The organism is Flavobacterium sp. Sr18, from assembly GCF_011064265.1.
GTDB lineage: Bacteria > Bacteroidota > Bacteroidia > Flavobacteriales > Flavobacteriaceae > Flavobacterium > Flavobacterium petrolei.
In genome coordinates this window covers 3,748,642-3,799,679 of sequence record NZ_CP049329.1, presented here as the reverse complement: position 1 = coordinate 3,799,679, position 51,038 = coordinate 3,748,642, and the positions used below count along the sequence as shown (strand labels likewise).

38 protein-coding genes are annotated in these 51,038 nt (G+C 35.5%); 24 read left to right on the top strand and 14 right to left on the bottom strand.

Annotation, left to right across the window (positions count from 1 at the left end):
• Nucleotides 1–101: 101 nt before the first annotated feature.
• From G7A72_RS16490 to G7A72_RS16455, 8 genes are all read right to left on the bottom strand, one after another.
• On the bottom strand, nt 102–2,009 hold the full coding sequence (locus G7A72_RS16490; RefSeq protein ID WP_165153568.1) for an Eco57I restriction-modification methylase domain-containing protein: 1,908 nt from the start codon (nt 2,007–2,009) through the stop codon (nt 102–104).
• A 2-nt stretch (nt 2,010–2,011) separates the two neighbouring features.
• Nucleotides 2,012–2,719 carry a hypothetical protein gene (locus G7A72_RS16485; protein ID WP_165153566.1) on the bottom strand — a complete coding sequence of 236 codons (708 nt, stop codon included), beginning with the start codon at nt 2,717–2,719 and terminating at the stop codon, nt 2,012–2,014.
• Nucleotides 2,712–3,779 carry a hypothetical protein gene (locus G7A72_RS16480; RefSeq protein ID WP_165153564.1) on the bottom strand — a complete coding sequence of 356 codons (1,068 nt, stop codon included), beginning with the start codon at nt 3,777–3,779 and terminating at the stop codon, nt 2,712–2,714. Before G7A72_RS16480 ends, G7A72_RS16485 begins: the two co-directional genes overlap by 8 nt.
• Entirely contained in the window at nt 3,769–6,081 is a 2,313-nt protein-coding gene (locus G7A72_RS16475) for a sensor histidine kinase (RefSeq protein ID WP_165153562.1), read from the bottom strand. Before G7A72_RS16475 ends, G7A72_RS16480 begins: the two co-directional genes overlap by 11 nt.
• Before the next feature lie 12 nt (nt 6,082–6,093).
• A complete protein-coding gene (locus G7A72_RS16470) occupies nt 6,094–6,885 on the bottom strand; it encodes a nucleotidyl transferase AbiEii/AbiGii toxin family protein (RefSeq protein WP_165153560.1) in 792 nt (263 codons plus the stop codon).
• Nucleotides 6,882–7,691, bottom strand: a complete 810-nt coding sequence (locus G7A72_RS16465; protein ID WP_165153558.1) for a type IV toxin-antitoxin system AbiEi family antitoxin — start codon at nt 7,689–7,691, stop codon at nt 6,882–6,884. The genes G7A72_RS16470 and G7A72_RS16465 overlap by 4 nt, the downstream gene beginning before the upstream one ends.
• Nucleotides 7,692–8,280: 589 nt before the next feature.
• Nucleotides 8,281–8,763 (bottom strand): transcriptional regulator, encoded by a 483-nt coding sequence (locus G7A72_RS16460; protein ID WP_165153556.1) that lies wholly within the window; start codon nt 8,761–8,763, stop codon nt 8,281–8,283.
• Between the two features lie 64 nt (nt 8,764–8,827).
• The gene (locus G7A72_RS16455; RefSeq protein ID WP_165153554.1) at nt 8,828–9,091 is read right to left on the bottom strand and encodes a hypothetical protein; all 264 of its coding nucleotides are present in this window, start codon (nt 9,089–9,091) and stop codon (nt 8,828–8,830) included.
• Between the two features lie 790 nt (nt 9,092–9,881).
• Here G7A72_RS16455 and G7A72_RS16450 point away from each other — a divergent pair.
• From G7A72_RS16450 to G7A72_RS16440, 3 genes are read left to right on the top strand one after another with little or no spacing between them, the layout of a single operon-like run.
• On the top strand, nt 9,882–12,914 hold the full coding sequence (locus G7A72_RS16450) for a SusC/RagA family TonB-linked outer membrane protein (protein WP_165153552.1): 3,033 nt from the start codon (nt 9,882–9,884) through the stop codon (nt 12,912–12,914).
• A gap of 16 nt (nt 12,915–12,930) precedes the next feature.
• Nucleotides 12,931–14,313 carry a RagB/SusD family nutrient uptake outer membrane protein gene (locus G7A72_RS16445; RefSeq protein ID WP_165153550.1) on the top strand — a complete coding sequence of 461 codons (1,383 nt, stop codon included), beginning with the start codon at nt 12,931–12,933 and terminating at the stop codon, nt 14,311–14,313.
• On the top strand, nt 14,300–16,930 hold the full coding sequence (locus G7A72_RS16440) for a S9 family peptidase (RefSeq protein WP_165153548.1): 2,631 nt from the start codon (nt 14,300–14,302) through the stop codon (nt 16,928–16,930). Before G7A72_RS16445 ends, G7A72_RS16440 begins: the two co-directional genes overlap by 14 nt.
• A gap of 75 nt (nt 16,931–17,005) precedes the next feature.
• Here G7A72_RS16440 and G7A72_RS16435 read toward each other — a convergent pair whose 3' ends face one another.
• The 4 genes from G7A72_RS16435 to G7A72_RS16420 form a co-directional block, all read right to left on the bottom strand.
• Nucleotides 17,006–17,275: a DUF6520 family protein gene (locus G7A72_RS16435; RefSeq protein WP_165153546.1), complete on the bottom strand. Its 270-nt coding sequence runs from the start codon at nt 17,273–17,275 to the stop codon at nt 17,006–17,008.
• Between the two features lie 108 nt (nt 17,276–17,383).
• Nucleotides 17,384–18,895: a MauE/DoxX family redox-associated membrane protein gene (locus G7A72_RS16430; RefSeq protein ID WP_165153544.1), complete on the bottom strand. Its 1,512-nt coding sequence runs from the start codon at nt 18,893–18,895 to the stop codon at nt 17,384–17,386.
• A 147-nt stretch (nt 18,896–19,042) separates the two neighbouring features.
• Nucleotides 19,043–19,963: a helix-turn-helix domain-containing protein gene (locus G7A72_RS16425; RefSeq protein WP_165153542.1), complete on the bottom strand. Its 921-nt coding sequence runs from the start codon at nt 19,961–19,963 to the stop codon at nt 19,043–19,045.
• A gap of 28 nt (nt 19,964–19,991) precedes the next feature.
• Nucleotides 19,992–20,366 (bottom strand): hypothetical protein, encoded by a 375-nt coding sequence (locus G7A72_RS16420; protein ID WP_165153540.1) that lies wholly within the window; start codon nt 20,364–20,366, stop codon nt 19,992–19,994.
• A gap of 255 nt (nt 20,367–20,621) precedes the next feature.
• Between G7A72_RS16420 and G7A72_RS16415 the strand changes: the two genes are divergently transcribed.
• The 17 genes from G7A72_RS16415 (at nt 20,622) to G7A72_RS16335 (ending at nt 41,028) form a co-directional block, all read left to right on the top strand.
• Entirely contained in the window at nt 20,622–23,318 is a 2,697-nt protein-coding gene (locus G7A72_RS16415) for an aminotransferase class I/II-fold pyridoxal phosphate-dependent enzyme (RefSeq protein ID WP_165153538.1), read from the top strand.
• An 849-nt stretch (nt 23,319–24,167) separates the two neighbouring features.
• Nucleotides 24,168–24,554: a plasmid mobilization relaxosome protein MobC gene (locus G7A72_RS16410; protein WP_371807554.1), complete on the top strand. Its 387-nt coding sequence runs from the start codon at nt 24,168–24,170 to the stop codon at nt 24,552–24,554.
• Nucleotides 24,542–25,858, top strand: a complete 1,317-nt coding sequence (locus tag G7A72_RS16405; protein WP_165153534.1) for a relaxase/mobilization nuclease domain-containing protein — start codon at nt 24,542–24,544, stop codon at nt 25,856–25,858. Before G7A72_RS16410 ends, G7A72_RS16405 begins: the two co-directional genes overlap by 13 nt.
• A gap of 17 nt (nt 25,859–25,875) precedes the next feature.
• Nucleotides 25,876–27,858, top strand: coding sequence for a conjugal transfer protein MobC (mobC, locus tag G7A72_RS16400; RefSeq protein ID WP_165153532.1), 1,983 nt, complete (start codon nt 25,876–25,878; stop codon nt 27,856–27,858).
• Between the two features lie 219 nt (nt 27,859–28,077).
• Nucleotides 28,078–28,257 carry a hypothetical protein gene (locus G7A72_RS16395; RefSeq protein ID WP_165153530.1) on the top strand — a complete coding sequence of 60 codons (180 nt, stop codon included), beginning with the start codon at nt 28,078–28,080 and terminating at the stop codon, nt 28,255–28,257.
• A 371-nt stretch (nt 28,258–28,628) separates the two neighbouring features.
• Nucleotides 28,629–30,191, top strand: coding sequence for a type I restriction-modification system subunit M (locus tag G7A72_RS16390; protein WP_165153528.1), 1,563 nt, complete (start codon nt 28,629–28,631; stop codon nt 30,189–30,191).
• Nucleotides 30,192–30,271: 80 nt separating this feature from the next.
• A complete protein-coding gene (locus tag G7A72_RS16385) occupies nt 30,272–31,438 on the top strand; it encodes a restriction endonuclease subunit S (RefSeq protein ID WP_165153526.1) in 1,167 nt (388 codons plus the stop codon).
• A gap of 83 nt (nt 31,439–31,521) precedes the next feature.
• The gene (locus tag G7A72_RS16380) at nt 31,522–31,968 is read left to right on the top strand and encodes a hypothetical protein (protein WP_165153524.1); all 447 of its coding nucleotides are present in this window, start codon (nt 31,522–31,524) and stop codon (nt 31,966–31,968) included.
• Nucleotides 31,969–31,979: 11 nt separating this feature from the next.
• The gene (locus G7A72_RS16375) at nt 31,980–32,357 is read left to right on the top strand and encodes a GxxExxY protein (protein WP_165153522.1); all 378 of its coding nucleotides are present in this window, start codon (nt 31,980–31,982) and stop codon (nt 32,355–32,357) included.
• A gap of 371 nt (nt 32,358–32,728) precedes the next feature.
• Nucleotides 32,729–33,676 (top strand): Abi family protein, encoded by a 948-nt coding sequence (locus tag G7A72_RS16370; RefSeq protein ID WP_165153520.1) that lies wholly within the window; start codon nt 32,729–32,731, stop codon nt 33,674–33,676.
• 21 nt (nt 33,677–33,697) lie between these two features.
• Nucleotides 33,698–36,574, top strand: coding sequence for a type I restriction endonuclease subunit R (locus G7A72_RS16365; RefSeq protein ID WP_165153518.1), 2,877 nt, complete (start codon nt 33,698–33,700; stop codon nt 36,572–36,574).
• A gap of 226 nt (nt 36,575–36,800) precedes the next feature.
• Nucleotides 36,801–37,103, top strand: coding sequence for a hypothetical protein (locus G7A72_RS16360; protein WP_165153516.1), 303 nt, complete (start codon nt 36,801–36,803; stop codon nt 37,101–37,103).
• A complete protein-coding gene (locus G7A72_RS16355) occupies nt 37,090–37,779 on the top strand; it encodes a hypothetical protein (protein ID WP_165153514.1) in 690 nt (229 codons plus the stop codon). Before G7A72_RS16360 ends, G7A72_RS16355 begins: the two co-directional genes overlap by 14 nt.
• 170 nt (nt 37,780–37,949) lie before the next feature.
• Nucleotides 37,950–38,381, top strand: a complete 432-nt coding sequence (locus G7A72_RS16350) for a hypothetical protein (protein ID WP_165153512.1) — start codon at nt 37,950–37,952, stop codon at nt 38,379–38,381.
• A 240-nt stretch (nt 38,382–38,621) separates the two neighbouring features.
• Complete coding sequence (locus G7A72_RS16345; protein WP_165153510.1) at nt 38,622–39,812, top strand: trypsin-like peptidase domain-containing protein; 1,191 nt, start codon at nt 38,622–38,624, stop codon at nt 39,810–39,812.
• 98 nt (nt 39,813–39,910) lie between these two features.
• On the top strand, nt 39,911–40,189 hold the full coding sequence (locus G7A72_RS16340) for a transposase (RefSeq protein ID WP_165151468.1): 279 nt from the start codon (nt 39,911–39,913) through the stop codon (nt 40,187–40,189).
• A gap of 23 nt (nt 40,190–40,212) precedes the next feature.
• Nucleotides 40,213–41,028, top strand: a complete 816-nt coding sequence (locus tag G7A72_RS16335; protein ID WP_241258541.1) for an IS3 family transposase — start codon at nt 40,213–40,215, stop codon at nt 41,026–41,028.
• A 153-nt stretch (nt 41,029–41,181) separates the two neighbouring features.
• On the opposite strand, the gene G7A72_RS16330 is transcribed toward G7A72_RS16335, so the two are convergent.
• Nucleotides 41,182–41,886 (bottom strand): hypothetical protein, encoded by a 705-nt coding sequence (locus tag G7A72_RS16330; RefSeq protein WP_165153508.1) that lies wholly within the window; start codon nt 41,884–41,886, stop codon nt 41,182–41,184.
• Between the two features lie 365 nt (nt 41,887–42,251).
• On the opposite strand from G7A72_RS16330, the gene G7A72_RS16325 reads away from it, so the two are divergent.
• Nucleotides 42,252–43,343, top strand: coding sequence for a Fic family protein (locus tag G7A72_RS16325; RefSeq protein WP_165153506.1), 1,092 nt, complete (start codon nt 42,252–42,254; stop codon nt 43,341–43,343).
• A 646-nt stretch (nt 43,344–43,989) separates the two neighbouring features.
• Here the strand turns inward: G7A72_RS16325 and G7A72_RS16320 are convergent.
• Nucleotides 43,990–44,760 carry a LexA family transcriptional regulator gene (locus tag G7A72_RS16320; RefSeq protein ID WP_165153504.1) on the bottom strand — a complete coding sequence of 257 codons (771 nt, stop codon included), beginning with the start codon at nt 44,758–44,760 and terminating at the stop codon, nt 43,990–43,992.
• A gap of 88 nt (nt 44,761–44,848) precedes the next feature.
• Between G7A72_RS16320 and dinB the strand changes: the two genes are divergently transcribed.
• The 3 genes from dinB (at nt 44,849) to G7A72_RS16305 (ending at nt 50,566) form a co-directional block, all read left to right on the top strand.
• Nucleotides 44,849–46,030, top strand: a complete 1,182-nt coding sequence (gene dinB / locus G7A72_RS16315) for a DNA polymerase IV (protein WP_165153502.1) — start codon at nt 44,849–44,851, stop codon at nt 46,028–46,030.
• A gap of 3 nt (nt 46,031–46,033) precedes the next feature.
• The gene (locus G7A72_RS16310) at nt 46,034–49,111 is read left to right on the top strand and encodes a DNA polymerase III subunit alpha (RefSeq protein WP_165153500.1); all 3,078 of its coding nucleotides are present in this window, start codon (nt 46,034–46,036) and stop codon (nt 49,109–49,111) included.
• Nucleotides 49,112–49,186: 75 nt separating this feature from the next.
• Nucleotides 49,187–50,566, top strand: coding sequence for an exonuclease domain-containing protein (locus G7A72_RS16305; protein WP_165153498.1), 1,380 nt, complete (start codon nt 49,187–49,189; stop codon nt 50,564–50,566).
• The last annotated feature ends 472 nt before the right edge of the window (nt 50,567–51,038 follow it).

Below are 51,038 nucleotides of genomic sequence, written 5' to 3'. Positions count from 1 at the left end.
GTAGCGGGGGTGTTTTTTTTGATCACGATATTAAACAAATTACTCATAGTCAAAGACATTTGCCTTTACTTTATATTAGATAAAAGACATTTAGGAACCTCTTATACTATCAATTTGGGGTCAATATTATATTTAGAATAAAGAAAATTATCAATTTCATTTGTATCAACTAAGTTTAGTAGGGTCAACTTTTCATCATCTGTCAAAGTACAGATTCCAAAATTCTTAATATAATTTTTAGCGACTGAAAAATAATTTCCAGCGTATGGTTTACTTGTATTTTCAATATAAAACCAAAATATCTTAGACATTAAAATCTTTTGAAGAATGTGTAATTCTTCTACTGATTCGGAAAAAATTGCATATCCATTGTAAAAAAGCAAATCTTGATCATTAGTATATACAAAGCATGGAGTATTTGTTATGTATGGCAACAATAACTTATATCCTGATATAAGTAATGCTTGATTTCTGCCAAAGGAATACCACTTATCATAGTCTCTATTCCCTTTATCTCTTTTAGATAAGATTTCTTTTTGACTTAATAAATATTCATAAGTTGAAGGAAACTTTGATATTAATTCGTCTTCATGAATAACTTTTAAACTTTTTTTATTAGTATCAAATAAATCATTTTCTTCCTTAATTATATTATATGGAAAAATTAATTTTTCGGTACGATTTTCAATTTCTGACTCGAGCTTCAGAGTGTTAGGTTTTATTGCATTTCTGCAAATATTTTTTTCAATACTATACTCTTGTCCATCTTTAATAAAAAAATAAAAATCTTCAGTTTCTCTTATTGGATTAAAAACATAGATGTTGTTCTTAAGGGTAGCAAAACCGTTCCGGATTTCAAATTTAGAGCCTAATGAATCACCAGTGCTTTCTATTTTAGATATTATCTTTTTTGTTTTTTTATTAATCAAATACCATCCATCAAAATCATTTAAATCATTGTATAAGATATTTATATAATCAGATTTTTTTATAGAATTAATATTTGTGCTTTTTGATTTAACATAGTTAATACAATTTGTTTCTTGTTTACTAATAATACATATGCAAGTGTATGTTGACCTTTTTTTAAATAATTGCTCTCCACCAAAATCGATTATTGTTAAGTCAAATTTATTTGTAGAAAAATAATTTCTAACCGACCTACCATTTAAACTTTTGTAGAAAGTATTTACGGTAATATAACCTAAAATACCTGTAGTATTTAAATTTTCAATCCCAATTTCAAAAAAGGGAATATATAAGTCTGATTTTCCAGAAGCGGAAACACTCCAGTTTTTAAGTAATAATTTTGTTTCATCATCTATTTTTGAAGCACCTACATAAGGCGGATTACCTACAATTATATCAAATCCTCCATTTTGTTGAATTTGTGGAATCAAATTCCAATCAAAATTTAATGAATTACCTTGATATAGATTAAATTCAAAAGTAGGTCTGTCTTCTCCATTTTTTATTGCATGAAGAATTAATAATATTTTTGTGCGCTCGATACTATAATTTTGGATATCTACTCCAAAGATATTATCTCTAAAAATTTCAAAATAGCTTTTATCAGTTTGCAATTTAATTATGTCGACAATGGTTTTAAAAAAGCCACCACAACCACAAGCGATATCACCAAATGTGGCATTAAATAAATGCCGATCTAAATTTAAATATTTATCTATTGATTGTTTAACTATAAAATCTCTAATATAACCAGGAGTAAAAACGGCACCATTAACTTCTTTATCAGCGGGTGAAATGACAAACTCAAATAACTCAAGCAAATCTTCAATATCAAATTCAACATTCTTTAAAAGGCTAACAAACTCGTTAAGTTTATTGGTTTCATTTTCGTCATGGATTGTTATTGTATATTGATTAATAAATTCGTTTTCAATATTTATTAAACTATTGACTTCTAAAAAAGAAGATACCAAAAGCCTATTAACGTCTAGAGTTTGATAAGAGTATTCTCTAAGATATTTTAATATGTTTTGATTCATTTTCAGTTTATGTACAAAGGGAATAATTTGTTGAATGTGAAATCTTGATGAGTATTACCTGTATCAAAAGCTTTAAAATATGGAGCCCACAGTCTATCTTGAGCTCTTTTTATAATTCTTTTATAATCTTCATCCTGCATTAATGAATTAACAAATGCAAATCTTTTGTTGTCAAAATAATTAGACAATATAAAATGAAAACCTAAAAAAATATCCATTGGAGGATGAGGTATTCTAGGACAAGACAAAACTGACATCTCTTCATCAATTAACTCAAATTTTTTACCTCCAAATTGAAAATGATAAGTTGGATGTGTATACTTAACATTTTGAGTATTTAAATGCCTATCATGATGCCAACTGCTGTAGTAAGCTTTTTTTGTTGCGTTTTCATTCTTGAATAAAGAAATACTTAAATCAAAAATATATCTATAAAGTGGATCTTGCACTACGTCTAAAGTATCTTTACACATCAACATGTGATTCAAATGAATCTCACAATAATGCAGATCATTAGGGACTGTTCCAGCAATCAATCCCTTTATATGAAAAATAATATTCTCAAGATTATATTCTATACACTGTTTACTATCGATAATCAAAAGCAAATCATCGAGATCAGAAAAATTACCAGTAACATTGTTGTTTTTAATCAATTCAATAAAAATTGACAAATCATTTCGAAAGTTTCTTAAATTCCAACTATTCATTGCCATTTAATTTAGAAGCTAGTTCACGCATAGCTTTTTTGTCAATATTACTCATAAGTTTTTGATACACGTCTTTATTTAATAAAGCTGAATCTATAGATAAATATTCTTTTTCTTGCCAAGGTAAATATTCTTTTAGCAATTCAACACCGTCAAATGGATCTATAGGTCGTTTTGAATATTTACAAATTGTCCAAAAATTAGTGCTTTCAGAATGCGTTGTTTTTTCAACAACAATTAAATTTTTAAATCCTGTTTTTTCTGCAATTAAATTAACTCTTTCTTCTGCATTCAATCTTCTGATTGGAATTGTATCTGAAATATTTTCCTTCCACCAAGAGTTTACTTTTTCCATCCACCAACGTTTTTTAATATCAGAAAAAATTCCCTTGTAACTTGCATTTCCCAAACTCTCCATTAATTTGGACCAATCTTCAGACGTTTTTGATACTCCTAATCTGGAAGACAAAACATCTTCCCCAACAGTAAGCCCAATTGCACATATTAAATTATCATAGATTAAAGAACTTATTTTTAATTGATCATTACCTGGTTTGTCAAATGCCGAAATAAATCTTGAATGTAAAGAAATATCGCCCTCTTCTAAACCCAAAATTGTAATTAAATTTTTCTCTGTTTTAATTTTTTGATAAGCACCTATAAAAGAATCTAATTTAGATTTAAAACTCTTCATTCCTCTTGTAAAATCTTCCTTTGTCAAAACAAAATCAAATAAATCTTGACTAGTAAAATCTTTATCAAATTCATTTACTTTTATTATTTCATTAGACATTAAAATTAATGGAATTCCTTTGTTATCATCTTTGTGTTTAGTCCTAAGAGTTTGAGCAATAGTAGGTGCATCAAAACAGGCATGATTTGCTCCTTTTGTTAATCTGTAATCAAGTATTACAGCATCAGTGTCTTCTTCTATTTCAATAAATAAATCATTTAAATTTGAAGTTGGATCATACAACTTAACTGAATAACCTAAATCTTCTAAATCTTTTTTACGACTATCTGTTTCCAAATCATCAATGTAAAATATTTTATATGCCATAATCATCTAATTCTTTATTTGTTGCTTTTGGTATTTCTATTCTTAAACAAGTGCTAAAGCCCTGTTTCGGAGATACAACTTGTATATTCCCTCTATAACTTGAAACAATATCTTTTACAATTTTTAGCCCTAGACCAGTTCCTGTAATTTCATTGCTTGCATCAATTTCTTCTAAACTATTGGGAGAAGTAGTTGTGAAAAATTCTTCAAATATTCTTTCTTCATTTTCTTGAGAAATTCCATCACCAGTATCTGAGAACTCCAAATAAATATACTTTTCGTCTGCACCACACTCAATTTTTATTTCTCCACTTTTTTTAGTTCTTTTAATTGCTTTTTTTGCATTAGTATAAAAGTTAAATAAAATAGAAGACCATTCTGAAGGATGCATTGGTAATGTATATAAATAGAAGCCATTTCTTTCTGGAATATTGAATACAATGTCACTTTTATTGGCATCATTATGAATGGAAGTCCAAAATTTCTCAGATGTATTTTGAATTTCAATAGGTTTTAATTCTCTTACAACGTTTTGAGAAATCACATTATCAAAATAAGAAGTGTAACTCTGGAATGTTGCAATGTTTTTTTCTAAAATTAAGACTCTTTCTAATAACGCAGTATCTGAGCGCAATTTTTCTAAAAGAAAATTAACGTCTGATTCCATATTGATTAAATAATCTCTAACTTCATGAATAAATTGACCAATAGTAATACCAACACTACTCAAGACACGTAGCATAGATTTTTCTCTAAGCATTTTACTTGTCTCTTCTTTTTGTAATTCAGCTACAGCTTTAATGTCTTTTTGTAATTTTTGAAGTGTTTGTTTTCGTCTACGTTTTATTTGAATATTTCCTTCTTCTTTTTCGAGTTCTTGATCTAGTACTTCAAGAGTGTGAGCAATATCTTTAATGCGAACTTCTATTTTTTCGTATAATTTTCCTTCTTTTCGTTGACCAGATACAATTTTTATATTTCTTACTTCAGCTACTTTTAATACGCAGGTCATTAAAGTTCTATATATAAAATTTTGCAATTGAATTAAAGCCTCATTTTCCATTAAGCCTTCACGACTGGATGTTTCATTGAATTTCTTATCCGTGTCACTTAATTCAACAAATCCGAAGAAATTAGTATTACTATGAACAGGTAGAAATGAACGCTGATTTGCTGATGCATCTAATTTTAACCAATCATTCTTTGGTTCACCATATGGTAATACTCTAAAACCATTTCTGTATAATCGCATTCCTCCTGAAGTTTTTGATAATGTCTTAATACTTGTTTCATGCATTTTTGGAATTAGTCCTTTATTATAAATATAGTAATATGCTTTAAATCTAACCTTCCTGAGTTCAGAAAAGGGTTGTGACATGTCATCTGGATCGCTACCTATTTCTCCATATTCTTCAATTTTTAATTGTTTACTAATTACTGAATATATTCCTAGTCCCTTATTATCTATCCAGCCTTCAATTTCAGCTAATGCATGATTATATATCATACTAGATTCATCAGCAATTATAATTGATTTATCGTTATCAGTTTTTTTAAAAACTGTTTTAAAACCAGGATCAATGAGGTTCAGATTTTTATTAATATTTTCTTCCTGCTCCGACAATGGAAAAGGTTGTATAATAGCACTAACATATCTGTAAATACGTTTTATAGCTGATTGTGACCATCTATCTTTTAAACCTTCAATTTTTAGTGTTGTTCCTTCTTCTTTTCTTTTAGGAACGGTAATGATTTTATTAGTAATATTTACTAAATCTATATCTCCAGCATATTGATTCCAATTAATAGTTAAAACCAGTGCAAAATCATCTTTTAAAGTTTGGGTCGTAATTGTTAATTTTTCGCCTAAACGTTGAACAGCAAATCTTCCTATACCTTTTTGACCTGCTCTTTTTCTGTTAAATCTTTCAGAAAGAGGATTTCTCAATTTGTCTGTAGAGGATATTCTCATAAATCCATTAACCAATTGGTCTCTAGTCATACCTAATCCATCATCTTCAATGAATAAAGTTCCTCCAATCGAGTCAGAATTTTCAAATTTTAAAATTACTTTTTTTGCATCCGCATCATAAGCATTTTTTACTAGCTCGGATACTGCTGTTTCTTGTCTAGCAACTAATTCAGTACCTAATCTATCAATTACTCCTGCATCAACGCTAAATCTAACATTATCAATGTCGAAACTTGCTAATTTAGAAGAGAGCTCCAATATTTTGCTATAATCGTTTGGATTTTCAACTAAAATTTTTGATAATTCATCACGTATTTGTTTTTCGTCCATATTCTATTATCTCTAAATTTTATTGATAATACTTTCGTTAATTATCTTATAAGCTTTATCATTATCATATTCTATTTCGGGTCTTAAAATTGTGAAGATATCATTTCGGAATTCATCATCACCCATTTTTTCTACCATATTGGCTATAAACATTTTGCTGGTAGGCGAAGTACCGTCTGAGAAATTGATATATTCTTTGTAGCATTGAATTAATTTTGCAACATTGATATCTAGCTTTGTTAATGCAAAATCTAAATCGAATAAATCTCGTCCCTTTCTTCGTTGGTATAATGCTCTTAATTTAGTACCAAGTAGTTCTTCAATATGATAGGTATTTATCATACATTCCCCAGAAAACCATCCATTTTGCACTTTGAAAGGTATTTGTTGCAGTCCTAATACCGTGAAATGTTCTCTACAATTAATTTCAATTTTGAGACGCATTCTAATAATTGGCTGTATTTCTGTTTCAAATCGGTATTCTACTGTGTTGTTGTGAATACTGGTTGTAATACTTCTTTTTGTCCCCAAAAAGGCTAAACATTCTCGCAATCTAACAAGAATTGGTTTTATTGGACCGGTTTTTATTTGTACCAAATCAATATCTTCAGAATATCTTGCTTGCGGTTTTAGGAATAACTTGTGTAAAGCTGTTCCGCCGCGAAATGCTAGATTTTCATTTAGGAATGGATCAGAAAATATTTCAATCAATGCTCTTTCTATTACTAAATCTTGTTCGATTTGTCCGTTTTCTGGCCAAGGTGCAAACTCTCTCCATTCTTCTATGTAACGTCTTGGTATCATAAATCGCTTTCAATATTAATGTTGTTAATTATACGCCACTTTGTATTTGTATTACCATTTTTATTTTTCCCTGGCATTAATGGAATATTTATTCCTTTTTTATCGGCTATTGTAGAATATAATGCTTGACTTAGTTTTTCATTTCCTAATTCATATTCTAATAAATATCCTAATCGCTGTACTGCTGCTGTTTGAGAATAGTTTTTTGCGGTTCTTGATAAAATTGAAGGCTTTATGACTTCTATTAGTTCTTTAAGGATTGTTATTACTCTATTCATTCCTAGTTTGTCAACATAGTATAATAAATCTAATGCTGTAAGTTCTGGTGATGATACGTTGATGTATCCAGCATCTGTTTTTACTTGTTTCACATCTTCTTTATTCCATTCGTTTTTTACTAGAAAATTTATTTTTAGTTTCTTGTTTTTAATGTCTCTTAAAGCAGGTTTTTCTGTAATTACAAATGTTTCCATCGATTGTTGATGTGATGCTCCATGTATAGCTGCTGCGGATATTAGCCCTAAGTAATATTTTTTGTTAAGAGACATCATCATGTCATCGATAAACATATTCGATGGGATTGCACCATAATTTGAATATTCAGCAGGAAGTATTGTATAAAAGCCTTTTCGAATTTGAACTATTTTCTTTTTTGATTTTAAACGATATAGACTTTGTAAAAGTGCTTTGTCTGTTATTTCAAATTTATTTTTCAATTCTTCTAATGTAAAAGCATATCTTCCTTTAGCTCTAACGGCATCTACATACTCTTCTAAATAATTATATGATTGAGTTTCTGTTTTCACTAGTATATTTCGTTTGCTATCTACTACACATTGTGTAGTGTTACGCAAATGTAATATATCTTCATATCAGTTTGTATTAATATCGATAAAACTTTTATAGTTTACATCTTATTTAAGATGAGGGGTTGTTTAAGAGGGTAAGTTCACCATAATTAGCTACTTCTTTTCCTTATCTTTTAATTAATGTAGTAAATTGTAAAAATATAATTTTAGCAAATAATCTTTCATTTTTTTTGTCTCGTTCTCAAGCTATCTTTATAAAAATAATCCCTCATAGACTCATAAAACCTCCCATTCACATAAAGACCTAAAAACCAAAACACAATTAGCCCTATTATTTCATACCATTCCATACCTCAAATATAGAACCTATAGAGATTTCCTCTTTTAGCATGAAATCAATTCTTCCATTTTTGACAAGCTTTAATCCCGAATTGACAAGTGTTCCAGACCGTCATAAAACAGAAAAAGATGCCTAGGCATCTTTTTTTTGTGCTAACTACTAAATTACTCAAATAGTAGCTTAATCTGAACTTTCAAAGCATTTCCGATATTATAAGAGCTAAAATCGATCAACTCTTTGTATTATTCAATTAGTCCACAAGTGACTTTTACATTTATTTCCATATAACTCCTCAAATAATTCCCCTGGCTTCTTTCCTATAGCTTTTTCAATAAATATTAATTCGTAGGCATCTAAAGCACCTTTTCTATAATACAATTCACTTAATCTTATTTCATTAATTCCAGTTTTAGCTGAAATTTCTTCTAGCGAATTTGTGATATTCTCGTATTTAGACATTATTATTCCAAATTCATTCCGCTCTTTAGGAATCCAATTATTTAAATCGAATTTCTGATTTAGAAATACAATTCTAGTTGCATTATTTATAGAATCATTAAAAGCTTTTACAATTAAATAAAAGGTTTGAGCAGATAATTTTGATACTGAACCTTTTTTTAGTTTGCTAACTTGTCCTTTTGATAACCCAGAAATTTCGGATAGTTGTTTATCCCGCCATTTTAATTCTAAAATCTTGTCAGTAATGTATTTATCAATATTATGATTCATTTTCTTTGTTTAAAAATTTTGTAATTAAGAAACTTTTGTTATATTTGTTCTAGCGAATTGACAATTAGCCTTTTTTGGCATAATTAAAACGATGTTTTCTCGAACCGAAACGACCAATTTTACTATCGAGAGTATCGTGAAGTCGCTCCATGTCAAAAAGTTTCTTACTTTTGTAAGGCATGCGAGCGGTTCTCACGTAAGCTTTAGATAGTACCTTTTCAATCGAAAGATTGTAGAGATGGGTTTGGTCGCCCACGGTTCTAAAGTGTGAGGCCGCTCCTTGCTTTTTATGCAAAGACCATTCATACCACGAAATACATCGTTCCATAAACATAAACATAAACATATAAATTATGAGAACGATTTTTTTATGCATAAGCATTACCAAACCACCTTAACTACCTGCTAAAAGCAAGCTGCCTTTTGTTATCCCAAAACTGAAACAAACATTGTGTTAGGATAGAAAAACACCACGAAGTACTCTTATCAGAGACACTTCCTCAATAAGGATTTTTAGTACTGATATGTTTAACTCTACCTTGATATATAAAAAAGGGAGTTATATAAAGTAACAATCCCCTCTATATCAAGCCTCAACCCAAACCTAAAATGCTTTTGGCACTTAGATTTAAGCTTTTTCTCTTTAAACTCGCACTTTAAAAGTATTGCCTTTATTTCTATTTTCCAACTGGTATATTAAAATTTTAAAGTTTGTTTCAGAAAGGGGAGCAAAAGGAGCTTTTTAAACCCTAAACCCATTATTCATAAATCCCAGTTAGGAAAATACCCTTTTCTTAACAGGTCGGAAATACCTATGCCAACTTTAAACCAATAAACGATTACGAAATACGAACAACGATAAACGATTACTACTAGAAACACCTGCACCGAAAGGTCCTTTGAATAAAAACACCTAGTTAATTTAATTTGAATTTGTTAATAAAAGGTGCAGGTTATTTTTAAATCCTAAAACTCATTGCCTATGATAGAATAATAATAGTGAGGTTGCTTCATCCCTCGCAATGACACACTAAAAAAAGGCCCTCTAACTCTTCTTGGCGGTTGAATAGAGGACCATCGCTAACAAAACTAACGTTTCAATTAACTAACCCAATATTATGAAAAAAATTTCATTTTACAAGGGGAGATTGGCTTTTTGGTACCTGATTATTATCGGGTTCTCACTCAGCTACACCCCTGCTCTAGCCAACTATTCCCTTAAGAATAATCTTGCCGTTACCCAACAGCATCAAGTTCAAGGAACTATCACCGATGGCACCAATCCTTTACCTGGTGTAACAATTGCCATAAAGGGAAAAAGGAACACGACCACTATCTCAGATTTCAATGGGCAATACACACTGGCGGTTGCTGGTACTGATACCTTGACGGTCTCTTTTATGGGCTTCAAAACAGCACTAGTTCTCATAAACGGGCGCAAACTGGTCAACATACAGTTGCACGAAGACATAACCTCTTTACAGGAGGTGCGCGTGAATACAGGTTATTATTCCGTAAAGGAAAGTGAACGCACGGGCAGTATTGCCAAAATAACTGCGGCAGCCATCGAAAAACAACCCGTTACCAATGTGCTGGCCACTATGCAAGGCAGGATGGCAGGGGTAAACATCAGCCAAGCCACGGGGATGCCCGGTGGCGGTTTTAGTATTGAAATACGCGGCCAAAACAGCCTTCGGCTGGACGGAAATAACCCATTGTATGTCATAGACGGCGTTCCGTATTCCTCGCAAGATATTGGCAGCACCTATACATCAGGAAACTTACCCGGTCAGAACAGTCCTTTAAACAGTATCAATCCCAATGATATTGCCAGCATTGAAGTATTAAAGGATGCCGATGCCACGGCAATCTATGGCTCTCGTGGTGCTAATGGTGTGGTACTGATCACCACCAAAAAAGGAAAAGTTGGTACAACAACTTTTACCACTAACTATTCCAACGGACTAGGGCAAGTAGCGCATTTTATGCATCTGATGGATACACCACAGTATCTATCCATGCGCAGGGAAGCCTTCGCCAATGATGGCGTTACCCGATACCCTTCATCTGCCTATGATGTAAACGGTACTTGGGATCAAAACCGCACGACCAACTGGCAAAAACAACTGCTGGGAGGAACTGCCAATTATACCAACCTACAATCCTCCCTTTCGGGCGGATCCCAACACACACAATACCTATTAAGTGGAAACTACAGCAAGGAAACCACTGTATTTCCAGGTGATTTTGAGTATAGTAAAGGTAGTGGTCATTTCAACCTGAATCACGAATCGGATAATGAGATATTCAAAGTCAATTTTACCGCAGGGTATACTGTTCAACGCAACAACTTACCGTCCATCGACTTTACCCGTGATGCCATCACCCTTGTACCCAATGCGCCTTCACTTTATGATGCCATGGGAAATCTCAACTGGGAAAACAACACCTTTAACAATCCTCTTGCCAAATTGGAAGGGAAAATTAAAGGACAAACTCAGGATTTGATTACGAACATATTGCTTTCTTACGACTTAGGTGCAGGATTTATAGCAAAGACCAGTTTTGGCTATACCGACCTGCAACAAAATCAAAAAACTGTACTGCCTTCCACCAGCTATAATCCTGCCTACGGATTAGGCAGTGAAGTATCGGCTCTTTTTTCCAATACCATCCATCGGAAGTCATGGATTGCAGAACCACAACTCAACTGGAACCACGCTGTAGGAAAATTAAAAATGGAGACTTTAGCAGGAGCCACTTTTCAGCAACAAAATAGCGACCAGCTCGTAAGTGCCGCTGAAGGGTTTGCCAATAACAGTTTGATTGAAAATCCGGCTTCTGCTGCCCACTATCTTATTTTAAACAGTGATGAAACCGTGTATAAGTACCAAGCCTTTTTCGGACGTATAAACTTAAACTGGCACGGAAAATACCTATTGAATGGAACCGGTCGCAGGGACGGGTCGAGCCGGTTTGGACCAGGCAGACAGTTTGCTACTTTTGGGGCTTTAGGCGCTGCATGGCTATTTTCAAATGAAACATTCGTAAAAGATAAGCTCCGTTTCTTGAGTTTTGGAAAAATACGTGCCAGTTATGGTACCACAGGCAACGACCAGATTGGGGACTATCAATACCTGGACACCTATGGTACTTCCGGAAATACCTATCAGGGCATAAGTGGCTTACAACCCAGCCGACTTTTTAATCCGGATTTTGGATGGGAAACCAATAAAAAACTGGAATTGGCTTTGGAAACCGGATTTTGGAACGACCGTATTTTCACTACGGTGGCGTGGTACCGCAACCGCTCCTCCAGTCAATTAGTGGGAATACCACTGCCCGGGACAACCGGTTTTTCGGAGTTGCAAGCCAATTTGGATGCCGAAGTACAGAACAGTGGTATAGAAATCAGCATCCGAACCGTAAACTTCCAGTCAAAGAAGTTCAGTTGGATCAGTAATTTCAACCTGACCCATATTAAAAATGAATTGCTTTCCTTTCCCGGACTCGAAGGTTCAACGTATAAAAACCAATATGTAATTGGTCAACCCATTAACATAGTCAAGATGTATCATTACACAGGACTCCATCCCACTAGCGGAATTTATCAATTTGAGGATTTTAATGGGGATGGGAATCTTTCTGCCGCTGACGATAAAAAAAGCATACAGAACCTAAGTCCAAACTATTATGGTGGCTTTCAAAACCAATTGCGTTATGGAAATGTACAGCTGGATTTCCTATTCCAGTTTGTAAAACAATTGAATTTCAATGAAAATTACAGGATGGGAATGCCCGGAACAATGATAAATCAACCAGAGGCGGTTACAGCGCACTGGCAAAGCGCCGGCGACTCCGGTCCCTATCAATCGTACAGCAACAGCAACGCCCAAAAAAGAGCCGCAAACATTCGCTATACGCAAAGTGATGCCGCAATAGGCGATGCATCCTATATCCGTCTGAAAAACGTTTCCATTTCGTTCGACCTGCCCCAAAAGTGGACTAAGAAACTCTTGTGCAAGCTTAGCCTGCAAGGACAAAATTTGCTGACTATAAGCCCTTATAAAGGATTGGATCCTGAGTTTATATCATCCGGATATTTACCGCCGCTACGCGTTATTAGCAGCAGTTTGCAAGTTACTTTTTAACCTTAAAAACCACCTCATGAAAAATAATAAATTAGTATTTATAGTATGGAATATTCTTTTGTGCCTGACGGCAGGATGTGACAGTTTTACTGACGTCGACTTGCCTTCTTCACAATTAACAGCCAAAGATGTATTTGAAGACAAAACCACGGCTAATGCCGCTATGGTCGACATTTATGCAAAAATCCGAGATCATGGCTTACTTACCGGCTATCCGTCAGGGATTTCGAGTCAGCTGGGTCTTTATGCCGATGAACTGCTGTTTTTTGGAATCTCCGGTAGCAGTCAGTCCAATTTTTATACCAATGCGCTATTGGCCTCGGACACTGAAATATCCGAATTATGGACCAGTAGCTACAATCAAATTTATGCTGCCAATGCAATCATAGAAGGCGTTACAACCTCAGCGGCATTAGCAGGAAGTGATAGGGATCAATTAATGGGAGAGGCTTTGTTTATACGGGCATTAATTCATTTTTACCTTGTGAATACTTTTGGAGACATTCCCTATATACAAACGACCGACTATCAGCAAAATAAAGTGGCACATCGCATGCCTGAAAATGAAGTATATCTACACATCAAGGAAGATCTAGAGCGAGCAATCTCAGTATTACCCGAAGAATATGTAGGCTCAGAACGGGTACGCCCAAACAAATGGGCTGCTCAAGCGCTTTTGGCAAGAGTATGCCTCTATAGACAACAATGGGGTGAAGCGTCGAATGCGGCTTCGGCTGTTTTGAACCAAACAGGGCTATTTGTCTGGCCTTCGGATATTGGAACCGTGTTCGGTAAAGGAAGCTTTTCGACGATATGGCAATTGATGCCGGCGGTAGCTGGAGGCAACACTTATGAGGCAGGAACATTTATTTTTGTGGAAGGACCACCTGCAACCTTGGCACTCAGTGAAGCGCTCATAGGTGCTTTTAGCGATGAGGACCTGCGCAAAACGAACTGGATCAAAGCAGTGACTACTGGCACCGACAGATGGTACCATGCCTATAAATACAAAGAATCGTCCAATACTGGTTCTTCGGTAGAATACTCCATTGTCCTTAGAATGGCCGAGCAATACCTCATACGAGCAGAAGCTCGTGCCCATCAGGGTGATCTTATTGGTGCGAAAGAAGATCTGAACAAAACCCGTAATCTCGCCGGACTACAGGACTCCAATGCCGCTACCGCAACAGCAATTATTACCGAAGTATTGCAGGAACGCCGTCGCGAATTCTTTACGGAATTCGGAAACCGCTTTTTTGATCTAAAAAGAACTGCCGGATTAGATGCGACACTATCCCCTATTAAATCGCAATGGGAGACAACTGACCGTTTATTGCCACTTCCCGAATCGGAGTTATTACTTAACCCTAATCTTGCTCCGCAAAATGCAAACTATTAAAATAAAGAGATATAGGATGTATCAACGATTTGTCATCGGTTTTGCCGGTTTCATGTTTTGGTTAGTTACCTGCCCCTGCTGGGGGCAGGGTAACCAAAAACGACCCCTCACTAAAGACGATTATGCGCTTTGGAGTAAACTCCTGCCAAAGAAACTATCCCGCGATGGTAATTGGGCCAGTTATTTGCTCTGGTACGAATCCAAAAAGGACACCATGTTTGTGAAAAACACGCAAAACAGTACAACCTACATTTTTCCGAATGCCAAAGACGGTATTTTTAACGGCGAATCACACTTTGGCTGCATTATTAGAGATACATTGCTCTTGCAAAACTTAAAAACGGGTACCGTTACGAAAACAGCAGACGTTTTTGATTTTGCCTTTTCAGGCAATGAAAAATACGTCCTATTGCTACTAAAGCAGTCTGACCAAAAAAAAAGGCTAGTGGTTCAGGATGAGAATGGTGCTATTGCAGCTGAAATTCCTAACGTGGGCCAGTGGCGTTTAGAACCGAATCGCAACGGTGTACTCTACACCATGGATTCACCAGACCAAAATACAATCGGTTTTTTAAAGCTTGGGGTGCAAATTGAAAAAAAAATAATTATCTCTGACCCTAAAGGGGGATTTCAAAATTTGAATTGGAGCGGTAATACCATTGTCTTTATACAAAATTTACCCGATGACCCACAGCTTTTCAGGTACAGCATTGACAAACAAAAACTGAATCATTTTGATGCCAAGGCACAGGCAAATTTTCCCGCAGATATGAAAATCTCAGACGTGACCTACAATACGCTGACGGTATCAGATGATGGGGATCGTGTTTTTTTCTGGCTTAAAGAAAATCAAGAGCGGCTTCGCGGCATTGATCCGGCCGCTGTGCAAGTGTGGAATGCAGCCGATAAATTGGTCTTTGCCCATAAGAAGAATTATGGACAGTACGCCCTGATGGATAAAATGGCCGTATGGTCTGTGAAAAGCAACCGCTTTATCCAGATTTCAGACCGAAAAATTCCAAAAGGTTTTCTCAGCGGAGATTACAACTATGCCTTTATCTATGACCCAGTTGCCTACCAGCCTCAAAATAGTTTTGATGGCGCGTATGATCTGTTTCTTGTTGATTTGATAACTGGGAATAGAAAAAAAATACTAGAGAAATATTCGGGTGACTACCAAACCGTTCCGTCATCCGATGGGAAATACCTATCCTATGCCAAAGAGGGAGACTGGTGGATCTATGACATCAAAAAAGACACCCATACCAATATGACCGCAGGGATACCGGTATCATTTTTTCGACAGGATCAGGATGTGCCGATACAACCAGCTCCATACGGAGTGGCGGGATGGACGGAAAAAGACAAAAGCATACTCTTGTACGACCAATATGATCTGTGGCAAATTGCTACCGATGGCAGTACTAAAAAGCGACTTACAAAAGGGCGGGAAATACAAAAAATGTATCGTGTTAAGGATTTGACCCCAAAACCCCTGTATCAAAATGATGAAATTAATACTAAAACGCCACCGCTACAACTCAATAATAACCTCTTCCTTAGTGCCATAAATAAGAACTCAGGAGCATCAGGATTCTGCAAATGGAGTTTTAAAAGTGGAGTAACTCCGTTGGTTTGGGAGCAGAAGAAAGTGAATCACATCATCAAGGCATCTAATAATGCTACTTACCTATATCTGGAGCAAAGCTATGAGGCAGCGCCGCGACTCGTGTTTTACGATACATCACCAAGGGAAATAATCCAATCCAATGCCCAACAGAAACATTTTTATTGGGGCAAAGCGGAACCAATACGATATAACTTGAAAGGTACCGAATTATCAGGCATCCTTTATTATCCCTCGGAATATAAAAGTGGCGTAAAATACCCGATGATAGTGCACATCTATGAACGACAATTTCAGTTTTTAAATGATTATATGAATCCAAGTTCGTATTTAGGAGATGGATTTAATAGTACCAATTTTACCGCGCAGGGATATTTCGTTTTATTTCCTGATATGGTCTTTGAAACGGCCAATGTAGGAAAGTCAGCAACAGCATGTATATTGTCTGCTGTTGATGCCGTCCTTGCTAAAGGTGTTGTAGATCCTAAAAAAGTAGGACTTATTGGGCATTCTTTCGGGGGCTATACAACGGATTTAATCATTACTCAAACCGATCGATTTGCAACTGCTGTTGCAGGTGCCGCATGGACCGATCTCATCAGCAGTTATCTTTATGTAGGCACTACTTTTTACAGACCCGATTTTTACCGTGCAGAGCATGATCAGTTACGTATTGGTCAATCACTCTTCGAGGACACAGAAAGTTATTTGAAAAACTCTCCCGTCTTGCAGGCATCAAATGTCAAGACACCTTTGCTGGCATGGACAGGCGAGCAGGACCGTCACATCCATTATCTTCAAAGCATGGAATTTTATCTCGCATTGAGACGGCTTAACAAAACGCATACCTTGCTGGTTTATCCTGATGAAGAGCACACTTTGTGGAAGCCTAAAAATCAAAAAGATCTTACCCTGCGTGTGGAACAATGGTTTAATTATTATCTTAAAAATGAGACCTTTCACAGCTGGATGAAAGGTGAATTCTACTAGAAAACAATAGCCTTTCTAAACAAGGATGCCGCCCAAACAGTTGGGCGGCATCCTCCTTTATTACTAAATGGTCAACTACTGTACATTCCTTTTTAAGGGCGTTAAACAAGTTGAAATCGGTTTAGCATAAAGTTGCTCTCCATCGGGAGCTGTACAATCAAAATTTCCATTGTTGGAACATTCCTGCACAGCCTCACAAGGATTAATTTCAGAAACATGTTTCCAACCCATAACTGGAGCCACTTCCTTTCCATTTTCGTTCATTGCATTGGTGCTAATAGCACCAGCCAATCCCAGTGCAACCACCGCCATTGGCATTACGAAATTCAAAAATTTAGTCTTCATAATAATAAAATTAATAGTTATGATCTACTCTTTTTTACAGGTTTTCGATCTGATCCCTGCTATTTGGCCAATAGATTATTAATACGCTTACAATATGAGATTCAAGATTTATTTTATATAATTAGACGTTACCCTTTGATCCAAACTATAAGCAATAATATGGTTTCCAATCAATGCATATAATTTGTTGTTGTTTACTGCAAAACTTCTTACTTTTTTGCCGTCAATATCGTAAATGCAAAAGCTAAATAAATAACTCTTCTCTGTAATATTATAAACATCAATGATACTTGCTCCTTGCCACATGGCATCCTCTTCATATCGCCCCGGAATTGCTGAATTAACAAACAGTAAATTAGAATATGTTGCACTGCTCTTATTGACAAACAGAGGAGGTTTGGAAAATTTTCTCTCACGGTGCTTACTAACCTTTACAATACTTAGTTTTGCGCGGGTTATTGTATCGATCGTAGTCCCTCTAAAATCAATTTTCAAATATCTATCGGCTACCGTAAATTGATTGCGATACGCATAGAGAAAAATAATCCTTTTCAAGCCATTGCTATACAGTAGTTGACCATCAGTATCAAATACCCCATCAAATTGCTTTTGTAAAATTTGAGGGTTTAGTTCTATTTTTGTTGTGTCGGTTAGATTGATCACTCCCATAATACTCTCGCCATTTATGGAATTATGAGTACGTACTGCAATTGCCGCTGAGTCTATTGCTTGCGCAGTGGTAAAATATTCTCCTCCTTTCTTTATCATTTTAGCTTTCCAGTCTTTAATACTCCCTCGAAAAACGCATGGTATCCGACCATCTACCACGAAAAAATAAGGACTTTGCACTAAAACTTTTACTGCCTGAAAGGGAAGATCTTTGCGGTCAAGAATGACAAGCCGTTTTTCCATTTGCTGTAAGTTCGTATCCAATACTGTAATCAGTAATGGAGCCGTAGCATTGCCCAGGTATACCTTATCCTTATCAACACCGGCGATATAATACGAATTCAGTTTAAGATCTATATCGGAGATGGTCTGCAGAGGTGCATGAGGAAAGCGCCTTGTCAATTTATTATGATAATGGATAATATTCTCAGACAGTAAGAATAATCCAATTATTAAAGCAATATTGCAAAATGTAATACTAAAAAACAAAGCCAAAATTGATTTAGATGGTACTTTCTTTGCTGAAATTTCATCAGAAAAATATAATACTATAGCAAGCACAGCCAATACTATAAAAACAGCATTAAAAATTAGATGTTGTGTCCAATTTAGTTCTTCGAGAACCCCTCCACAAGAGCAAGGCACAAAAGCGGTATAATGAAGTACTATAAAAATGTAAGCTGTAAACAATACCATCAAACCATAAGCTGCGAATAACCCAATACCTCTAAACCTTGGAATGATAATCAGCACACAAATTACAAGTTCAACAATCGGAATCAAAAAAGAAATCCAGTCAGCAAAAGCACTTAATAGCGGAGATTGTCCCAACTGCACTTGAAAATTTTGAAAATCAAGTAGCTTACTGACAGACGCATAGACAAACAACACTACATAAAGCATGCAAATTATTTCGATACTAATTGTTCTTATGGGCTTACTAAATTTCATTTTGTCGGTATTTGAGGATTAGTACTGTAAAATTCTCAAAACAAAACAACATGAATGTTATCCAATTAGGATATTGCTGTATCAAATCAGGATTTCTTTATTCTAGCAGGCGTCCAGTTTATTGAATAGCCAAACTAATTCTCAATATTATCCAACTGTAGGTTGCCTTTCAAGGTCTGATGGGGAATACCTAAATTTAATTTTGAAAGCTCGTGAAAAATTTGGATAGGTAGAAAAGCCTGCCATAATTGCTATCGTTTTTAATGGGATTTTGGTGTATTGAATCAGAAGTTGTGCCCGCTTGAGTCTTTCATTATTATAAAATTGTTGTATTGTGGTTTTGAATACATGTTTAAAACCATTCTTTAATTTGTATTCATTGGTTCCAAAAATACGAGAAAGCTCTTTTAAGGTTGGCAGAGCCGAATCCATATTCGCCAGTATAAAATCATAAACTGCCTGTGTGGATTTTAGATCTAAATAGTTACTGATTTTCCGTTCTTCAACTGTCAAAATTTCTCTTGGCCCCGCTATTTTTTCGATGGAGCCAGTACTATTGGCAGAAAAGAAAGTAATCATTATGTCAGTGCTTCCGCAGAGCTTGGAAATAGCGCAGGGAGCTGAAATAATTAATTTTTCAACACTAACAAGTCCAAGCGAAATAACGCTACTATTGGATTTATTCTCTACTACATCATTCCATACCGTTTTAAATAAGGCAACTGATTCTTTTGCAAGAAGCGCAGTAAAATCTGATTCAGTTAGTTCATTGGAGGTATATCCCAAAAGGTCCGGTACATGTACGCTAAAGTCTTTTATAATGAATTTACTGTCTACCATGAATGTGCTTTCTGCTACATACTGATAACTGTGATGCGGATTAATATAGCCACTGTGGAATACAGACTCTTTCATTTCTTCCGCCATCCAATTCACGAGCACAGCCAGTGCTTCTAATTCGTCATCCTTTGCGGTCCTTGGTATGCGGTACGCGAAATTCCCTTCTGCCATTTCCAGAATCATTTGACAAATAGTATTGATGCGTTGGTGGTCTATTTCCTGATCCATATCCTAAAAATTAAATTGTTAAATAATCCTAAACAAATGCTTTCAAAAATTCTAGCGCTTTGGCCTTATCATTAAACACCTTAGTTGGTACTTGAGGCTTACTGATTTTAAGATAAAAAGAAATCATTACAATAGATACTCTCCTGTGCGCTACTATACTGACGGCTTTAGTCAGAACTGAGCCATGTTGCGCCAAATAATCTCTGGCAGCTTTGTCAGAATCGGCAATGCCTCTAACATCACATAAAACTGGATATGCCTTCTCCTTTTGCATTTGTATTCTATCGGATACAATGCGCTGTGCTGCCACTAAATTAATGACCACATCCGGCTTATACTCAAAAAAAAGTATGTTCCCGCTAATCCAGAATTGGGCAAATTCATTTTCAAAATAGTCCTCCATTGTATCTGCTCTTTTTTAGAACCTGGCAAATTAGCGATTCCTTTTCTGAAAGTAGTTACCAAAAAAAGGTAAAATGTAATAGTAATCAATCATTTTATTTTACACATAGCAATTCGGGATTATTACTTGTCAAATCGGGATTATTTACAAGGTGAATTCTGTTTTAACAGTTTAAAATGAGAACTTTAAAAATTATAAATACACTCTTATAGATTCGAAAAAAGATACTAAACTGTAATTAAAAATGGAATACTCATGGCGAAAATAAAACACAATCATTTTATTGATACGGTCGATGAAATGCTAGCAACAGCAAAAAAGGAAGGCACAATCCATCTCTATGCCGAAGATAAAATCCTTACTGGACGTACTCTTCAAATCAATGGCACAGCACTATTCCATTTTGCCACTACCAGTTATCTTGGACTTGAATACGACAACAGGCTGAAAGATGCTGCCATTTGCGCTATTACAAAATACGGTACCCAATTCCCGCTTTCTAAAACATACCTTTCACATCCACTATATCATGAACTGGAAAACAAAATTGAAGCTATGTATGGTGTACCCGGAATAGTAACCAAGAATAGTACACTCGGACACTTTGCGGTCATACCAACTGCAATACGAGATGAGGATGGAGTGCTACTGGATCATCAGGTACATTGGAGTGTCCAAAATGCCTGCCAGCTATTAAAATTAAGAGGAATTCCTGTCGAGATGATTCGGCACAACAATCTGCAAATGTTAGAGGACAAAATTAAAGAGTTGTCCTCCAAATGTAAAAAGATATGGTACATGGCCGATGGTGTTTATTCCATGTTTGGTGATTATGCACCCATTTCAGATCTGCTGGAACTATGCAAAAAATATGCACAGTTGCAACTCTATTTTGATGATGTACATGGGATGAGTTGGAAAGGCAAAAATGGTACGGGCTACGTTCTTGATATGCTAAAAGAACTACCGGAAAACATCCTGATTGTAGGTACCTTGAGCAAGACATTTGGTGCCAGCGGAGCCGTCTTCATCACCTCTGATACTGCGTTGCGTAATCGGATTAAGAATTTTGGAGGTCCACTCACTTTTTCAGCCCAATTGGAGCCTGCATCGGTGGCTGCGGCATCGGCTTCAGCGGCTATCCATCTTTCACCAGAAATAACTATTTTTCAACAAGAACTCGCGCAAAAGATTGGGTATTTCAATACGCTGATAAAGGCTACCTCGCTTCCTATGATAGCCCCGAATAATTCTCCTGTTTTCTTCCTCGGTACAGCCCTGCCTCTGACCGCCTATCGATTAGTGCAGCGCCTTTTCAACGAAGGTTATTTTGTTAATCCAGGACTGTTTCCGGCCGTCCCTGTAAAAAATTCAGGTCTTCGTATTACTGTTTCCCGTAACAATAAACAAGAAGATATAAAGGGACTTATCCAAGCTTTAGAATATCATTTTCCAAAAGCGCTGGAGGAAACCTCCAACTCGCTACATCAAGTGGCAAGGGCATTTGGTATTCCTGAAATAGGACCTAAAAAAGTAAAATCGATTCCGCAGACCTCACTTAATTTCCAATACGAAACATCGATACAACACATTGATAAGGCCACTTGGAATACACTTCTTGGCGGACAAAGTTCATTTGATTGGGATGGACTTTCTTTCCTGGAAGATACTTTTAAAAATTCAGCCGATGCTGAAAATAATTGGAGTTTTCACTATTACCTAATCACTGATGCAACTGATGTTCCGGTACTAGCCACTTTTTTTACCTTTGGGTTATGGAAAGATGATATGCTTGCCCCTGAGTCCGTTTCACAGCAGCTTGAAGAGAAAAGAATGAGAGATCCTTTGTACCTGACCTCAAAAGTTTTAAGCATGGGCTCGCTTTTTACCGAAGGCAATCATTGTTATATCAAAAAACGACACCCTTTGGCTGAAAGCGCAGTACTATTGCTATTAGAACAGGTTGAAATTCTGAATCAAAAACTGAACGCCGACATGCTTGTGCTACGTGATTTTGACGAAGACGTACAATTGAATCGCATCTTTCACAATCGGGGGTTTATAAAAATAAACATGCCGGAAACCTGCATCATTGAAAATGTGTCTTGGAATAGTATCGAGGAGTTTGCCGCTACCCTTTCCGCTCGTTCCAAAAAGCATTTTACAAAAGAAATTTTACCTTTTGAAAACGCATTCGAAATCCTCATAAAACAACAATTAACAGAAGATGAAATTACACAAGGGTATCATCTCTTTCAAAATGTAAAAAATAATAATTATGCCGTTAATACCTTTACCTATTCAATCGATGTCTTTACAAAAATGGCTGCTCATCCTCATTGGGAATTTATACTCCTCTATCTAAAAAATACTGAAGATTCACAACAGAAAAGTCCACTAGTTGGAATCCTTTTCTGCTACAAAAATTCAGACCAAACGTATGTACCCTCCCTAATTGGTATGAACTATACAGTTCCAAAAAAGTTCAGTTTATACCGTCAACTTTTATTTCAGGGCATTAAACGGGCACAGGAACTGGGTTATAAAAAAATTGATTTGGGAATTACCGCCACATTTGAAAAGAGAAAACTAGGAGCCAGAGTGATTCCAAAAGTAGCTTATGTTCAGGCAAAAGATAATTTTTCGATGGAGCTTTTAGGTACTATGCAAATAAAATATATTCCAGCTAAAAAAATAGTGGCAATTTATCTTAATTTTTTTCAGCGAAGTGCCGGTCCAAAATCCAGATTAATTACGTATCCATTTATAAATACTTATAAAAAATGCCAATCCACTAGAAGTACTCCATACTGTGCGTACTTCAATAGGGATTGGCTACTTTGTATTTACTTTCCTTCGCCCAAAGTATTGAGCTTTTCCGTCAATTCCACTAGCCCAGCTTTCTGCAGGCATTCGTCTGCCAACATTTTTAATTCCTGCACACTCTCTTGAGAAATGTTCCCTAATAATGACAACAATTTGTCATCCTCTTTACCAGACAAGCCCCGCTCAATAACTTGATTTAATAACAGTACATTTTTTCGTGAAATTTTCAAATCAATTTTCACCATCTCATTCATCCCAGGCGTGCTCAATATCGTATCAAACACTTTGGCCACATCATTTGTTGTCAGCATAATTTTCAAGTATTAATTAATAATTTACTGTTACAAAGGTATACAGCACGTACTACATTATCATGGGCGAAATATACCTATGATAGGTTAGATTACTGGTGCTTACTTAACTTCGTATCTGATTCAAATTATGAACTTAAAAATTCATCGTACTTGATGCTATTTTTTCTTTACGACAAGTGCCAAAAACCTTCCTAAAAATAGTCAGGACTTTGTCACTTTTAAATCGAAATATAGCTTTGAAAAAGCACTTTCTAAATCAAAAATTTTGAACAAAACCGATTTGGATTTTGAGGGTCGAACAGTTCAAGTTTTTCTTTATCGTGCCTTTTCCTTGAGTATTATAGGTAAAGACAATAATACACTTTGCAAAAACTGTAACATTTCAAAAATTATAGCAGTAGGCTTTCAAACGCTACGAAATACTGTTTTTACAATTTAAGATATCAAAAAGAGGTAATAGTCTCAGAATTCTGTTTTTTGGTATTTTAAAACAATTGAAAATTCTAATAGACATTAAAGTCTCCGAAAGATTGCCACGTTCCTGCAATCGGCAAGATGTCCGGTTGTATCACAACCGATATCTTGCTGCCTATTCACTCGGAACTCGTGGGCAGTGACACTGCAAAGATTAAAAGAGTTTGAAACACTAAAATGAGAGATGATGAAAGAGCAAAACAACCGAACAAAGTGGCTTCATCTGCGGTTAACCCCTGATGAATATCAAAAGATATTGAAGGAGTTTAATAGATCAACCTGCCGAAAAATAAGCGATTATGCGAGAAAAAATCTTTTACAGAAACCTATCGTCAATACCTATCGAAATCAATCCTTAGACGATTTTATGGCAGAAATGATTCGCCTGAGAGGCGAACTTAATGCTATAGGAAACAACTTTAATCAGGCTGTAAAAAAACTTCATACGTTACATCAGATTACCGATTTTAAGCACTGGCTCATCAGCTATGAATTGGAAAAAAAGATTCTTTTTAATAAGGTGGATAAAATCAAAAAACACATTCAAAAATTTGCAGAAACATGGTTGCAATAATCAAAACTGGTCATTCTATAAATCGCATTTTGAACTACAATGAAAACAAAGTTCAGCAGGGAGTAGCAGAATGTATTGGCGCCGGAAATTACCCAGTTGATATCGAAAAAATGGTCTTTACTATGAAACTAAACCGGTTCTTAAAACAGGCTGATTTGAATGAAAATGTGAAACGGAACAGCGTGCATATTTCGCTCAATTTTGATGGGACTGAAAAAGGAATTTCAAAAGAGAAACTAATGGAAATAGCGGATACGTATATGGCGAAAATTGGTTTTAAAGAACAACCCTATCTGGTGTATCAACATCATGATGCGGGACATCCTCACATTCATATCATTTCCCTAAAAGTCAGGAATGACGGCAGCAGAATTGACATGCAGAATATTGGTCGAAACCAGTCTGAAAAAGCCCGAAAAGAAATTGAAACAGCGTATGGATTGGTTCAAGCAGAGAAGCACAAACGAGAAAAAGAATTGGTCGTAAAACCTGTTGCTACCAACAAAGTGGAATACGGACGTACTGAATCCAAACGAGCCATAACCAATGTATTGGATAAAGTGATCCAGAATTATAAATACACCAGCCTGCCCGAATTAAATGCCGTGCTCCAACAGTATAACATTGTAGGAGACAGAGGAAGCGAAAATTCGAGAATTTTCCAAAATAGAGGATTAGTGTATCGCATACTGGATCAAGGTGGTAATAAGGTTGGTGTTCCTATTAAAGCCAGTGACTTTTACAGCAAACCAACACTTAAATTTTTAGAAGATCGATTTATTGAAAATGAAAAAGCGAGAATGCCTCATAAATCAAGAATAAAAAATGCTGTTGATATTGCATTATTGAACAACAAAAAAATGACAATTCAGGAATTGGCAAAAATAGTAGAAGTGTCAGGAATCAAAATGGTTCTTCGGCAAAATTCGGAAGGTTTACTTTACGGAATCACGTATGTAGATCACCACACTCAAAGTGTATTTAATGGAAGTGCATTAGGCAAATTATACAGTGCAAAAGCCATTCAGGAGCGCTGTGGTTTAAATGAATTGGTGCATCAAAAGACAGCTGATTCCAAAGTTAAAAAATCGAATGGAATTACAACGGACGGAGACTCCAGAGAAGTCAGATCTACTTCTGTTGGTCAAGATTCTAAAAAAAGTATAGCAGGTGATGCTACCAACGAGATAGCAAAATTAGTTAACGCACTCACACAGTCGGAACACGATTCTTCTTATCTGCCGAATCAACTAAAAGGCAAGAAGAAAAAAAAGAAACGAAAAGGATCCTCTGATAACCAATAAACGAAACTATTATGGCTATGCAAACAGGAGAAAACGATCAGGCATTGCGGAAAATACTCGACATGACCCGACTCATTAGTATTGTACTTTTACTACTCCATTTTTATTATTACTGCTATACCTCCTTCCAAGAATGGGGCTTTGTTAGTGCCTTCAGCGATTCTATTTTAGGTAACATACAGCGTACGGGATTGTTCCGTTATTTTCATAAATCCAAGATTTTTACTTTGGGATTTTTATTGATTTCCTTACTTGGAGCAAAAGGCCGCAAAGACGAAAAACTAAATCATAAAACAGCTATTGCTTATATCATAACAGGTGTATTAATTTATTTTCTGAGCTACTTATCGCTGTTCCTAAAAACAGATACTACTGCAAAAGCAATTGTTTATATCGGTAGTACGACTATCGGATTTTTAGTAATGCTTTCGGGAGGTACTTTACTCTCACGGATTATAAAAAACCGGTTGAATAGCAACGATATTTTCAATAAAGAAAATGAAACCTTTCCGCAGGAAGAACGATTGCTGGAAAATGAATATTCCATCAATCTCCCGGCGCGGTATCATTTGAAAGATAAAGTCCGAAACAGCTGGATTAACATCATCAATCCCTTTCGTGCGTTGATGGTTTTGGGAACTCCAGGATCAGGTAAATCTTATTTTGTTATTCGGCATGTTATTACCCAGCACATTCGCAAAGGGTTTACCATGTTTATTTATGATTTTAAATTTGACGACCTTTCAAAAATCACTTATAATACTTGGCTGAAATACAAACACCTCTATCCTATTCCGCCACAGTTTTATGTGATTAATTTCGATGACCTGACCCGCACCCACCGATGCAATCCCTTGGAGCCTTCCGCTATGACCGACATCACGGATGCTGCTGAATCAGCGCGAACTATATTACTGGGTTTAAACAAGGAATGGATCAAAAGACAGGGTGACTTTTTTGTCGAATCACCGATCAATTTTCTGACTGCGATCATCTGGTATTTAAGGAAGTATAAGGAGGGTCAATTTTGCACGCTGCCGCATGTTATTGAGCTCATGCAGCTCGACTATGATAGTCTGTTTACGATATTGCGTACGGAGAAAGAAATTGAAGTACTCATCAATCCATTTATAAATGCCTATCTCAATGATGCCATGGAACAACTGGAGGGACAAATTGCTTCCGCGAAGATTGCTATGGCCCGACTCTCTTCACCTCAATTGTATTATGTACTATCCGGAAATGACTTTACATTAGACATTAATAATCCAGCTGAACCCAAGATTGTCTGCATGGGCAATAACCCTCAGAAAATACAAATTTATGGTGCCGTATTATCACTGTATGTTTCCCGTTTAATCAAGTTAGTGAATCAAAAAGGTAAACTCAAAAGCAGTCTTGTCTTTGATGAATTTCCTACTATCTATCTCAACAATATGGATAGTCTGATTGCCACCGCACGAAGCAATAAAGTAGCCACTTGTTTAGGAATTCAAGACTTTAGTCAATTGCGTAAAGATTACGGTCGCGAGCAAGCCGATGTGATTATGAACATCACCGGAAACATCGTCAGCGGTCAAGTTACTGGTGACACTGGCAAGCAATTGTCAGAGCGTTTTGGAAAAATTATGCAGGACAGAGAATCGCTATCGATAAATAGTGGCGACACTTCCGTAAGCCGTTCCAAACAATTAGAGTCGGCCGTCCCTCCTTCCAAAATTTCCTCTTTAAGTTCCGGTGAATTTGTTGGCATGGTTGCCGATGATCCTAACTGCAAAATTGATCTAAAAACGTTTCATTGTGAAATTGTCAACGACCACGAACGTCTAAAACAAGAGGAAGATAATTTTAAAGATATTGCCATTATTAGGAAGATCGATAATACAATTGTTCAGCGGAATTACCTGCAGGTAAAACAGGATATTCAAGAAATTATGCAATCAGAAATTGAGCGCCTTTTAAATGATCCGAGTCAGGCCTATTTGGTATTGAAAAAGTGAGATAGTTTACTCCCGATGAAATTAGTAGTTTATATTGGATTGAAAAACCTACTATACACCTATTCACATCTTCCATGAGATGACACTAAAAGCCAGCGAACTCACTTTTTTACCGCTGGAGTATCATGAAGTATCGCAAAAATTCGACATAGTAGTATTTTTAAAAAACTACAATTTGTATTGTGATACAAAGATGTTACACAAGCAATTTTCATCATCATGCAAGACATATTGGGAGAAAAATCCCTCTACCAAAACATCAATTTTGTGCAATTGGCACAAGTACCGGATAACAAGAAAGGATTGATTCAATTATACGATTTTCAATTGTTTCTAGACAATTTAAACGGTGCGGAATTAAATAATTATTTTCTCAAAATGTGGAAAACCGTAAGATAACCGAAATTTTATAGTATAGATTTGACGGGATATTATTAATCTAAACCTCACTACCAAATGAAAAAATAAACGACAACAAAAGGCACATGCAGCAGCTCCAATAAAAAGAAGCTGCAAGAGTCAATAAATAGTTAAGTTGCTCCTGTTGAATAGTAAAATAATGGGGAACAGGCAACTTAAATATCACTAAAAGTGGGTATGGTAAAATTCTATAATACTTCGTTTATTTACACAAATACAATCAAAATAAAACAAACGGTATGGAATTATTGTAATTTGAAAATCACTTTAGGGGTTTCCTCTTTTGCCTTAATGAATTATTCAATACTTTAGCACCAATAAATAGTTTCATTAAAAACAATACTTGCTTAATGGCAGCCGAACAAAAACAAAAATTAGAACAACAACTCTGGAACATCGCAAATACCCTACGTGGCAAAATGGATGCTGATGATTTTAGAGACTACATATTAGGTTTCATCTTCTACAAGTACCTGAGTACTAAAATGGATTTGTATGCCAACACCATACTACAACCCGACGGTTTGACTTTTCAAGAAGTGGTAGGACATCCTGACGAAGCCCTCTTGATGCAAGAAATAAAACAATTGGCTATTGACAAATTAGGCTTTTTCCTGGAGCCTGCCGATTTATTCTCAGAACTAGCACGCAGAGGTAACGCAGGCGGAAAAAACAATTTCATCCTGGGCGACCTTGCCAAAGTACTCACGCACATTGAGCAAAGTACCATGGGTTCTGAAAGCGAGGAAGATTTTGGCAACTTGTTTTCCGACTTAGATTTAACTTCTCACAAACTAGGAAAGTCCGAAGCCGATAAAAACGAATTGATCGTAAAAGTCTTGATTCACCTCGACGAAATTGACTTTGATTTAGAAAATACCGATAGTGATGTACTGGGCGATGCTTATGAATATTTAATAGGACAGTTTGCTAGTGGCGCAGGCAAGAAAGCAGGCGAATTCTACACGCCACAACAAGTCAGTAGCATCTTGGCGCAATTAGTAACCGTAGGTAAAGACAAACTCAAGAGCGTCTACGACCCAACTTGTGGTTCGGGTTCCTTGCTGTTGCGTGTAGCCAAAGAAGTAAAAGACGTTAGTGCTTTTTACGGACAGGAAATGAATCCTACCACCTACAACTTGTGCCGCATGAACATGATCATGCACGATGTACACTACAAACGATTTGATATTAAGAACGAAGATACTCTGGAACGCCCACAACATTACGATATGCGTTTTGAAGCCATCGTGGCCAATCCGCCATTCTCAGCCAACTGGTCTGCGAGTCCGCTACACATGACCGATGATCGTTTCTCGGCCTACGGGAAACTCGCACCAAGCAGTAAGGCTGATTTTGCTTTTGTGCAACACATGGTGCACCAGCTGGATGATAACGGAACTATGGCCATTGTTTTGCCACACGGTGTTTTGTTTCGTGGGGGTGCCGAAGGACACATACGCCAGTATTTGATCAAGGAGAAAAACTACCTCGATGCCGTAATAGGTTTACCCGCCAATATTTTTTACGGAACGAGTATTCCGACTTGTATTTTGGTCCTAAAGAAAAAACGCGACAATCCAGATAACATCTTGTTTATAGATGCCAGCCAACATTTTGAAAAAGTAAAAACCCAAAACGTATTGCGTACCGAAGACATTGACAAAATCATTACTACTTACGAAAACCGTTTGCCTGAGGTTAAATACAGCCACGTTGCTCTTATAAGCGAATTAGAAACCAACGATTATAATTTAAATATTCCTCGTTATATAGATACGTTTGAAGAAGAAGATGCTGTTGATTTAACTGCTATTACCAATGAATTGCGAGAATTGGCTGTTCTTAGTAAAACAACAGATACAACAATTGAAGGTTTTTGTACTGAATTAGGAATTGAAACCCCATTTTAATGAATACAGCAACTTTACACAGCGAAAAGAAAAAAACATTGATTCCACAATTGCGTTTTCAGGAGTTTGATGATAAATGGATGGTAAAAAAGTTTTCTGCTTTATTAAAAGAAGGACGTTTAGGAGGTAATTATGAAAATTCCGAATCTAACAATGGAATCCCTGTTATTAAAATGGGAAATTTAGGAAGAGGTGAAATAAATATTAATAAAGTCCAGTTTTTACCTGAGGATATTGAATACAATAAAGAAGATGTATTAATAAAAGGAGACTTATTATTCAATACAAGAAATACTTTAGAATTGGTTGGAAAAGTTTCGATTTGGAGAGAAGAATTGCCTTTCGCACTTTATAATTCAAACCTAATGAGAATGAAATTTAATAATGAAATAGAAACATCAAATGTTTTTATGAATTATTATTTCAATACAAAAAACTCAATAAATCAATTACGACGGTTTGCTACGGGAACAACAAGTGTAGCGGCTATTTACGGAAAAGATTTAAAAGGTTTCAATGTTGCTTTTCCCACTCTCCCAGAACAACAAAAAATAGCTTCTTTTTTAAGTGCAGTGGATGAAAAAATACAGCAATTGTCCCGCAAAAAGGAATTAGTAGAACAATACAAAAAAGGCGTCATGCAACAATTGTTCTCAGAAAAATTGCGCTTTAAGGATGAGAATGAAAAGGAATATCCAGAGTGGGAGAAGAAAAAATTGGGGGATTTGGTGAAAATCAAAAGCGGTAATAGTCCTTCAGATTACAACTTTATTGATGATGGGGTTAATCCATTTATAAAAGTTGAAGAATTAAACAACTGTAGTAAATATCAAAATAAAAGTAGATTTTACTCTAACAATCATAAAAATTTAATAGAATCATTTTCGGTTATTTTTCCCAAAAGAGGTGCAGCAATATTAAATAATAAAGTTAGGATTAATGATTGCCCGATATTAATGGATAGCAATATGATGGCACTTATTCCTTTCAGAAAAGTATTAGATGTTGAATTTTTATATTCTAAAATAGTTATGGCAGAATTGTATAAAATAGCAGATACCTCCTCCATTCCGCAAATTAACAATAAACATATTGAACCATTTGTTATTTCTACACCCTGCCTTGAAGAACAACAAAAAATCGCTAATTTTTTATCGGGGATCGATGGTAAAATAGAACAGGTGAATGGGGAATTAGTAAAAACGCAAGAATTTAAAAAAGGATTGTTGCAGCAAATGTTTGTGTAGAATGTCTGAACCATGATTAAAAAGGATTAGAGGATGAAAAGGATTTTTTTATTGTAGAATTCAAAAAAAATCAAGAAAATCAAGTGAATCACGAAAATCAAGGTTCAGACAGTAAAAAGAATCAAGAAAATCACGAGAATCACGAAAATCAAGGTTCAGACAATAAGAGGAATCAGGAAAATCAAGTAAATCAAGGTTCAGACAATAAGAAGAATCAAGAGAATCACGAAAATCAAGGTTCAGACAATAAGAGGAATCAAGAGAATCACGAAAATCAAGGTTCAGACAATAAGAAGAATCAAGAGAATCACGAAAATCAAGGTTCAGACAATAAGAGGAATCAGGAAAATCAAGTAAATCAAGGTTCAGACAATAAGAAGAATCACGAAAATCACGAAAATCAAGGTTCTGACAATAAGAAGAATCAAGTGAATCAAGAAAATCAAGGTTCAGACAGTAAAAAGTATCAAGGTCCAGACAATAAGAAGCATCAGGAAAATCAAGGTCCAGACAATAAGAATAGTCATTAAAGTCAATACAAATGAAATATCAAGAAATTACTCAAAAGATTATTGGCGCTGCTATGGAAGTGCACAAAACTTTGGGAAATGGTTTTCAAGAAGTCATTTATCAAAGAGCCCTCGAAATAGAAATGCATACGATGGGTTTAAATTATCAGAGAGAATATGAGATGGATATTTATTATAAAAAAGAACGTATTGGCGGTCGCAGAGTCGATTTTTTTGTTGAGAATTGCATTATGGTCGAGCTAAAAGCATTAATACAAATGGAAGATGTTCATTTGGCGCAAGCTATGAATTACCTGGAGGCCTATAATGTCGAGATTGGTTTGCTAATTAATTTTGGAGCAAAAAGTCTTCAATTTAAAAGAGTACATAATAACAGTCTAAAACCATGATTTTCTTGATTAAGAGGAAAAAAAAGGATTTTTAAATTTATATCATCCAAAAAAATCAAGTGAATCAAGTGAATCAAGGTTCAGACAATAAGAAGAATCAAGTAAATCAAGGTCCAGATGATTGTGTAAAAAAAGACAGTAAAAAGTTAAAGGTGTCGAATGCGACACCTTTACAAAAATATAACATCATGAATTGATTATGAAAATAGCGTTAAAAAAGATCGTAGATTTAAAAAAATGTCGCATATTTGCGCCACAAATCGCCACATTTGTGTCCCGATTTTTTTATACTGACAGTTGCTCAACGAACAATAATACACCTCTCATGCCTCTCCTAGATGCACACTTGAGAGGTTTTTTCTTTTTATGCCATGAGTAAAAAAAACTACGACAAAACACCGTTATCCTTTCAGGATCAAGTATCACTTTTGAAACAAAGGGATTTAGTTGTTGACAGTGAACCAAAGGCAATTGACTATCTACAGGAAATAAGTTATTATCGGTTGAGTGCCTATTTTTTGCCTTATCAAAAAACAAAGGACAAATTCAATCCCAATACCAACTTCAAACAAATCATCGAAACGTATTCGTTTGACCGCGAATTAAGATTACTGGTTTTTGATTGTATTGAACGCATTGAAGTGGCCATTCGTACTCAAATGGTGTATGGTATGGCAATGCATTATAACGATTCCCATTGGCAGGACAATCAAAATCTGTTTATTACACCCTATTACAACAAAATAGGTAATCTTGTCGACCCGTATTCTGATTTTCAATCTATTATCTCTAAAGCCAAAACCGCTAGAACCCCGGAAGTGTTTATCAAACATTATATGGATCATTACAACAAACCCTCAAATCCGCCATCGTGGATGTGTTTAGAATTACTGACAATGGGTGAATTATCTCACTTGTACAGAGGATTAAAAAACAATAGTGACAAAAAAAGGATTGCCAACTTCTTTGATGTTCATCCAACGGTATTCGTATCGTGGCTTCATACGCTCACGTATGTGAGAAATATTTGTGCACACCATTCGAGATTATGGAACAGAGATTTGGCTATTGAACCAGAAAAATTGTTAAAACCTGTTGGTAATTGGGTAAGCAAACCATTCGAAAACAATAAAAGAATGTTTTACTTCATTTGTGTTTTGAAATACTTGATAACGAGAGCAAATCCGGGAAATAGTTTAAAGGATAAGCTTCAAAACCTATTTAAAAAATACCCAACGGTGCCTATTCAATACATCGGAATTCCATCAGACGGAAAAGGAAGTGCATTAGATTGGGAAAATGAACCTATTTGGAAATAAAAAACGCAGAACAAAAATAATATGAGCCACCAATCCGAAGCCACATTAGAAAACAACTTAATCAAGCAATTGCGGGGTTTAGGCTATTCATCTGTCAAAATTCAGGATGGAGACGCTTTAGTTTCTAACCTTAAAAGTCAGTTGGAAGTTTTTAATGAAACCACCTTTGCAGCCAAAGAGTTTGATGCCGTTTTGAATCATTTGGCCAAAGGCAATGTATTTGAAAAAGCCAAAACACTTCGGGATCGCTTTCAATTAACCAAGGAAGACGGCACTTCGTTTTACGTTCGGTTTTTTAATGCAGAGGATAACAGCAAGAATTTATATCAAGTTACCAATCAAATATCATTAGAAGGAAGCTATAAAAATCGTTTTGATGTCACACTTTTGGTTAATGGTTTACCATTGGTACAAATAGAATTGAAGCGTTCCGGCATCGAAATCAAAGAAGCTTTTAACCAAATCAATCGCTACCAAATGCATTCCTTTTGGAGCAACCACGGGTTGTTTCAATACGTGCAATTGTTTGTGATAAGCAATGGCGTCAATACCAAATATTTGGCCAACAATAAATTACAATCGGTTAAACAAACCTTCTTTTGGGCTGATGCAAATAATAAAAACATCACGGAGTTGTCCGAGTTTGCTGCTGCTTTCCTTAACCCAAACCAATTGGGTAAAATGATAGCCCATTACATCGTGATCAATGAAACCCATAAGGTCATGATGGTTTTGCGTCCGTATCAATTTTTTGCTACTGAAGCGATTATTCACCAAGTCAAAAACTCGAATGACAACGCCTACATTTGGCACACCACAGGATCGGGTAAAACCTTAACTTCCTTTAAGGCCAGCCAAATTTTGATGGAACTGCCCGAAGTCTACAAAGTCGTTTTTGTGGTTGACAGAAAAGATTTGGATTACCAAACCATGAATGAGTTCAACGCGTTCAAGAAAGAGAGTGTTGATGTTACTAATAACACCCAATCGTTAGTAAGACAATTGACCGACAATACTAAGTTGGTTTTGACCACCATACAAAAATTAAACAATGCCATTTCGGAACGGTTTTCGGGCAAAATAGAGGCTTTACGACATAAGAAAATCGTTTTTATATTTGATGAGTGCCATCGTTCACAATTTGGAGAAACGCACGACCGTATTACCAAATTCTTTGAGAAAAGTCAGCTAATAGGCTTTACAGGAACACCCATCTTTGCCGAAAACGCTTCCAAGAATGATTTAGGAAAGCGCACCACCAAAGATTTGTTTGGTAACTGTTTGCACAAATACGTCATTACAGATGCGATTCGGGATCAAAATGTTTTGCGTTTTGGGATTGAATATGTGGGGAAATACAAGAATAAGAGCAATGCTTTTATTGACATAGAAGTAGAGGACATTGACAAACAAGAAGTTCTAGATTCCAAAAAGAGAATTAATAAAATTGTAGATTACATCATTGCGTATCACGATCAAAAGACGTTCAATAAAGACTATTCGGCACTGTTAGCAGTCAGTAGTATTGATAATGTGATTCAGTATTACGACCTTTTTCAACAAAAGAAAGAAGCTGGAGCACACGACTTGCGCATTGCTACTATTTTTACGTTTGGCACCAATGAAGATTCCCAAGAAGCACAAGATTTCTTGCCGAACGTTGATGATTTTGATATGGCAGCAGAGCCAAAAGCCAGTTATCAATCCAAACACACCAGAGACAAGCTGGAAAAATACATTGGAGATTACAACAAAATGTACAATACCAGTTTTTCGACCAAGGACAGCCAACAATTTGAGAATTACTTTAAAAATATAAGCCAACGATTGAAAGATCGAGAAAAAGAAAACTTCAATCACGAGAAAGACCGTTTGGATATTGTGATTGTGGTGAATATGATGCTTACCGGTTTTGATGCTAAAAAAGTAAATACACTTTATGTAGATAAAAACTTGAAGCAACACGGTTTGATTCAGGCGTATTCCAGAACCAACAGGATATTAGGAGAACAGAAGTCACAAGGAAATATCTTAGCCTTTAGAAACCTAAAAAAAGCTACTGATGAGGCTATTACTTTGTTTTCGAACAAAGAGGCTATTGAAGTAGTTACCATGCCCGATTATGAGGCTATTGCGGAGAAGTTTGATGAAGCCTTGAAACTTTTACGAGAAATTACACCTACGTATCAAAGCGTCAATGATTTAAAAAACGAAGAAGAAGATGCGCAATTTGTGCAAGCGTTCAGAAAGTTGATGCGAGCCATGAATGTATTGCAATCCTACACTGATTTTGATTGGGAGGATTTAGGAATTGATGAGCAAGAATACGAAGACTACAAAGCCAAGTATCTTGACATCTACCAAAAGGTGAAGCAGGATACTGAAAAGCAAAAGACATCGATTCTGGATGACATTGATTTTGAATTAGAATTAATCCATACCGACCAAATCAACGTGTCGTACATTCTGAAATTGTTAGCGCAACTAAAAGGGGAAAAAACACCAACGGCAGCAGCAGCGCAAAAGAAAGCTATCATTGATTTGTTGGGAGGAGACATTCAGCTACGAAGCAAAAGGGATTTAATCCAAAAATTCATTGATGAGAACATGCCCAACATCAAAGACGGTGATTCTATTGAAGATGAATTTGAAAAATACTGGCAAGATCAAAAAGTCTTGGCATTAGGCAAACTTTGCGAGGAAGAACACCTGGACAAAGCACAATTCAAATCCTTAGTAGATGCATACATTTACAGTGGCAGAGAACCCATAAAAGATGAGGTTTTTCAATGCTTAGACAACAGACCCAGCATCCTGCAAGCGAGAACTATTGGTGACCGAATTATTGTGAAAATGAAGGAGTTTGTGGAGGTATTTGTGAAGGGGATGATGGCATAATCTATGTAAGATTATAAATATAAAAATATTTTAATTTGTAATAATTTAATTATAGATTCGCAAAAGTAAAAAAAAACAATCTTTACAAGATAAATCATTCTAATGCAAGTAGCTAAGTCTGATTTTGTCAAACATATTATAGTAGTTAGGCGCACGCAAACCGAAAATACGAATAAACTTATAGTTTATTAAAGATAAATAATTTCTAAACATTGAATTAACCAATATGACTGCAAAAAAGGCTAAAGAAGAAATACTTAAAAAATGGTATGAAGACCCAGTTAAAAAGTGGTTTTCAGTTTTTATGGGATTTCTTAGTGTTGCTTCTATAGGTTATGCGTTTGCAAGAATTCAAATGACATTAGAATTCCGAATGGAAAAATATGAAATTAGACAAGATTTTAATGAAAAGTTGAGAGGTCAAATCGATGATTGTAGAACTCAAAAGCAAGAATTAGAAAACACAAGAGTCAATGAAATTGAAGAAGTAGTTAAAAATTTAGAAAAAAAATTCGATGGAAATAAATAAAAACTATAAGATAATTGTCTTTATTTTATCTATTGGATTGATTCTATCAATATCATTATTATTGATGTTTTATATTGATAACCAAAATTTAGAAAAACAGATTGTTAAAAGAGAAAAGCTAATTAAAAAAGCTGTTGTAAAAGACGTTGAATTATCAAAGCAGAAAACTAAAAATGACAGTATAATTGAACATTATATAGATGATTGTGGAATTAGAGTTAACAATAAAAAAGTATCTTCAGATGAACTTTTAAAATTGATTTATTCTCAAATAAAAGAGGTTGAAGAATTGACTTCAAAAAATTCACAATTGAATGATTCCTTACAAATTTGCCAGTCTTTTGTTTCATTAACAAAGAAAAGTATTGATGTAAAATACAATGTTAAAAAGGAGGATAATAAAATAATTGCTAGCATAAATATCAAACAAGATTCTTTAAATATTTATAAAAAACTCTATCAACTTATGAAAAGAGATTATGGCATATTTTATACTATAGAAGAAAATAAAGATTCAAGAACCTACGTAAAAATATACTCTAAATTAGATTCTGCACTTTTTGTTTACAAACATTATAAGCACGTTTTAAGTACAGATTCTAAAGGAAGCTTATTAATTGATCTACCTACAAAAAAAGAAATTAGAAATAGTACAAGCAATCGGGGAAAAAAATAGCCAGCGCCTAACAGCTGCGAGCAATTTGGGGATTTGGCTTAATTTAAATATGGTTTTGTACTTGAAAAGTTAATGTATAACCGAAATTTTAGGCTTCACCAATCCGTAACATCGCCATGCGACCTAACGTTACCAGATATTGAACCTGATGCTACTAGAAAGTGCAAACTATGAAAAATATTATCCTATTAATTTTTATAATTTTCTGCTTGAATTCCTGTTCGAATAAAAAAGAGGAAAAAGTCTTGTCAAAGTCAGAGAAGTTAACTGATTCATATTTTCAAGCTGATTCCGAGCTAGAATTTGAAAATGAAAAAATTACATTAATCTCAATAATGCGCGGAATACCAAAAGATTCAGTTTATTTAATATTGAGAGATTATTACGCAAAAAATGATTTGTCGTTTGATATTGATAGTAAGTCTACAGAAAATTTTATTGATACTATTTCGAAAAATAGAAAGATGTCAAAACGAAAGATTGCTTCCATAATTTTCAATTTTAAATATGAGATGCAGACAAAGGATGAAATTGAACAAGATGCGATAGAAAATTATGAAGACTTTAAAAAAGATGATAGGGAAAGTGAAGATGAATACTAACTCATCAGCTGGTAATAAGCACTACAACGGATTTGGGAATTGGGCTTAATGGAAAAATGGTTTTCTATTTGGGATGATTAGGCAAATCCGAAAACAGCTTAATATAATCCAAACCCGAAGTAGTTCCAGAAAGTTAGCGGAAAGCGTATCCGAAATGGAGGAGAACATTGATACAGTTTTTTTTACAACTAATAATTCCTAATCTCAAGTTAAAATAGAAATCAATAATAAAAAATTTAAATGGTAAAAAAATTAGTCATACTATTAGTATTAATTGCAAATCAAAATGGATATAGTCAAAATATATTAAATGATATAAAGCAATATTTAAGTTCTACGGTTACCATATTTTTAGATGATAACACAAAATCAGGAAGTGGTTTTATCATTGATAACGGAAAAATAGTAACTAACTTACACGTTATTGAAGGTAATAAAAATGGGTATGTTATTATAAATGGAACAGATATAAAGCATAAAATTGAGGGCTATTTTGACTACGATAATCGAAATGACTTAACAATATTGTCAGTACCATCATTAAAAGGCTTACCTTTAATTTTAGCAGATGAACTCCCAAAAAACGGAGATAAAGTTTTCGCTTTTGAAAACCCTGTAATTTCCACTAAAGTTTTTTTGGAAGGTAAGATTGAATATTCAAGTAGCACACTTGTGTCTGGAATTATTAAAACTTCAATTCCGTTAAAATTTGGAAATAGTGGCGGAGCTTTAGTAAACACAAAAGGTCAAGTTTTAGGTATTATTTTTGGTGCTACATTGACATCAGACGAAGAATTAGATGCAGGTTATGCAATTGATGTTTCATTTTTAAAAAATCTTTTAAATAATAAAAATGAAATAGAAAAAAAATTAAATATAATTAATGATACTTACTATTATTTGAATCAATTCAGATTAAATTACAATGCTAAAAATTATTCAGTTGCAATGTCTGACATAAATAAATCTATCGAATTGAACCCTCAACTATTTATGTTATATTATAATAGAGCAAATTTAAAACTCAAATTAAATGATTTACAAGGGTGTATAGTTGACTGTAACAAGTCTATCGAGTTTGTTCCAAATTTTGCATATGCTTACTATATCCGAGGGATTGTTAAAATGAAATTAAAAAATAATAGCGCAGCAAAAGCTGATTTGAATAAAGCAATAGAAATTGATAAAAATTTTGCATCTGCATATAATATGAGAGGTATTGTAGAAGGTAATCTAAAGGATTTCACCCGGGCGATTGAAGATTTTGATACTGCAATTAAAATAGAACCAAAAAATAGTTTGTTTTTTTTAAGTAGAGGAGGCTTCAAATATTTCTGTACAAATAAAAAAGAGGGATGTCAAGACTTTCAAATAGCTAAAGAATTAGGTCATAAAGATGCACAAATATTTTTAGACAAATTTTGCAAATAACAACATAAGAAAATGACACTATTATGCTGACCCCCAAAATTCGGACAATATATCCCGACTAATTTAGATAGGAATAAAAAGCTTAAATTAGCACTAATATGTCAAGAACAAGAAGAACCTTCGGAAAAGACTTCAAAGCCAAAGTTGTTTTGGAAGCCTTAAAAGAGAAAGATACCATCGAGGTATTAGCAAAAAAATACGAGTTGCTGCCCAACCAAATTTCAATGTGGAAGTCCGAAGCGATACGGAATCTTTCTGCGGTTTTTTCTGCAGAAAAAACGCTCGTTGCCAAAGATGAAATTCCAACAGAGAAACTCTATGCTCGAATAGGTCAGCTGACTTTGGAGAATGACTTTTTAAAAAAAAGTCTGGGTTAGTATCGATCAGTGAGCGAGTGAAAATGGTCGATACCCAAAATAAATTGAGCATTGTCAAACAATGTCGCTTATTAGAAATTCATCGTGGCGGTCTTTATTATAAAGCAAAACAGGAAAGTTTAGAGAACTTAAAAATAATGCAATTATTAGACCAACAGTATTTTAATACTCCATTTTATGGCTGCAGGAAACTGACGTTTTGGCTCAAGGATTTAGGTTTTAAAGTGAATCGCAAACGGGTAAAACGATTGATGCAAATCATCAATTGGCAAACCATTTATAGAGAACCTAAAACAACAGTGAGTAATAAAGAACATAAGAAATATCCTTATTTACTCAAAGGTTTGAAGATTACCCATAAAAATCAGGTTTGGGCAACAGATATCACCTATATTCCTATGGCAAAAGGATTTATGTATTTGACTGCGATTATTGATTTGCATACAAGATTTGTTTTGAACTGGAGTGTAAGCAATACAATGAGTGCCGATTGGTGTGCCGATATTTTGCAAGAAACTATACAAAAGTATGGTGTGCCTGAAATTTTCAATACAGATCAAGGAAGTCAATACACCAGTGAGGTTCACACCAATGTACTATTAAACAATGAAATAAAAATTTCTATGGACGGTAAAGGAAGAGCTATTGACAACATTTTTATAGAAAGATTATGGAGGACAGTCAAATACGAGAATGTATATTTACAAGCATATACTGATGGAATCAGCCTTTATAGAGGACTCAAAGATTATTTTGAATTTTATAATACACGGCGAATTCATCAGTCACTAGATTATGGAACGCCTTATAATAATTATTACAAAAAAGAAGTGGCATAAAATCAGAATAACTTTTTTTGGCTTCTTAAAACAGCCAAAAGTTATCTCCGATTTTAACCAAGATAATAGAATATAAAACTAAAAACCTATCTTAAATCGTTGAGATTTCTGTCTGAAAAATGGGTACAGCATACTATCCTATTAATTGTTTTTTTAAATTAAATTTTTCTTTTCAAAATCATTAATTATTTGCTCAATAGTAATTTTTTTTAGCAAAATTCTATACTCTTTGAACATTTTATTGAAATCAATTACAATATCTTCCAATGGTATTGCGATTAACTTGTTTTTAAGAATATTAAATTCTTTTTTTGGGTTTCTTATTGCATACACTGTTGGTTTTTCAAGCTGTCTATAAAATATTATGTGGTCGTTTATAAATGAATGTTTATAAGCATTATTAATATCACTCAAATTTTTTAAAAAATCTTTATAATCAATAAAGAATTTTACGTCATCAAATTTATTCTCATTCCATTTTCTTAATAAATCGCCAGTAGATTCTATCTCTAATATATTTGGATAATCTCCTAAAACCTCTCTTTTTTCAACAATGTATAGCAAAACTATAAGTTCATCAACAATCATTCGTAAATCAGACATAACGTGTATAATTTCAATGTAAGGACTAATCTTAACTTTGCTACTTGTTAAACCATTTCTTTTTTTGAAATTAATATTATAAATTTCAACATTTTCGCATATTGAAATTAAGGTATCATTGAGATAATCTAACCTATTGAAAATAAATAAGACTTTATTACTTAAATTTCCCCAAAATTGAGAGGAAGAAAATTCGGGGATATCGTCTGCGTAGATTTCTTTAGTAGAATCTCTATAAATATCGAACTGAATCATATTTTAGTATCTTTAAATAAATTATAAATTTGATAAAATTAGTCAAAAAGTTAATTCAGAAAATTGAAACGTTGTATTTATTGCAAAAAAGAAACTAGAAAGTAAGCAATAATGCCTCCCGCTGACAGCCATTTGGCAGTATTGCGGGTTTCGGCTTAATTTGTAGATTTTTTTATATTTTAAAGATTTAGCAAATGTGAATTAAAAAATTTAATTGAATCTCAAAACTAGCGTTGACGCTTAATGTTGTGCGGTGAATAATCAACTTATTCACCGCATTTTTGCTACGTATTAAAATTATTTACACCGCAAAATTACTTTCATACGGTAATTAAACGCTATATTTACCGCAAAAATGCGGTACTATGTATATTTATCAAAAGAAAGAGTGGCCAAATTTCATTTGGGATGCAGCTATCATTACGCCATTACTTGGTAAAGTAAGGCATCAGCAAGGAATAATACTGGGTTTTATGCAAGGACTTGGCTTTCGTCTACAAGAAGAAACGGTGCTTCAAACATTGACTCTTGATGTAATTAAATCAAGCGAAATTGAAGGCGAACAACTCAATCATGATCAAGTACGATCTTCGATAGCAAAACGATTAGGCATTGAGATTGCTGCTGCTGTACCAGCTGATCGCAATGTAGATGGTGTTGTCGAAATGTTGTTAGATGCCACACAACGCTATGAAGAACCGCTAGACGAGGAGCGTTTATTTGGGTGGCATGCAGCGCTTTTTCCAACAGGTAGAAGCGGAATGTATAAAATTAAAACTGCAGACTGGCGTGATGGTGTGATGCAAGTAACATCTGGTGCAATGGGGAGAGAAATAGTGCATTTTGAAGCACCGGTAGCAGCTAAAGTACCCCATGAAATAGATGTCTTTTTTAATTGGTTTAATGATGAACATTCACTTGATCCTGTTTTGAAAGCGGCATTTGCTCATTTATGGTTTGTTACCATACATCCTTTTGACGATGGAAACGGTCGTATTACTAGAGCTATTACGGATATGCAATTAGCACGAGCGGATCAAAGTAAAAAGCGATTTTACTCCATGTCAGCACAAATTCAAATTGAGCGTAAAACATATTATAGCATTTTAGAAAAAACACAAAAAGGTGATCTCGATATAACAGATTGGTTGGACTGGTTTTTGAACTGTTTGTTGCGTTCTATGAAGCAAACAGACCAGACTATTGCCATGACTTTAAAACGTGCTCAATTTTGGGAAATTAATCACAATATTGATTTTAATAATCGCCAACAGAAAGTTACTCAAATGTTACTTGATACTTTTTTTGGAAAACTAACCGTTTCTAAATACGCAAAGATAACTGGCGTTTCTACTGATACTGCGCTAAGGGATTTACAAGATTTAATATCTAAAGGTATTTTAGCACAAGAAGGTGCAGGAAGAGGTACTAGTTATAAGTTAATTGATATAGCGTAAATCTATGTTATTAAGGCGATTATCTAATAATAAACTTGATGTTATTTGAGTACTAGTTTTAAAGGAAAAAATATTGATTTTATGTAAATGTCAAGTTATTTGCTCAAAAAACTTGACATTTTAAATTGAATTATTTCATGGATTTATTTGCCCAAGTAATTTATTACTTCGGTTTTTATTTTTTTTTGTGGTCAATTTTTCATCTAGTAAAAGAGGAAATAGATAAGAATTCATGGATTTTTGGTTGTAGACTTTTAAAATCTCGACCGAATGAACTCGCAGCTTAAAATCTAAATGTACCCCGCTGCTGCACGAATTCTTTCGTGTAGTTCGTGATTAAGGAACAAAGATTTGAGGATAAAAAATATAATGCATTGAAATTATAAATTTAATAAGACATTCGCTCTGAATTGAATTCCGTGTCCATTACATGTTGTAAAAACTAACTTCTCATAAATCCCACGTTAATAACTATTTCTTCACATTTCCTAACAACCAATTTCAACCTTCTCTAATTTTGTAAAATGAAACTACGAAGCAAGCATAAAACTCCAACACTGTAATTTTACTTCACTGACTATTCTTCAGCTTTAAATTGCTCTCTCTCTGAAGCCTCCTGACTTCGGTATTCCTTTATAAAGATAGCCTACATATAACGGTTAATTTTCAAATCATTAATATCTCTTTTTAACTCTAAAAACATATTAGTCACACTTACAGTTTCCGGTACTTGCTGTTTTTCGTCTGTCAATCCAATGTTACAGACATATTCCCAAATTTCAAGTATAGCGGAAACCTTGACTTCATAAGGAGGATAAAAATTGTTGTCTGACGCTACAACGAGTGCATTCATTTTGTTTTTATTCAATCGCTTGTACACCATACCTTCATTCTTGGTGATCAGTATGTAGGTCTTGCCATCCTTGACATCTCCTAACTTTTCAATATACCGTCCAACAATGATGGATCCATTTTCATGTGGTGGCATCGAATCACCTTCCACCGGAAAACCCCTATGCTTCCCAGATCCCAAAAATGGTAATGAAATTTGCTGCAGACTTTCAATATATTCCGGATCGGCATACCCATTCAAATACCCGGCTTTTACTTTCTGTGTGACAACTTCTATAAAATTTTCTCCCTTATTATCTACCGTAATCGGCAATACTAATCTGTTATTTTCCAATTGCAACAAATCATCCACCAGAATTTTTCGAACATCCACAGATAGCAACAGGTCTATACTGATGTGATAGTAATGCGCTATCTTCTTCAATATTTCATACGGGGCTTCCGAGGTTCCATCTTCATATTTGACATACCTGCCCCTGGTTATCCCTAAGGATTCCGCCAGCTTTTCTTGCGAAATTTTATGTTGTACCCTAAGGTTCCTGATGTTGTCGGAAAATAAAGACATAGGTATTTTGTTATAATTTGTAACAACAAATATACTAAAATTTGTTAGTATCTGTACTAATTTTGTAACGTATAAAAAAGAAAAGAAGATGGAAAGAGCGATTGTACATATGGATTTAGATACTTTTTTTGTGTCCTGTGAAAGACTGGGGAATTCAAAACTGGAGGGAATCCCTTTGATTATTGGTGGCGGGGATCGTGGTGTCGTAGCTTCTTGTTCTTATGAGGCTCGGACTTTCGGAGTACGTTCCGCCATGCCTATAAAAATGGCACTCCGCCTCTGCCCGCAAGCTAAAGTAATGAAGGGCGATATGGAATTATATTCCAAATTATCGCATGATGTAACCGAAGTCATCCAAGAAAAAGCACCAATTGTAGAAAAAGCCAGCATCGATGAATTTTACCTCGATATTACCGGTATGGATAAATTTTACGGCGGCTACAAATGGACCAACGAACTGGCACAATCCGTTACCAAAGAAACAGGATTGCCGATAAGTTTTGCGTTATCGGTAAACAAAACGGTTTCCAAAATTGGTACTGGCGAAGCCAAACCAAAAGGAAATTTTGAAATACCCGAAAGTAAAGTACGGTCTTTCCTAAATCCACTTTCGATTCAAAAAATTCCTATGGTGGGCGAAGTGACTTTTCAGTTGTTATCCCGAATTGGAATCCGTACCATTCAGACGCTTTCAGAAATGCCTGCCGAAGTATTACAGCGAATGATAGGCAGGAATGGCATCGACATTTGGAAGAAAGCCAATGGCATCGATAACAATCCGGTAGAACCCTACACGGAACGCAAGTCCATTTCAACAGAACATACTTTTACTCAGGATACCATTGATATTCCAAAATTAAAATCAATACTGATCGGAATGGTGGAAAAATTGGCTTTTCAGTTGCGTTCTGAAGAATGGCTGACTTCCACTGTGGTGATCAAAATTAGATACTCCAATTTTGACACCGAAACCAAACAATGCAAAGTAGCCTACACCTCAGCCGATCACACGCTGACCAAAACAGTTACCGATTTATTCGATAAAGTATACCAACGTCGCATGCGATTGCGACTAATCGGAATTCGTTTCAGTGGGTTGGTTCGTGGCACTTATCAAATTAACTTGTTTGAGGATACCGAAGAAATGTTGTCTTTGTATCAAGCCATGGACAAAATGAAAACACGCTATGGATTTGATGCGGTGATGCGATGTGCCGGGGCCACCTTTAAACCCAACAACAAATCGGAAATTTTAAAACGTAAATCATAATCCATGTACCTTAACTGCCATTCTTTTCATTCCCTGCGCTACGGCACCATACCGCTGTTGGATCTTATCCAGCAGGCTGTTGTTTGTGGCGTTAAGACAATGGCATTAACGGACATCAACACGGTTACCGGTATTTATGATTTTACAAAAGCCTGTCACGAAGTTGCGATTAAACCACTGGTCGGAATAGAATTTCGCTACAACCATCAATTGCGCTACATCGGTTTGGCTAAAAATGCAGATGGGCTCGCCGAAATGAACCGCTTTCTGACCCACCATAATTTTGAAGGTACTGCTTTACCGTTGACAGCACCTTCATTTAATAATGTCTGTATTATTTATCCTTTCGAAAATAAGCCAGTCGTATTAAAAGAACATGAATTTATAGGCATTGCTACAGATCAGCTTCCCAAATTATTTCTTCCCGAATGGAATTCTTGGCTTAGCAAAATGGTGATTTTACAATCAGTCACCTTCCGGACTAAAAGAGAATTCAATCTGCACAAAATTCTTCGAGCTATTGATACCAATGTGATTTTGTCCAAATTGACTGTGGACGATTATTGCAAGACATCTGAAGTAATGATTTCTTTGGAGGAACTGCTTTCGAAATTTGAGGAGTATCCGCAGATCATCGAAAACACGCAGAAACTGATGGATCAGTGTCATTTTGAATTCGACTTCAAAACGCCCAAAAACAAAAAATACTATTCTGGAAGTAAGGAAAGCGATATGCAGCTTTTGACGAAATTAGCTTACGAAGGAGTATTAAAAAAATACGGTGCCGCCAATCCGCAAGCGCTAGCAAGAGTAGAAAAAGAATTAAAGGTGATTGACCAATTGGAATTCAGCGGCTATTTCCTCATCACTTGGGACATCATTCAATACAGCATGAGTCAGGGCTTTTTGCATATCGGTCGAGGTAGCGGTGCCAACAGTATCGTGAGTTATTGTCTGGGTATCACGGACATCTGCCCTATTGAACTCGATTTGTATTTTGAAAGGTTCCTGAATGTGAACCGCAAGAGTCCGCCCGATTTTGACATTGACTGGTCCTGGAAAGAACGTGATACCATTCTCCGATACATTTTTGACACTTATGGCGCGGATCATGTTGCTTTCTGTGGAACCAATGTGGAATTTAAGTACCGCTCCATATTCCGGGAAGTGGGTAAGGTTTTTGGTTTGCCCAAGGAAGAATTGGATGCGCTGGCTAAAAACCCAATGGCGTTACATGATAAAAATCAAATCGTAAAGTTAGTGCAGGAATACGGCATGCTACTCGAAAAATACCCCAATCAAAGAAGTATGCATTCCTGTGGTATCTTGATTTCCGAAGAACCCATTACCAATTACACGCCTTTGGAAATGCCTCCGAAAGGGTTTCCAATAGTGTTGTTCGACATGCACATTGCAGAAGATATTGGTTTTGAAAAGTTTGATATTCTGAGCCAGCGCGGGATTGGTCACATCGATGACAGTGTGAAACTTATTGAGAAAAATCAAGGGATTAAAGTCGATATCCGAGATACTGCTATATCAAAAAATGAGGCGAAGGCGAATCATTTTCTAAGCCACGGAAAAACCATTGGATGCTTTTATATCGAAAGCCCCGCCATGCGTGGCTTGTTGCGCCGTCTCAAATGTGATAATTATAAGACTCTCGTAGCCGCCTCATCTATTATTCGACCGGGTGTCGCTCAATCGGGTATGATGAAAGAATACATTTTCCGACACAACCATCCGGATCGTTTCGAATACTTTCATGACGTTTTTAAGGAACAACTAGGAGAAACCTATGGGGTGATGGTCTATCAGGAAGACGTCATCAAGATTGCTTTACATTATGCAGGGCTTCCTGCAGCCGATGGAGATATTCTGCGTCGAGCCATGAGCGGGAAAGGACGCTCCAAATCAGCATTGCAAAAAGTAAAAGACAATTACTTTGCCTGCTGTGCCCAAAAAGGACATCCAGTAAAGTTAAGCGAAGAAATATACCGACAAATTGAATCTTTTGCTGGCTATTCCTTCTGTAAGGCACATTCCGCTTCTTATGCTGTCGAGAGTTACCAAAGTCTTTATCTTAAGGTCTACTACCCTATTGAATTTATGGTAGCGGTCATCAACAACCAAGGTGGATTTTACCGTACCGAAGTCTATGTTCATGAAGCTAAAATGTCGGGGGCTACCATTCAGAATCCCTGTGTCAACAAGAGCGACTTTGAAACTACGGTTTATGGTACCGATGTCTATTTGGGTTTCATGCATCTGGAAGGGTTGGAAAGTAGACTAGCGCATTTTATAGTTAAACAACGCCAGGAACGGGGCGAATTCATCTCTTTGGAAGATTTTATCAACCGCATTCCAATAGGTATTGAAGGGATCCAGATTCTGATTTTTATCGGAGCATTCCGTTTTACCGGTAAAACAAAAAACCAATTGCTGGTGATCGCCAGACTCATTTTGGTAAACTTCAAACCCGAAAACAGAAATTTAATGTTGCTGCAGGAACCTATCAAAGAATATGAACTGCCTATACTTGAACGCTCCCCTTTTGAAGATGCCTTTGATGAAATCGAGCTGCTGAGTTTTCCGGTTTCCTGTACTCCATTCGATTTGTTGCAGACCAAATATCGGGGGGACGTAATGGCAAAAGATTTATTAAAGCACCATAAAAAAACGGTGAAGATGCTCGCCTATCTTATCTCCAGAAAGCACGTACCCACCAAAATGGGTGCCATGTATTTTGGAACTTGGGTCGACATCGAAGGGGAATATTTCGACACGGCGCATTTTACTAAAAGTTTGGAGAAATATCCGTTCCAAGGCGGTGGCTGTTATTTGCTATTAGGAACTGTGGAAGTGGATTACCACTTTCCTACTATTACCATTTCCAAAATGGCTAAAATGCCGTTCCTCCCCGATCCAAGATATTCAAACACTTCTGATAGGCAATATAAAGTGCACGAACAGATTCGGGAAGATGTCAGCATGACCCAACGGGCACCGTATCCTCAGGAACATGAAATTAACCTGCCGAGGCATAAAATGGTAGTAGGTGCAAAAAAAGAGTCAGTTTGACCATTTGACGGTTGGAGACCAGAGCACTTTGAACTTTTACACAAGATTATCAATATCATTCACGTTAAATATTAGATGAAAAAACAGGAATACGCAATAGTAGATATAGAAACCACAGGCGGGAATGCCAGTGGCAGCCGCATTACAGAAATTGCCATAATTATCCATAACGGAACTAGTATAATCGACCGCTGGGAAACGCTCGTCAACCCAGAAAAGGAAATACCGCTTGCCATTTTTTCGCTTACCGGCATTAACAATGAAATGGTACGGGATGCACCTATTTTTGATGCCATTTCAGAAAAGGTTTTAGAAATGCTTACCGGACGCATTTTCGTTGCCCATAATGTGAACTTTGATTATTCGTTTGTTCGGCACCAACTCGAAGCAAGCGGTTTCAAATGGACTGCGCCAAAATTGTGTACCGTTCGAGCCGCAAGAAAGATTAAATCGGGACTGGCTTCATATAGCTTGGGAAGGCTTTGCCAATCCTTAGATATTCCTTTGACAAACCAGCACCGCGCTGGTGGTGATGCAGATGCCACTGCCATACTATTTTCCCGTTTGCTGGAATGGGACGTTGAAGGTGTAATCGAAAAAATGATAAAAAAAACTTCTCAAGACCAGCGCTTGCCTCCCAACCTGCCGCCTGCTGATTTTGAGCAATTACCGGATAAAACAGGGGTGTATTATTTTTACGATCAGACAAGAAAAGTGATTTACGTAGGAAAGGCGATCAACTTAAAAAAACGGGTCGCTTCCCATTTCAGTGGTCATAATATCACGCCTCAAAGGCAAAACTTTCTGAGAGACATACATGGTATTTCCTTTGAAGTTTGTGCCACCGAATTAATGGCGCTGCTACTGGAGTGTACCGAAATCAAAAAGCTCTGGCCCACCTACAACAGAGCACTCAAACGTTTTGACCCTAAATATGGACTGTATGAGTATGAAGCCCGCAGCGGATATCGGTATCTGGCTATTGGAAAGCTGGGCAAATTTCAGACGTGCATTGAATCTTTCAATAGTTTATACAAAGGCATCAATGTATTGCGCAGCTTATCCGAACAATTTGGTATTGATAATCGATTCTGCAATTACGGCATGGACGACCACGGTGAATTTATCCCAAAACCGGACCGGAGCGATTTACCTGAAGTGGTACAACACAACGAACAAGTCGAAAACGCTATTGATTTTTTAGTAAAAAACAGACCCAGCTTTGCCATTATAGACAAAGGAAGATCTGCTGAAGAACGCAGTTGCATTTGGGTTGAAAACGGTCACTTTTATGGCATGGGATATATCGCATCGGATATTGGTTTTACGGATCCCTCTGAGATAAAAGATCATGTGACTCCTTACAAAAGCAACCAGTACACTGTAGATTTAATCCTTGCTTATGCTGAGAAATATCCCGGAAAAGTTCTTTTTAAACAGCTCCAGAAGGAATGATAGCTTATCTCAATTGCATTTAAATATTTACATCAGATGGTAGTGGAAAAAAATTTATTGACATTCCGGAAACGAAACCTGTACTGTTTTTTTACTCAACATATTGTATCTTTAATTGTAATTTTTACGAGGTATGTTTTATGGAAACCATCAAATTAGCTAGAAAAGAATTATACGATATAGTATCGTCAACAACACTTACAAAGTTGACGCAGCAGTATACATACACGAATGTCAAAATAAAAAAATTGTACAGAAAATTTGAAATCTGTTTCCGCTGAATTGCTTTCAGTCCTTATTCTTTTTAGCAATAGAAAAATTAACCTAATCCATCGATCTTAATTGGAAAATGAAATGCTGTATATAAAATGAAACTCCAATAAATAAAATAGGACCTAGCCTAACCAAATTCCAATAATAATAAAATACAGACTAAATAGGAAAACTTACCCTTTCCTTCACAATAAAAATG

Coding starts and splice junctions, on each gene's coding strand:
- G7A72_RS16485 (WP_165153566.1), bottom strand. CDS start 2,719: ATGAATAGTTGGAATTTAAGAAACTTTCGAAATGATTTGTCAATTTTT.
- G7A72_RS16310 (WP_165153500.1), top strand. CDS start 46,034: ATGTACCTTAACTGCCATTCTTTTCATTCCCTGCGCTACGGCACCATA.
- G7A72_RS16460 (WP_165153556.1), bottom strand. CDS start 8,763: ATGAATCATAATATTGATAAATACATTACTGACAAGATTTTAGAATTA.
- G7A72_RS16450 (WP_165153552.1), top strand. CDS start 9,882: ATGAAAAAAATTTCATTTTACAAGGGGAGATTGGCTTTTTGGTACCTG.
- G7A72_RS16320 (WP_165153504.1), bottom strand. CDS start 44,760: ATGTCTTTATTTTCCGACAACATCAGGAACCTTAGGGTACAACATAAA.
- mobC (WP_165153532.1), top strand. CDS start 25,876: ATGCAAACAGGAGAAAACGATCAGGCATTGCGGAAAATACTCGACATG.
- G7A72_RS16355 (WP_165153514.1), top strand. CDS start 37,090: ATGGAAATAAATAAAAACTATAAGATAATTGTCTTTATTTTATCTATT.
- G7A72_RS16305 (WP_165153498.1), top strand. CDS start 49,187: ATGAAAAAACAGGAATACGCAATAGTAGATATAGAAACCACAGGCGGG.
- G7A72_RS16410 (WP_371807554.1), top strand. CDS start 24,168: ATGAAAGAGCAAAACAACCGAACAAAGTGGCTTCATCTGCGGTTAACC.
- G7A72_RS16385 (WP_165153526.1), top strand. CDS start 30,272: ATGGTAAAAAAGTTTTCTGCTTTATTAAAAGAAGGACGTTTAGGAGGT.
- G7A72_RS16415 (WP_165153538.1), top strand. CDS start 20,622: ATGGCGAAAATAAAACACAATCATTTTATTGATACGGTCGATGAAATG.
- G7A72_RS16350 (WP_165153512.1), top strand. CDS start 37,950: ATGAAAAATATTATCCTATTAATTTTTATAATTTTCTGCTTGAATTCC.
- G7A72_RS16425 (WP_165153542.1), bottom strand. CDS start 19,963: ATGGATCAGGAAATAGACCACCAACGCATCAATACTATTTGTCAAATG.
- G7A72_RS16420 (WP_165153540.1), bottom strand. CDS start 20,366: ATGGAGGACTATTTTGAAAATGAATTTGCCCAATTCTGGATTAGCGGG.
- G7A72_RS16345 (WP_165153510.1), top strand. CDS start 38,622: ATGGTAAAAAAATTAGTCATACTATTAGTATTAATTGCAAATCAAAAT.
- G7A72_RS16470 (WP_165153560.1), bottom strand. CDS start 6,885: ATGATACCAAGACGTTACATAGAAGAATGGAGAGAGTTTGCACCTTGG.
- G7A72_RS16445 (WP_165153550.1), top strand. CDS start 12,931: ATGAAAAATAATAAATTAGTATTTATAGTATGGAATATTCTTTTGTGC.
- G7A72_RS16475 (WP_165153562.1), bottom strand. CDS start 6,081: ATGGACGAAAAACAAATACGTGATGAATTATCAAAAATTTTAGTTGAA.
- G7A72_RS16440 (WP_165153548.1), top strand. CDS start 14,300: ATGCAAACTATTAAAATAAAGAGATATAGGATGTATCAACGATTTGTC.
- G7A72_RS16360 (WP_165153516.1), top strand. CDS start 36,801: ATGACTGCAAAAAAGGCTAAAGAAGAAATACTTAAAAAATGGTATGAA.
- G7A72_RS16405 (WP_165153534.1), top strand. CDS start 24,542: ATGGTTGCAATAATCAAAACTGGTCATTCTATAAATCGCATTTTGAAC.
- G7A72_RS16395 (WP_165153530.1), top strand. CDS start 28,078: ATGCAAGACATATTGGGAGAAAAATCCCTCTACCAAAACATCAATTTT.
- G7A72_RS16430 (WP_165153544.1), bottom strand. CDS start 18,895: ATGAAATTTAGTAAGCCCATAAGAACAATTAGTATCGAAATAATTTGC.
- dinB (WP_165153502.1), top strand. CDS start 44,849: ATGGAAAGAGCGATTGTACATATGGATTTAGATACTTTTTTTGTGTCC.
- G7A72_RS16325 (WP_165153506.1), top strand. CDS start 42,252: ATGTATATTTATCAAAAGAAAGAGTGGCCAAATTTCATTTGGGATGCA.
- G7A72_RS16340 (WP_165151468.1), top strand. CDS start 39,911: ATGTCAAGAACAAGAAGAACCTTCGGAAAAGACTTCAAAGCCAAAGTT.
- G7A72_RS16365 (WP_165153518.1), top strand. CDS start 33,698: ATGAGCCACCAATCCGAAGCCACATTAGAAAACAACTTAATCAAGCAA.
- G7A72_RS16490 (WP_165153568.1), bottom strand. CDS start 2,009: ATGAATCAAAACATATTAAAATATCTTAGAGAATACTCTTATCAAACT.
- G7A72_RS16335 (WP_241258541.1), top strand. CDS start 40,213: ATGGTCGATACCCAAAATAAATTGAGCATTGTCAAACAATGTCGCTTA.
- G7A72_RS16455 (WP_165153554.1), bottom strand. CDS start 9,091: ATGGAACGATGTATTTCGTGGTATGAATGGTCTTTGCATAAAAAGCAA.
- G7A72_RS16390 (WP_165153528.1), top strand. CDS start 28,629: ATGGCAGCCGAACAAAAACAAAAATTAGAACAACAACTCTGGAACATC.
- G7A72_RS16435 (WP_165153546.1), bottom strand. CDS start 17,275: ATGAAGACTAAATTTTTGAATTTCGTAATGCCAATGGCGGTGGTTGCA.
- G7A72_RS16375 (WP_165153522.1), top strand. CDS start 31,980: ATGAAATATCAAGAAATTACTCAAAAGATTATTGGCGCTGCTATGGAA.
- G7A72_RS16480 (WP_165153564.1), bottom strand. CDS start 3,779: ATGGCATATAAAATATTTTACATTGATGATTTGGAAACAGATAGTCGT.
- G7A72_RS16370 (WP_165153520.1), top strand. CDS start 32,729: ATGAGTAAAAAAAACTACGACAAAACACCGTTATCCTTTCAGGATCAA.
- G7A72_RS16330 (WP_165153508.1), bottom strand. CDS start 41,886: ATGATTCAGTTCGATATTTATAGAGATTCTACTAAAGAAATCTACGCA.